Below are 56,620 nucleotides of genomic sequence, written 5' to 3' on the forward strand. Positions count from 1 at the left end.
CATGCCCCGTCTCCCGCTCCCGTCGTCAGGAGCAGGGAATCACGCCCTCGCCGCGCGTGCAATTTGCAAGGAAACCCACTGACCCACGCCAAGCCCTTGCACGCGCGAAGACGTGTGCATAACCAATCCGCGCGATCTTCCAACGATTTAGCCGTTCTTCACGGCCGACGCGTGAACCTGCGCGACGCCGTCAGTTGATGCTGTAGGCCCGCTCGATGACGACGCCGCAGCTCTCGGCCAGGCTGAAGGCCATCTCGCGGGTCAGGCCGAAGATCAGCGGGGTCTCGCCGCGATAGAGCGTGTAGCGGCCATCGGGCCGCACCGTGATGCGCACCGGATCGTGCATGGGTGCCTCCTCCGTGGCCGGCCCGTTCATTGCGGTCCGGCTCAAGGGCAGGAAGCTTAGGGTGATTCGGGGCGGCCGCGAAGGGGCAGAATGCGGGCCGCGTTGCGACGGCGCCTCGGGGTGCAGGGCGATCCGGAGGGAGAGGCGACTCGGAACGGAGAGGACCTCCGCTCGCGGGACCCGTGTGATCAGACCGCGCGCCGCTTCGTTCGTCCCCGGCGCTTCGTCTTCGTCTTCGGGTTCGCGGCCTTGCCGAGTTCGGTGAGCGCCGCCCGCTGCCGGCGTCGCACCGCGTTGGCGGCATGACCCATCCAGAAGCCGGCGGCCCGGTTGGCGGCGGAGAGCCACAGGCTGTACGGCGATCCCTTCATGGCGACACGCACCTCCGCCCGGTCAACGGCCGGATCCTCCGGGAGGTTGCGGGGACGCCTCAGGGCTCCTCCGCCCGGCGGCCGGTCCGCGGTGCATCGGCCCCCCGCTGCGCCTCCGGCCCGATCGACTGGCGCCACTCGGCGAGGAAGCGGGCGCGCTTGGCCCGGTCCTGCACCGCGAGCAGCACCGGCCCGACGGTGATCGGCCGGAAGATCCCGGCGGCCGAGAGGCTCGGCGGCCCGTCGACCCCGGGCGGCAGCGGCCCGGTTCGGTCGAAGAAGAAGGCCTGCTCGCGCGAGACCCGCTGCCCGCGGGCGGAGAGAAGGTAGTCGAGGAACGCGAAGGCGTCCCCGGTCGCCCGGGCGGTGACCGGGACCAGGGCGGCGCGGCTCAGGACCAGGGTGTAGTCCCGCGGCACCACCAGGCCGAGGCGGGCGCCGCGCCGCATCGCCCCGTAGACGTAGGAGCCGAGCAGGTTGTAGCCGATGGCGATCCGCCCGGCCTCGAGGTCGGCGATCAGGTCGCCGGTGCAGCAGCGCACCCGCAGGTTCGCCCGCCCGAACGCCTCGACGAGGCGCCCGTAGGTGGCGGCATTGCGGGCGTCGTAGGCGGCGAACAGGTAGCCGATGCCCGACATCGTGATGTCGTAGGAGCCGATCCGTCCGGCATAGGCCTCGGGCTTGCGCCGCAGGAGGTCGACGAGCTCGACCCGGCTGCGCGGCAGGTCCTCGCGGGGCACGAGGTCGGGCCGGTAGGCGATCACCGCCGGCTCGGTGGTGAAGCCGAACACCTCGTCGCGCCAGGTCGCCCAGTCGGGCTGGCGCCCGGTCTCGATCGAGCGGTGCGCCCGGGCGCAGCCGTCATTGGCGAGCTTGATCAGGTGGTCGACCGACGAGGAGATCACCAGGTCCGCCGCGTAGCCGCTGCGCTCCCGCCCGGCCGCGCAGGCCGCCGCCACCTCGCCGAACAGGTCGGCGGTGACGTATTCGTGGTAGACCACCGTCACGTCCGGATAGAGCTGCTGGTAGTCGCGGATCAGCGGCGCCATCGCGTCGAGGTCGGCGGCCGCCCGGATCGTCAGGGTCGTGCGCGCGGGCTCGCTCGCCGGGAAGCGGCGCGTCTCCGCGGCGGCGGCCGGGCCGGCGAGCGCGAGCAGGAGGGCGAGGAGCCGGATCACGGCCGCGCCTCCCCTTCGGCCGGCAGGGCCAGGATCACCGCGAAGCCCCGCTCCGAATGGGACGCGAAGCGCATCTCGCCGCCATGGGCCGCCGCCACCTCGGCCGCGATGGTGAGGCCGAGGCCGGACCCGGCCGCGCCGCCGGAGGCGGACTGGAACGGCTCGCGCACCCGCGCCCAGTCGCTCGCCGGGATGCCGGGCCCGTCATCCTCCACCGCCAGCAGCACCCGGTCGCGCTCCCGCTCGACCCGGACCGTGAGCCGGCCGGGGGCGCCGTGCTTGAAGGCATTGTGGATCAGGTTGGCCAGGGCCTCGCGCAGGGCGATCGCGTCGCCGGAGATGGTCAGGGGCTCGTCCGGCCCCTCGTAGCCGATATCGACCGCCCGGTCGCCGGCCTGCTGCACGGCGTCGATCAGGGTGCGGCGGGCGAGCCCCGCCACGTCGACGGGGCCGAACGCCACCGCGCGGGCGCGGTGGATCACCATGGCGTGGTTGAGGAGCTGGTTGGTGAGGCGCCCGAGCTCCGCCGTGCGCTCGCGGACGCGGGCGAGCTGGTCGTGCCGGCGCGCCTCGTCGGTCTCGCTCGACAGGAGGTCGAGCTGGGCGGCGAGCGCGGTCAGCGGCGTGCGGATCTGGTGCGCCGCGTCGGCGATGAAGCGCTTCATCACCGCGACGTGGCCGGCGAGCCGCCCCATGAAGTGGTCGATCGAGGCGACGAGGAGGTGGATCTCCCGCGGGGCGGCGAGGCCGAGCGGGTTGAGGTCGTTGGGGCCGCGGGCCGCCAGCACGCCCTCGATGGCGCGCAGGGGGCGCAACGCCGCGCGCACCGCCACCGCGACCGCCCCGAGGGCGAGCGCGCTCATCGCCAGGACCATCAGGCTCGCCTTGACGGTCAGCTCGCGGGCGAGCCGGGCCCGGGCCTCGCGGGTCTGGGCCACCACCACGGCGGCGAAGCCCGTCCGCGCCGCGTCCGGCACGTAGCGGCCGGCCACCACCGCCCGCACCGCCTGGCCGCGATGCTCCCAGTCGAGGAGGAGCGGCCCCCCGGCGAGGCGCGCCCGCTCGACCGGCACCGCGAGGTCGGCGTCCCCGGTGAGCAGACCGTCGGCGGGGTCGACCACCTTGTAGAAGATCCGGTCGCGGGGGCTGAGCGCCAGGGTCTCGAAGGCCGAGAAGGGCGGATCGACCGAGACCTCGCGCCCGTCGCTGGCGATGGTCTCGGCGATCTGCAGCGCCGCCCCGACGAGCAGCCGGTCATAGGCCTCGTCGGCCGCGAGCCGGGCCGAGGCCCAGGCGGCGACGAGGAGCAGGCCGGCGCCCGCGGCGAGGACGAGGGCCAGCACCGCGACGAGGCGGGCGAACAGCGAAGGCGTGCGGGGGATCATTCTCGGGGAAATCAGCTTCCTTCGGGGATCACGGCCGCAATCACGGCTCCCGGATCACGTGCATTGAATCACGTCTCTTGGCAGACGACCTGGTAGCCGAGGCCGCGCAGCGTCCGGATCTCGGCCCTCGCGCCGGCGGCGGCGAGCTTGCGGCGCAGGCGCGCCACGATCTGCTCGACGGCGTTCTCGCTCGATTCCTCCTCGAAGGCGAAGACCCGCTCGAGGAGCTCGCCCTTGGCGAAGATGCGGCCCGGCCGGGCGGCCAGGATCTCGATCAGGGTCCATTCCCGCCGCGTCAGGTCGAGGGGCTCGCCCGCCACGCTGGCGCTGCGGGCCTCCCGGTCGAGGCGCAGGTTGCCCAACGTGAGCGCGTTGTCGGCGTGGCCGGTGTTGCGGCGCAAGAGCGCCCGGACCCGCGCCTCCAGCTCGCGGAAGTCGAACGGCTTCACCAGGTAGTCGTCGGCGCCGAGATCCAGCGCCCCGACCCGGTCGTCGACCTCCGAGCGGGCGGTGAGCACCAGCACCGGCACCGGCCCTTTGCGGGCCCGCAGGCGCTTCAGGATCGCGAAGCCGTCGAGCCCCGGCAGGTTCACGTCGAGGATCACGAGGTCGTAGGCCTGGACCTCCAGCAGCGCGTCGCCCGCCGCGCCGTCGACCTCCCAGTCGACCGCGTGGCCGAGCGCCTTGAGGCGCGCCGCGATGGCCTCGCCGACGTCGCGCGTGTCCTCGACGAGCAGGATGCGCACGAAAATTCCTCTTCGGTCGCGGGGTGGAGATATCTGTCAGTTTGGCAACAGGGTCGGACGCTACCCCAACGTCCAACGCCCGGCCAAGAGGCCGTGAAGCGGGCATCGCGACGGATCCACGGGGAGGTCACCATCATGAATGCGCGTCCGGACATCATCCCCGAGCCCCTGCTCGCGGTCGAGGGCGTCACGCTCCAGTACAAGACCACCGATCACCTCGTCACCGCGACCTACCGGGTCGATTTCGAGGTGATGCCGGGCGACCGCTACATCCTGCTCGGGCCGTCGGGCTGCGGCAAGTCCACCCTGCTCAAGGCGATCGGCGGCTACATGAATCCGGTCGAGGGCGAGATCAGGCTCAAGGGCCGCAAGGTCACCGAGCCCGGCCCCGACCGGATGATGGTCTTCCAGGAATTCGACCAGCTCCTGCCCTGGAAGACCGTCAGGCAGAACGTCGCCTTCGCGCTCACGGCGTCCGGCCGCGCCACCGGCGCTGAAGCGGACGACCGGGCGATGGCCTATATCGAGAAGGTGGGTCTGGCGAAGTTCGCCGATTCCTTCCCGCACATGCTGTCGGGCGGCATGAAGCAGCGCGTGGCGATCGCCCGCGGCATGGCGATGGAGCCCGACATCCTGCTGATGGACGAGCCCTTCGCGGCCCTCGATGCGCTGACCCGCCGCAAGATGCAGGACGAGTTGCTGCGCCTGTGGGAGGACACCCGGTTCACGGTGCTGTTCGTCACCCACTCGATCGAGGAGGCGATCAAGGTCGGCACCCGCATCCTGCTGCTCTCGCCCCATCCGGGACAGGTCAAGGCGGAGCTCAACAGCCTGCCGGCCTCCGAACTCGGCACCGCCGCGCAGGGCGCCCTCGAGACCCGCATCAACGACATGCTGTTCGCCTGACCTAAGAACCCGGGAGACACGCCGTGACCGCAACCGCCGCCCCCCTCAGCACACCCCTCAGGCCGCGACCCGAGATCGTCCGCGAGACCGCCGCCCCCGGCGCGATCAGCGTCGAGCAGCGCCTGTCCTTCACCGAGCTGGCCTACCGCCAGAGCTGGCTGCGCAAGGCCCTGGTGCTCGCCGGTCTCGCGCTGCTCTGGGAGGTCTATGGCCGCTGGCTCGACAACCCGCTCCTGTTCCCGACCTTCAGCGCCACGGTCGAGGCCTTCGCCACGGCGGTCCTGAGCGGCGAGATCCCCGCGAAGGCGCTGGTCTCGCTCCAGACCCTCGCCATCGGCTACGGCATCGGCATCGGCTTAGCGGCGCTCCTGACCACGCTGGCGATCGGCTCGCGGCTGGGCACCGACCTGCTCGAGACCCTGACCGCGATGTTCAACCCCCTGCCGGCGATCGCGCTCCTGCCGCTGGCGCTGATCTGGTTCGGCCTCGGGCAGGGCAGCGTGGTCTTCGTCCTCGTCCACTCGGTGCTGTGGGCGATCGCGCTCAACACCCATGCGGGCTTCCGCTCGGTCTCGAACACGCTCCGGATGGTCGGGCTCAATTACGGCCTGCGCTCCTTAAGCCTGGTGAGGACGATCCTGATCCCGGCGGCCTTCCCGTCGATCCTCACCGGCCTCAAGGTCGGCTGGGCCTTCGCCTGGCGCACGCTGATCGCGGCGGAGCTGGTCTTCGGCGTGTCCTCGGGCTCGGGCGGGCTCGGCTGGTACATCTTCGAGAACCGCAACGCGCTCGAGACCACCAACGTCTTCGCCGGCCTGTTCACCGTCATCATGATCGGCCTGTTCGTCGAGAACGTGATCTTCGCCAACATCGAGAAGAAGACCATCCGGCGCTGGGGCATGCAGCACTGAGGACATGAAGCGCCACATCCCCCTGGACCGGCCGCGGCCCAGGGGGCAAGAACGACGAAATCCGACGGCGAAATCCGCAACGACACCGGGAGGCTCACCGCAATGTTCGCTCGCAAGATCCTCGGCCTGGCGGCCGGCGCCGCCCTGGCGCTCTCGATGGCCCTCGCCCCGGCCCGCGCCGAGGTGTCCGAGGTCCGCATCTCCAAGGGCTACGGCGTCCTCTACCTGCCGCTCTTCGTGATGCAGGAGAAGAAGTTCCTGGAATCCCAGGCCGCCAAGGCGGGCCTGGGCGACGTCAAGGTGACCTGGCTCACGCTGGATGGCGGCAACGTCATCAACGACGCGATGATCGCCGGCTCCCTCGACATCGCCGGCACCGGCGCCCCGGGCTTCCTCGCCCTGTGGGCGAAGGGGCGCGGCAGCGCCAAGACCGAGGTGATCGGCGTCTCCGGCATGTCGACCACGGCGCTCGACCTGAACGTCAACAAGCCGGAGATCAAGTCGCTCGCCGACTTCACCCCGAAGGACAAGATCGCGATCCCGGGCATCAAGACCTCGCTCGCCGCGGTGGTGCTGCAGATGGCGGTGGCCAAGCAGTTCGGGCCGGAGAACTACAGCAAGCTCGATTCGAGCACCGTCGGCCTGCCCCACCCGGAGGCGGTCGCCGCCCTCCTGTCGGGCAAGACCGAGATCGTCGCCCACTTCGCCTCGCCGCCCTTCACCCAGGTCGAGCGCGCCGACCCGAAGATCCGCACCATCCTCAAGGCCTCCCAGGTCTTCGGCGACATCACCCTCGACGTGGTGTTCGCGCTCAAGCGCTTCACCGAGGCGAACCCGAAGATCACCCAGGCCTTCCTGGCTGCCCTCGACGAGTCCTGCGACTTCATCGTCAAGAACAAGGCCGAGACCGCCGCGATCTTCGCCCGCGCCTCGAAGGTGAAGGTAGCGCCCGAGGAGGTCGCGCAGATCCTCGAGGACCCGGACAGCCGGTTCTCGGCGACGCCGCACGGGATCATGGAGTTCGTGACCTTCATGCACCGGGCCGGCATCATGAAGACCAAGCCGGCGACCTGGCAGGACCTGTTCATCCCGGCCCTGCGCGAGCGCGCCGGCAGCTGATCCCCTGGGTCGCCGTCGGCGGGCCCCCACGTCACCGGCCTCTTCACGCTGCGGCGCGGAGAGGCTTTTTTACCTCTGGTTAAGCATGCCCCGCCCTGATGGGGGCCATGCCGACTCACCCGACGCAGCTCCTCCCGCCCCTGGATCCGCTCGCGGATGCCCGGGCCCTCCAGGCCAGCATCGTGGCCCTGCGCCACCTGCTGGCGGCCCAGAGCCGCCAGCTCGACGCCATCGAGCGCCGCCTCTCCCCCGCCTGCAGCCCGGCGGAAGCCGGGGCACGGCGCCTGCGCGCCCTCAAGGCCGGCGGCGACTGAGCCCGGGGCGTCGCCCCGGCCGAACGCGCCGGGGCGCAACCCCACAGTGCAGAGTTTCGAGTCGTGCACGTGGGTGACCAGGCCGTAACCCTGATCGCGGCCCGGTGGGACCGGGCTTTGCCGCACCGCGTTATCCGGTCGACGAACAGTCGGACAGAGAGGAGCGCCGGAGCGTGGATACCTGCAGCGGTACACCCGTCAGCTTGACCTTGGGTCGACGCAGGATCGAGGGTGTCCTGCGTGCCGTGGGCGAGTTCGTCGACATGCCCGGAGAGCCCGGAAGCCCGGGGCGCCGGTTGCGCAACCTGATCCTCGATTTCGGCCCGGCCTGCGCCCCGGTCGAGGTGTGGCTGGCGGAGCCGGAGCCGGCCGGCCCGCCGGCGCCCTGCCTCACGCCTTCATCAAGGACCTGAGGACCTCCAGGATGTCGTCACCGCGGCAGGGCCGGGCGACGAAGCGGGCATGGGCCGGCATCCGGTCGGGATCGGGCTTGCTGCGGCCGGAGACGACGACGATCGGCAGGTCGGGCCGCATCTGGGCGGCTGCCCGGGCGAGGTCGAAGCCGTCGGTCTTGCCGGAGAGTTCCACGTCGGTGATCAGCGCGACGATGTCGTCGCGGCCGGTCAGGAGGCCGAGGGCGCGCTCGGCGGAGGCCGATTGCAGCGCCTCGTAGCCGGCCGCATCGAGCACGTCGCTGAGGTCCATGATGGTCAGCGCCTCGTCCTCCACCACCAGGATCACGGGCCGCTCGTCCTTTGCAGTCACGGTGTCGCTTCCCACGTCGCCTGTCCTTGCCGGTCGGACCCGCCCCGGCGGCGCCTGCCCGGGAGCGGCGCGGTCGGCGGGCGGTGTCTGTCTTCGGGCGGCCGATCCCGGCCGGCCGGCGCGGGCGCACCGGCCGTTGATCCAAACGACGGATCCCCTGCACCGGTTGCAGCGGTGCCGTGCCCGCACCGGCGCGGAATCGGCGGGCCGGGCGATCTCGCGCTTGCGCCAAGGCCCGCGCCCCGCTAGAGGACGGCACCTGACCCGAACGGGCGGCGCGCCGCCCCGCAGGTCTGGCCCGGAGAGGTGGCCGAGTGGTTGAAGGCGCACGCCTGGAACGCGTGTATACGGGCAACCGTATCGAGGGTTCGAATCCCTCTCTCTCCGCCAGAAATCCTTACAAATCACTGACTTCAAATAGGTTTTCGACGAGGTCAGGGTTCGTGCCCTGGGGCATCGGCCGTTCAGATGCCGAACCGCCCGGCCACCTGCGGGCAGGATAGGCCTTGCTGCAAGGCAGCAACGTCGCGACGACAACGATCGATGGACAGGGCGGCGGGCACGGCTCCTCCTGCCCGCGCCAAGACGTTGATCGCCGAAAGGCGACCTCCACATGGGAGCGTGACCGCGCTGAACCAAGCGGTGCGATGTCGGCCTGATCGGTAAATGCGCGAAGGGCGCGCCCAGATGCCTCCGCAACCGTTCGAAGGCACCTGCTCGGGTTGCGCGCGTCGGCAGCGCGCCCCTGATCGGAGCCGCTCGAACGGCTGCCCGTCACCCGGCAACGGACTTGGTGTCCCTCACGAAACTCCCGATCGCCGGTATTGCTCAGTATGGCGGCCTCGGCGCAGCGGGAGTTCCGTGAGGTGCACTTAACGGCTGCCGTCTTTTGCTGTCATGTGCCCGACGCTGAAACAGGGAACGCGAGGTCATCAAGCGGGCGAGTGCCGTGCGCCGTCTTCCCTTCGCCAGGAGGCAAAGCCAGTTGACCGCGTTCGCGGCGCGGCAGAGGACCGGCGGCTTGAGTGCCGGCCGGCTACGCGGCGGTCGCCGGCGTGGAGGCGATGCCCGCCGCTCGCTGTGCGAGGGCCGACGCGGTGATCCCGTCGAAGCGCGCGCGGAGTGTTGCCCCGCCTGTCGCATGGCTGCGACGTCGAGACAGGCGCTCTGACGAAATCCTCTCGGGTCCGGGCGATTTCCGTTCTACCCTGCGGCCGTCAGGGAAGCGCGCGAGACGGCGCTTCACGGTCGAGAGGGCGGCATGGCGGAAACCGGAACGGGCGCATCGCTGCGGACGCGCCTCGATGCCCGGAGAAGCCAGCTCGACAGCGCTTACCGGGCGTGCATGGAGACCGCGATCAGCGGTCTGCGCCGCAGCGGAGTCGCGGCCCGCGCGAAGCGGGCCGGTGACCGTGCGCCCGATTTCGCCCTGCGCGATCCGGACGGGGTGATGGTGTCATTGGCCGAGCGGCTGCGGGGGGGGCCCGTCGTCCTGAGCTTCTTGCGCGGTGAGTGGTGCTCCTTCTGCCGCATCGAGATCGAGGCGCTGCTCGAGGCGCTGCCGGATCTCGCCGCGGCCGGCGCGAGCCTCGTGATGGTCTCGCCGCAGGCCCCGTCCGAGACCCTGATCGAACGGAGCCGCGGCGTCGACGGCCTCACGGTTCTCAGGGACCCGATGAACGGGGTCGGGCTGCAATACGGGCTCGTCTTCCGCCTGCCGGACAGTCTGCGCCGAGCCCTGCTCGGGGCCGGCATCGACCTGTCGCGCGCCTACGGCACCGATGCGTGGCTGCTCCCGATCCCTGCCACTTACGTGATCCGCCCCGACGGCGCCATCGCGCTCGCCCACACGATCCGGACTTTACCCGGCGCCTCGACCCCGGCGCCATCGTCGTGTCGCTCCGCGCCGAGACCGGCACGGCCCGACGCGGTCAGGCCGCCCCCGCGGCCTCCGCGGCCTCCGCCTGCCGCGACGAACCCGCACCCTTCGCCTACCGCACCAGCGCGGCGAGCGCCGGCGAGTGACCGCGGCCCGCCATCGTCGTGAGAACCACCCTGTACCGGAGTGGCAGGTCGGCGAGCCGGCGGTACGGTAGTGCTCTGGCGCGGGCGGTGCTTTCCGGCCAGAGGATGCAACCGAGGCCCTCCCGAACGAAGCCGGCGAGCCAGCGCTCGTCCCCGCTCGCATGGCGGGCGACCCGGTCGGTTGATGCTCCTCGCCTTCATGGCGGCGGCGATCGCGTCCTCGTGGCGGCAGCCGAGGTGCACGATGAGCGGCTCGCCGTCGAGATCCTCGAGCACCACCTCGCGCGACGCCTCGAAGCGGTGTCCGGGCGCGAAGGCGACGCAGAACATGTCCTCGGCGACGGCGCGGAGGTCGAAACGCTCGTGACGGCTCTCGGCCGCTTCCTCGACATGGGCGAGCAGGGCCGCGTCGATGTCGCCGGCGATGAGCTTCTCCTCGACGAGGTCCGCCGGACCGATCTCGACCTGAAGGGCCAGCTCGCCGATCTCCGCCGAGACGCGGGCGAGAAGCGGAACTCCGGTCTCGGCCGCGATGGACGAGCAGGCCCCGACGGTGAGCTGTCCCGTCTCGCGCTTGCGGAAGCTCTGCGCCTGGCGCTTGGCGGCCTCGGCCGCCCCCAGGGTCATCTGCAGGTGCGGCCGCATGAGGCGCCCGAGTTCGGTCAGATGCGTGTTGGCGCGCTCGCGGCAAAAGAGCGGACCGCCGAGCTCGTCCTCAAGCTTCTGGATCGCGCGGGTCAGCGACGGCTGCGCGACGTGCAGCCGCTCGGCCGCGCGGGTGAAGTTCAGGTGCTCGGCCACCGCGAGGAAGTAGCGGACCTGATGCATCTCCATGGGCTCATCCAACCCCGTTCCGGGCTCGATCCACGCCAATCACGGCCGGGCTTCATCCGTACCGGGACCGGACGGATTCGCACTCTCCCGGGTGTCACAGCCTGGCGACCGCCCGGCCGGTCACCCGCCGCCGAAACGTCACCGCGCGCCCGCACGGCGATCCCGTCCTCCAAGGACCGAACGGACCGCCGCGGCCGAGGGACCGTCGCCGCCCTTTCCCAACAGGGGCCAGCCGGCAGCCGACCGGTATGCCGCACCGGTCCCTCCCGGAGAGGGCGAAGCCCGCCCTGATCGCGCTCGCCATCGGCCGCTGCGCGGCATGCATCGAAACCATAACCATTCGCGATTTCCCGTGGAGCGCCCTCGGTGCTCACATGAGATCGTCGCCGGGTGGCGGCATACCGGAGATCGCCATGAACCGCCTCTTCGTCGCCGGGCTCGCGCTCTGCCTCGCGGGTCCCGCCTTTGCCCAGAACAGCGGCAGCGGACAGCAGACGGGCGGGCCAGGCCGGGACCGACTCAGCACGACCGGAGGCACGCCGAAACCCGTCATCGCGCCCGATCCGAGGCGCCTCGGCTCCGGGAGCCATGCCGGGGGACCGCTGAACAACCGCCTCTCCTCGACGGGACCCGGCGGTGCCTCCCCGATCGCGAAGCGGGATCCGGCCCTGCGCCGGTACGGCTCCGGGTCGCGCGCGGGCGGCACGCTGAACCGCTGACCCGCGCAGGGCCGAGGGAGAGCGTCATGGACACGATGAACCCGAGGCTCGCACCGGCCGGCGAGCGACCGAACCTCCGGGCATTCGGTCAGGTGGTCCTCGTGCTCCAGGGCGGCGGCGCCCTCGGCGCCTACCAGGTCGGCGTGTACCGCGCCCTGCACGAGGCCGGGATCGAGCCCGACTGGGTGATCGGGACCTCGATCGGGGCGATCAACGGCAGCCTGATCGCCGGCAACCCACCCGAGCGCCGCCTGGAGCGCCTGTCCGCCTTCTGGCAGCGGATCGAGCATGCCGGGATCCGCGGCCGGCTCTCCGGCTGGCCCGGCCTCGGGGCGATCTCCGCCCATTGGAGGACGCTGATGCAGGGCGTCCCGGGCTTCTTCGCCCCCAATCCCCTCGCGCTCGCCAGTCCCCATTGGCCGCTCGGCCCGGAATCGGTCGGCTACTACTCCACGGCGCCTCTGCGCGAGACCCTGGGAGACCTGGTCGACCTCGCGGTGCTGCAAAGCGGCGCCTGCCGTCTGACCGTGGGGGCGGCCACCGTGCGCACGGGCCGGATGCGCTACTTCGACAGCCGCGAGGAGGCCCTCGACCTGCGCCACGTCATGGCGTCCGGGGCGCTGCCTCCCGCCTTCCCGCCGGTGCGCATCGGGGACGATCTGTACTGGGACGGCGGCATCCTGTCGAACACGCCCGTCGAGGCGGTGTTCGACGACAACCCGCGCCGCGACGGCATCGTGTTCGCGGTGCACATGTGGAACCCGTCCGGTCCCGAGCCGCAGACGCTCTGGGAGGTCGTCAACCGCCAGAAGGATCTGCAATATGCCAGCCGCGCCCACAGCCAGATCACGCGACAGAAGCAGATGCACCGGCTGCGCCACGTGATCGCCGAGCTCGCCGCGCGCCTGCCGGACGACGTCGCGGCCGATCCGGAGATCAAGGCGCTCGCCGCCTATGGCTGCCTGACCCGGATGCACGTCGTGCGCCTCCTCGCACCCCGGCTCGATGCGGAGGATCACCTGCGCGACATCGATTTCAGCCCGGCCGGGATCCGCGCGCGCGAGGAGGCGGGCTACCGGCACGCGCGCGGCGTCCTCACCCAGGCCCCGTGGACCCGTGCGGTCGACGACCTGGAAGGTTTCGTGCTGCACGAGGCCGATGCGGGCCACGCCGCGGTGACGTGGTGACACGCAGGCGGCGCCCGCTCCACCGCGTCCGTGCCATCGACGATCAGGGCTGTCCGTTCCCGCCGCAGCCCCGTGGACCCGCGCCGCGGCGTCGCCGGGCCGATCGGCGGCACCCGGCCGGCTGCCGGCGGTGCCGGCCGTCCAGCCGGAGCGTGCCGAGGATGGAAAGGCCGAGGGAGGCATGTCGTCGTCCCGCGCCGTCGTGACGGGCGCTCCCATCAGGCTGCTTGCCGTGAAGCGGCGGGATCCCACGCGAGGCGGATATCGACCTCCCGCTCCACGTAGCCCCATTCCGGCGTCGCCCTCAGGGCGGCGACCAGCGCGTCGAAGGCGGCGGCATGCTCCGGGGCGAACTCGAACCAGGTCAGGAAATCGAACGGCTCCCCGAGATCGCGGCAATGGTGCAGGCGGCGCGCCACCGCCGGAAGGTAGGCCGTGCCGATCGCGGTGTGGTGCGAGGTTTCCTCGAAGATGATCCGGCGCTCGTCCTGCGCGAGGGTCCACCACCCCTGCGACTTGCGGATCGGGATCAGGGCCGCGCAGGTCGCCTCGCCGCGGCCGAGGGGCGCCTGCGTCGCGCCGAGCATGTCGAGTTCCCGGCGCGTCGCGTAGCGCGCGTGGCCGGCGACGCCCTTCAGGGTCCAGGATGACGCCTCGACAGGGTGTGCCGGCTCCGCCACGGCGCAGGACACGATCTCGAGGCGCTCGGCGCAAGGGAGCGTCTCGCCCCGGACGGCCTCCACGCTGACGATCCGCCAGGGTCCGCTGCAGCCGCCGCGGAAATAGGCGAGATTTGTCATAGAGCAGCCCCCGATGTCAGCGCGTCTTGGAGATTTGCAACAATGAGTACCAACTTCGGTCGGTCTAGAGCCCGCTAAACCAGTTGAACCCCCTGTCCTCCCAGTACCCGCCCGGATAGGTGTTCGTCACCTCGATGGCGGTGATCCATTTCGGGTTCTTGAACCCGAGCTTCGTCGCCATGCGCAGCCGCAGCGGGTAGCCGAACGGGTCGGGCAGCGTCTCGCCCGCGTAGGTGGTGGCGAGCAGCGTCTGGGGATGCAGCGCCGTCGCCATGTCGATGCTGCTCGGGTAGTCGTCGGCCGTCTTGAAGGCGACGTATTGCGCCCGGAGATCCGCACCGACCCGCTCCAGGAAGGTCCGGAGCGGCACGCCGGACCACTGCCCGATATAGTCCCAGCCCTCGACGCAGATGTGCCGGATGATCGTCTCGCGCTGCGGCAGGGCGGCGATCATCTCCCGGGTCCATGGCCTCCTGTCCTGGATGAGGCCGGCGAGTTCCAGCCTCCAGGCGGCCCCGTCCACCGGCTTCACCTCCTCGATCGGGTAGTAGGCGTTGAAGCGCGGCGGCTTCAGGACCGCCGACGGCGGATATTCGGGCGCGAGCTTGTTCGGGTCGAACAAGGCCGCCTGGACGCCGTCGTTGAAGGCCGAGATGGCCCGCAGGGCCATCCCGACCGAGGTCGAGTCGCCGACGTCGCAGCCGGTGAGCATCGTCAGCGCGCCGAGCGACAGCCCGCCGCGCAGGAACCCCCGCCTTTCCAGCGATCGGATCAGCGGGCGGTGATCGTCGAGGATCCCCGGGTCGGGCAGCACGGAGGGACGAAAGAGGGACCGCATCGCTCAGGGCTCCTTGCGCCGCGCGGGGAGTTCGGGGCCGCCGGTCAGCATCGCCAGCAGCGTGCGCGGCACCAGCAGCGAGAGGGCGACATGGACGACGAGGAAGCCGACGATCACCGCCATGCCGAGGAAGTGGATCAGGCGGGCCGACTGGAAGCCTCCGAGGAGGTCGGTGAGTCCCGAGAACTGCACGGGCTTCCAGATCGCCAGGCCGGACACGACCTGCGCGATGCCCGCGAGGATCACCACGATGTAGAGGATCTTCTGCACCGCGTTGTACGTCGTCAGGTCCTCGTGCGCGAGCTTGAACCGCAGCGTCTCGCGCACCGTCTCGACGACGTCGCCGAGACGGATCGGGAGCAGGCGCTCGCGCAGCCGCCCGGTCGCGACGCCGTAGATCAGGTAGGCGGCGCCGTTGAGGGCCAGCACCCACATCGCCGCGAAGTGCCAGAGCAGGCTCTCGGCCGCCCAGGAGCCGATCTTCACCGGGAAGTCGAACCCGTGGAAGATCACAGAATCGTTGTAGATCCCCCAGCCCGATCCGATCAGCACGATCATTGCGGCGGCGTTGGTCCAGTGCATGACCCGGATTGCGAGCGGATGCAGCCGCCGCACTCGTGCAGCGGTCGAATTCAATACAATGGTATGCATTTCAAATCCTCTGTCTATACGATATTTTTGTTTACTGATTCCGTGTTTTGCTTTAGCTCTTCAGCAACGCACGAAGGAGGATCAGGTGCGACCCTACCCGTTGATGATTCTGCTCGCCCTCGCAGGGCCGACCGCGGCGGCGACGGCCCCGGTCGACCTGCCTGCCCTGGCCGCCAAGGCGGCGCGCCGCTTCCCGCAGCCGGTGCGGGTCGCAGACCTGGTCGGCCGACGCCTGCTCGAGCCGGCGGAGCGGCAGGCCGTGCTCGGGCGCGTGCGCGGTGCGGTGCGCCGGGCGGATGGCGGCGTCGATCTCAGCGTCGAGACCGGCTGGTTCTCCGGCCGCACCGTCGCGGTCCCGACCGAGGCGGTGGGGCTGCTCGGCGAGCACGTGGCGCTCCTCGACCTCACGCCCGAGCAATTGCAGGCCCTGCCGGCCGCGGGCTCCGCCCCGGCGGTCTCGCCGGAGGAAACGATCCGGATCGGGCTGGTCAAGCCGTTCCATTGAGCCCCCCCTCACGCAACCGGCGCCGCGGCGCGGCGCGACAGGTGGGCGGCGAGTGCGCCGAGCGCGCCCTCGCTCGCGTGCCGGCCGAGCCCGATCCGCAGGCCGTCCTCCGCCACCGGCGCCAGCGGCGAGCGCCAGAGCGAGCCCGGCAGCACGAGAATGCCGGCCGTCCCGGCCAGCTCGCGGGCGAAGGCCTCGCTCGACCCCGCGCCGCGGTAGCGCACGAAGGCGAAGGCGAGGTTCTGGGCCGGGCCCACCTCGAAGAGCCCGGGCCAGCGCGCGGCGACCTGCCGGAGGCGCGAGGCGTTCCGCGTGCCGATGGCGCGGTTGCGGCCGCGGATCGCCGCCTCGGATTTCAGCGCGACATGGGCGAGCACCTCGCTCGTCGCGGACAGGCAGCTCGACGAGCGGCTCTTGGCGACGACGATCCGGGCCAGCAGGTCCCGGTCCCGGGTCGCGGCCCAGCCGACCCGCAGGCCCGGCAGGCCGAAGCCCTTGGACAGGCCGTTGACGCTGACGCCCCGCTCGTAGAGGTCCGCCACCGCCGGCAGGGCGTCCGCCGTGGCGGTCAGGCCGTAGACCTCGTCGTTGACGAGCCAGATTCCCCGCGCGCGGCAGAGGCGCACCAGGGCGTCGAGCCCCTCAGGCTCGAGCTGCGCCCCGGTCGGCGAGTTCGGCAGGTTCATCAGCACCAGGCGCGTCTCGGGCCGGAGCGCCGCGGCGATCCGGTCCGTGTCGAGGCGCCAGGTCCCGGCCTCCTCCCGCAGCGGCACGCCCGTCGTCGCGCAGAGCGCGGTCACGGCCTGCTCGGCCGGCTGGTAGATCGGCAGGACGACGACCGCGTGGTCGCCGGGCCGCACGAGCGACGCCACCGTGCAGGACAGGGCCTCCTGCGCGCCGCTGCAGCACACGACGTCGTCCCCCGACAGGACCGCGTGGCGCGCCGCCACGGCCGCCCGCAGCCAGGGCGCCCCCCGCGGGTCCGGGTAGCCGAGGTTCAGGCGCTCCCAGCGGGCCCGGTCCTCGTCATCCGCACGTGCGAGCAGGTCGGCGAGGGCGAGGGGCTCGCTCTCGCTCGCCGCGAGGTCGTGGCGGATCCCCGGCGCCCAGCGGGCCAGGAAGGCGGCGAGGGCGAAGGTCGCGGTCACGGCCGCCGCGCCGCTCACGTCAGAGGCTCCAGCGCAGGCCGCAGCCGGCGCAGGCGCGGGGCGGGTCGTCGGAGAGCAGCGCCGCCCGGAAGTCCCGGTAGGCCGGCCCGTTCCAGATCTCGCGCAAGTCGTCCCGGGTCGCGTCGCCGAGCGTGTAGTTCTCGTAGCCGCGCTGCGAGAACGGGGCGATGCAGCAGGGCAGTGCCCGGCCGTTGGCGGTGACGTACATCACCGTCCAGGGCCGGCGGCAGAGCGACCAGGACGCCTTGTCGTCCGTCCGCCGCACGCTCAGGCCCGGCTCGGAGGCGGCGCCGGAGGCCGAGAAGGCGAGGCCGAGCGAGGCGGCGAGCGCCGCGGCCTCCTCCAGCATCGCCGCGTCCTCCCGGGTCATGCGCTCGTAGAGCGCCTGGTCGGGCCGGGCGAGGCCCGTCGCCGCGTCCTCGAAGAAGACGAGGCGCTGGAGATGGACCTCGCCGACGCCGATCTCCGCCGCGACCCGCACGAAGGCGGGCAGCTCGTGGAGCGTCTCCTTGAGACCCGTGAGCCAGGCCGAGACCCGTGGGCGCTCCCGCCCCTCGCGCACCTGCATCTCGCGGAAGGCGCGCACGTTGCGCAGGATGCGGCCGAAATAGTCCTTGCCCCGGATGGCCCGGTAGGAGGCCGCGGTGGCGGCGTCGAGGGAGACCCGCAGCTCGTCGAGGCCCGCCTCCATGACGGCCCGGCCCCTCTTCTCGGTGAGCACCGTGCCGTTGGTGTTGAACAGGACGTAGGCGCCGCGCTCCTTGAGGTAGCGGACCATGCGCGGCAGGTCCTTGACCAGCATCGGCTCGCCGACCCCGTGCAGGACCGCGCGCTGCAGGCCCGGCACCTGGTCGACGATGCGCCGGAACAGCTCCCAGCTCATGTCGGCCGGCGGCTCGAGCTCCTCGTAGGTGCGCGGGCAGGTGGTGCAGAGCAGGTTGCAGCGGTTCGTCACCTCCAGGTAGAGGCAGACCGGCGGCGCCTCGGCGCGGGATCCGACCCGGGCCGGGGCGGCGTCGTGGTAGCGGCGCGGATCGGTCGCGAGGGCGGCGTGGGTCATGGGGCTCGTCCGGCGAGGGTCGGGGGCGTGTCCGCGCGCGGCCTGCGCGGGGCGGGCTTCCTGCGGTCAAGCTGCCGCATCAGGCGACCTCCGATTCCCGCGGCCGGGCGAGGTCCAGGCGGTCCGCGAGGTCGGTGCGGGCGAAGGCGTCGCGCAGGAAGGCGGCGGTGGCCGGCGCCGGGTGCAGGGCGGGCATCCCCGGGCCCGGACGAACGCCTTGGAGAACCTCGGCGACGAGCCGGCGCAGGCTGGCGCGGTCGTCGACGTCGTACCACGTCGGCAGGATCTCGACCGGCAGCCCGATCTCGGCGGCGCGCGCGAGGGTCTGGGCCGCGACGCGCTCGGTCGACCAGTCGATCGCCTCGAACAGCCGGCGATGCGGCGCCTTGAGGCCGAGCACCCAGTACCCGCCATCTTCCGCCGGACCCAGCACCGCGCGGTCGCCGGGGCGCGCCAGCCGGTCCGCCAGCTCCACCAGCAGGCCGGTCGGCAGCGTCGGGCTGTCCGCGTTCAGCACGCAGGCAGCCTCGTGGCCCCGCGCGAACAAGGCGGTGACCGCGTGGAACAGGCACGCGCCGAAGGACGGGAGCCAGCTCTCGATGAGCCCGATCCCGGGCGGCAGCGCATCGCGAAAGAAGCTCTCGCTGCCGGGAGGGCCGTAGGCCATGTGGCTCGCCAGCGGCGCCCCCGCCGCGCGGGCGGCGTCGAGGTTGGCGGCAACGTCCCTCAGGAACGCCGTGTTGAGGCCGGCAGCCTCCTCGTAGGTGAGGGGCGGCACCAGACGGGTCTTGGTCCGTCCGGGAGCCGAGGCCTTCGCCATCACCGCCACGCCGCATGACGCCTGTCGCGCACCCATCGATCCCGCGTCTCCGTTGCGGGCCGCGCGGCCCGCTCGTCCCCGCCCTCGTTCGTGCCTGCGCAACGGTCGGGCCCGTGCCGCAAGCCCGCGCCGGCACTGGCCGCCAACCTACCGGTCACGGCCGCGCTTCGCTTTCGGGATCCTGCTGCACTTGCGAAAAGCTCGCGTCCGGCACGCCGTCCGGGCGTGGGCTCGCTACTTCGTGAACCGGGGAACCGGGGCCGGGAGCGGTTCTCTCCTTGGGGAATACGACCTACGGACGCTTGCATGCGGACGCAGGGGAATGCTTCCTGTATTGCGACGCACTCCCGACGAATGGTGAGGAAGCCGCGCATGTCCCGGGTGGGCCACGTTCCCTACCTGAACCCGGCCGTGGCGCAGAGGTGGCGTGCCTGGGAGCGGTTCGCCCTCGGGCGGTCGGGGGCGACCATCGTCGAAGCCGAGATGACGGCGTGGAGCGGGCACGTCCCGGGCTCGCTCGAGACGGTCATCCACGTGCTCGCGCCGGGCCACCCGCCGGTCGAGGCGTCGCGCGACATCGGCGACGGGCGCCGCACCACGTTGGCCCGGACGGGCGAGGTCTGCGTCACGCCGGCGCGCAGTCCGGGCGACTGGGCGTGGCGCGACCTGATCCGCGACCTCAACCTCGTGATCCCTCACCGGCTGCTCGCCCGCGCGGCGGACGATGCCGGCCTTCCCGATCTGCCCGACCTGGTACCGCTGGCGCGCGAGCCCCGGCACGAGCCCCTGGTCGAGGGCCTCGTCCTCCATCTCGCCGCCATCGGCCGCGGCACGGTCGCGGCCTCGGCGGCCGAGATCGACCACGCCGTCGGGCTCGTCGCCTGCTGGCTGCTGCGGCAGGCCGTCCCGCGGGAGACGGCGCCGCGGGGCGGATTGCGGGCGGCCGCGCTCGGACGCGTGCGCGCCCATGTCGAGGAGAATATCGACCGGGACCTGTCCGTCGGCGAACTCGCCGATCTCGTCGGCCTGTCGATCCCCTACTTCTCCCACGCTTTCCGGACCTCGACCGGGGAGGCGCCCTACCGGTACGTCCTGCGCCGCCGCTGCGCCCGCGCGCAGGAGCGCCTGCTCGGCCGCGAGACCCTCAGCGAGATCGCCCTGGCGCTCGGCTTCGCGAGCCAGTCGCACTTCACGACCGCCTTCCGGCAGGCGACCGGAATGACGCCCGCGGCGTGGCGCCGGGAGCGGAAGGGCTGAGCCCTGCGCGCGCCGGGAGCGTGGCTCACCGCCGCGGCGCCGGGCCCATCGCCACGCGCAGGAAGGTCGTCACGATCCGGCTTCCCGCCCGGACGGTGCCCCCGAGCGAGCCCGCAACCTTCGAAGCTCCGCCCGCCCGGCACCTGTAAGGCAGGGGAATCTCGGCGATGCGCAGGCCCGCGCGGGCGGCCTGCATCTGCATCTCGATGTTCCAGCCGTATGTCATCTCCCGCATCGCCAGCCGGGCGAGCGCCCCCCGGTCGATCGCCCGGAAGGCGCACATGTCCGAGTAGGACACGCCGGTGAGCGCGCCGATGCCGAGGCCCGCGAGGCGCCCGGCGAGCACCTGGTGCCACAGCATCGACCCGGGCTCGCGCTCACCCCGCGTCCGGGAGGCGAGGACGAGGTCCTTCTCTCCGGCGAGAACGGGGCCGGCCACCGCCGCGATGAGATCGGCGCGGTCGGCCCCGTCGCCGTCCAGGAAGACGATCACGCGGCTCTCCGGCCGCGCCGCCGCCGCACCGGCCGCGCAGGCCCGCCCGTAGCCGCGCCCCGCCTCGATCACGCGGGCACCCGCGGCGGCGGCGACCGCCTGGGTGCCGTCGCGGCTGCCGCCATCCGCCACGATGAGGTCCCCCGCGAAGGCGCCCGGGATCTCGGCGAGGACGGCGCCGATGGTCGCGGCCTCGTTCAGGGTCGGAATGACGACGCTCACAGGTTCGAAGGCGGCGGCATCGGAGGCGGTCACGAGGCTCTCTTCCATCGCACGAGGGCGCGCAGCGCCAGAACCAGGGCCGGCCCGAACACCAGGCCCGGCCAGACGAAGCGCTCGTTGAAGGGGTCGACGTAGAACAGGACCGGGGCGGCCGACAGCCAGATCACGGCCGGGCTCGGCGCGACGCAGGCGGGCAGCGCCAGCCACGCATAGTACCACGCGTAGTGCGGGTTGGCGGCCGCCGTGGCGAGCGCCGCCAGCAGCCCCGCGTCGCGGCACAGCACGACCGCCTCCGGCACGTCCTTCGGCGCCCGGCGCATCGCGACCCACAGCGACAGGGCGGCGAAACACGCGGCGACGGCCAGCGCGTAGATCCGGGCCGCCACCGAGGGGAGCGTCACGAGGTGCGAGAGGCCGGCGAGCAGCCAGAAGCCCTGGCCGGTGTCGAAGCCCTCCTCCGACCCGTAGGCCGGCAGGAAGCCGAGCACGCCAGCGCCGGCCGAGAGATAGGGGGCGTAGAGCGCGACGATGACCGCGAGGCCCGCCAGCGCCGGGCGCCACAGACGCCCGCCCCGCACGAAGGCCGGCGCCACGACGACCGGCAGGAACTTCACCAGCACCGCTCCGGCGAGGATCGCGCCGGCCAGCCCGTCGCGGTGGCGCGCACGGGCAAGGAGGGCCAGCGCGAGCAGCCCGACCGCCAGCGCGTCCACGTGCCCGTCGAGGGCGAAGGACCACAGCACCAGGGGGTTCCAGGCGTAGATCAGGATCCGCACCCGCGGCAGCCCGGCGCGCGCGAGGAGCGCGAGCAGGCACAGCAATGCCACGCCCTCGCACAGGAGCATCGCGGCCTTCATCCCGGTCACGCTCGCGCTGACGCGGCCGACGACGGCGAAGAAGGCCTGCGCCGCCGGCGGGTAGATCGTGCGGGCGTAGTCCGCCCGGTTGATGAGCGGAAAGACGGCGGGGTCGCGCAGGGCGGTCAGCGCCGGATCGGCCGGCACGTACAGGTAGGGGTTGATGCCCGCCCCCTGCACCTGCCCGTCCCAGACGTAGCGGTAGATGTCGCTCGACAGGAACGGCGGCTGGAGCAGCAGCGCGAGGCGCAGGAGCACCGCCAGTGCCAGGACGAGCCCCGTCGCCGAGGCAGGCAGGTCGTGCCGCAGCACGACACGGACGGCGAGCAGGTAGACCCCTGCCGAGACCGCCAGCACGCCGACGAAGAGGTTGGCGCGCAGCGGCGATCCCACCGTGTCGGCGCCCGGCACGTGCAGCGTGAGGGCGCCGAGTGTCAACGCCGTGAGGACGGCACCGAGGAGGGTTAGGGCGATCCGCGGAGATGCCACGGCGCCGATCATGGGTGCGACGCCCCGGCGGCCGCGCTGGTCCACCGTCCAACCATGCTCCCACCCCCGAGGCGACCCCGCCCGGGGGATCTGCCCCACGCAGGCCCGCCTGTCCATCATCCGGAATGACCCAACGATGGCCTCCGGGATGCAGGTCAGGCGGCGGGCCTCAGCCGCCAACGGTGCCGCCGCCATCGACGAACGGCGTCTGCCCTAAGCATCATTCCGCCGGTCGCGAACGACCGGTGCCGAAGTGGTCACGGGTTCGGCCGTGACAATGATGCAAGAACAAAAATCTAATCAGAGTTGCGCCATGCAACTCTGCCTAGGCGGCGAGATACAATCGAATGTTTGGGGAAAAACCTCGCAACCGGACATCATCGACACGCCACGCCAAGGTATGGAAGGGCTCGCGAGTTCGCACGCCGCTGTTTCGGCTTCCAGCCGGGAGGTGGAGACGACCTCCATCCTGCCCCACAAACTCAGGCACAGCACAAGGAGGGCTGATCCATCGCGCATACCTGGACTCTCGTGCCGCGATCGGATCATGAGCTTCCGCCAGGCCGCCGTTTGTTGAGGCTGCCACCCTCATACAGAATGCGCGGATGAGGCTCGGCGAAACTGACGCCAAGGTCGAACTTAGCCGATCCTGTCCTGCGAGTCCCGCGGCTTGGATTACTGATCTCGAAATCGATCGTGGAGCGAGCTGCACACTTGCGTGCCGGTGCATTGCAGACCACCCGCATCGTCCCGGGACGATGGACGTACCGCCGAACCGGCCATTGCTGGATCGCGCGCCTTTTTTCTGCCATGAGCTGAGACTGCGAGTATCGCTGCCCGTAGAACATGACGGACGGACCGTACATGTACGGCACCCCTGCGACGGGACCGGCTTCGTTCGACGACCAGATTTGAAGGTACCGCTCAGCGATGGTGGCAGTGCGGCTGCTCATCTCAGAGGCGCTCAATGCATGCGCCGCGACGGGGAGCATGCCGATGACGGCCGCGACTGGCCATACGTGCCTGATCCGGTTCCGCATAAAGGTCCTCTGGCAGGAAGCTTCGAGACTTGATCGAGTTCGTTCTGGGGCACCTCATCGATCGTAGAAATCGCCGCCGGTGCATCCTTGGGCGGGGGATTGGCTTGCGCGCTGCGCTCACCGGCTAGAAGCGCTCGGCCGACCCCATGAGCCAGCCCATCACCCCACCGGTTTCCGCCGCCGGGGAGTGACGATGCGGTCCGGGTGCTTCGTTCTGCGGTCGTTGCCGCATTCGCCGCAACTGCGATGCAGGTCCATCAAGTTGCACATCGGCATGCTTGGTGACGCGAACAGGGATGATGCGGCGCACCTCTCTGACTGCAGCAAGGCTGCGCCTATCCCCCGTCGTGTTCGGAAGAAGCTTGGCCTCCTTCTGGCGTGTCACTCGATCCGTCGCAATGAACCGCCGCGTCCCGGTCTCCGCTGGCTCAGCAGTCATCCGCGATTTCGGATTGGGAGACGCAGCTCCGCTCACTGACGCGGCCTGTTCCCTGGAGGCATTGGGTACGACGACAGGGGTGCCTCGGGACTTTTCCGAATGGGCGTCTTGAGCCAATGGCTCGTCGCGACTTGCAATCGTGGAGCGCCGTTCAGGCGCTCTCTGGCGCGGGTTATCGGTCCGAGTGGTGTCTCGATCTTCCGACCCGATCGCTCGCGCAACAGACGGTACTGCTTCTTCCTGCTCGCCGGCACTGGCTGCCTGCGACTGCCCAGGTCTGCCGTGATGCCCGGAATCATCAAGCGTGAAATTCAGGGGCGGACGCGTTTCGCGAGGTGCTGCGACAGCGGGGCTATGGGACCGGACGGGGTTCGACCAGACGTGCCCGTCTACGCTCCGCGGGCCGGGCTGTGCTGCGGGCTCCACACCTCGCGAGACGCTTGGTTGCTCGCCGCCTGAGAGGTTGACCACAGCGAGGGTTGCAATCACTCCGGCAGCAAATGCAGCCCCGGTCCCATAAAGCGCTTTTGCAGAGGTGGCCATCTGCACTCGACCGGACGCGTGAGGGTGGTCGGTTCAAACGGCCTCTCCTGGGACTCAGTTCCATCAAGGCTCCGCAAGGGGCCTACAGGCGCTCGAAACGGCATGGCCCTCAGGCGACCGCACGGTCGCGCTTCGGCATGGTCTGGGGCACGCCGGCACCGGGGCGGCCGAGGCAGGATTGCTCGTTGCGTGCCTGTTCCAGGAGGAGCGGCCTGGCGAAATAGTAGCCCTGCGCGTACCGGATCTGCGTCGCCGCCTGCAGGTACGCGACCTCCTCGTAGGTCTCCACGCCTTCCGCGATGATCCGCATGCCCAGCGCCGCGCCGAGCGACTCGATCGCCTTCAGCACGATCTGGCTGCGCGGCCGCTCGTGGATGTCGGTGATGAACGAGCGATCGATCTTCAGCTCGTCGGCCGTGATCTCCGCGAGCGCGGCGAGTGACGAGTAGCCGACACCGAAGTCGTCGATCGACACCGCCGCTCCCACCGCCCGGATGCGCGGCAGCACCTCGCGCTGGAAGCAGCCCTTGGTGAAGAAAGCCTCCTCGGTCAGTTCCAGAATGAACCGTTCCGCGCAGCCCGTCGCCGCCAGCGCGTCACAGAACGCGCTCATGAACGGCACGTCGCAGGTTTGCTTGGCGGCGATGTTCAGGCTGATCGACGCGCCGGGGCCGAACGCCTCGTCGATCTCCGGCAGGCTGCGCAGAACCTCGGCCAGAACCTGCAGGGTGATCTCGTTGATGAGCCCGAGCTCGATGGCCAGTCCGATGAAGGCGCCCGGAGCCTGGATCACGCCCTCCTCGTCCCGCCAGCGCAGCAGGACCTCGACCCCGTGGATGGCCCCCGTCCGCAGGTCCACCTTGGGCTGGAACGCGCAGCAGAAGCACCGGTCGCGGATGGCCAGGCGCAGGCGCTGCTCGATCGCCATCCGCTCGGTGGCGGCGCGGGCCATGCTCTCCTCGAACAGGCTGACGCCCCCCTTCACCCCTCCCTTGACCCGGTACATCGCGCTGTCGGCCCGGCGGCGCAGCACCTCGTAGGTCCGGCCGTGATCCGGGTAGAGGCTCAGGCCGATCGACGCGGAGGCGAACACCTCGTGCCCGTCGATGAAGAAAGGCTGCTTGAGCCGCTCGGCCACATCCTCCGCCAGGGCGCGGGCGACCTCGATGCTCTCGACCGGGTTGAGCAGCAGCACGAATTCGTCGCCGCCGACGCGAGCCAGCAGATCGGTCGACCCGATCAGGCCGCGGATGCGGTCGGCAACCTTGGCGAGCAGGGCGTCGCCCGCCGCGTGGCTGTAATAATCGTTGATGTGCTTGAAGTTGTCGAGGTCGAGAAAGGCCAGCGCGAAACGCTGGCTCGCGGGCATGCCGGCGATCAGCTCGGCGATGCTCTGTTCGAAGAGCACCCGGTTCGGCAGGCCGGTGAGCGCGTCGAGGTAGGCGCGCTCGATCAGCTCGCGCTGGATCGCGTGATGGTGCGTCGCGTCGACGGCCGTCGTGAGATGGAAGGTTTCGGTCTCCGTCCCGAGGCCCTCGACCTCGAGGGTGCGCACGTTCAGCTCGAACTCGCGGCCGTCGAGGCGCAGGGCCGCGGACCCGGGCGCCGCCGCGCGACCGTCGGCCGGGCGGTCCTGCGCGAGCTCGGATGCCAGGGCGTGCGCGGCCGCGTTCGCGAGGATGCAGCGGCCATGCGCGTCGTGCAGGACGACGCTCACCGGCAGCGCCTGGATCGCCGCCTCGAGCAGGCTGCGCCTCTGGCTCGCCATCGGCGGGCTCATCGGGACTGCCAGAGGCCGCTGCCGGCGGAGCGCGACTCCTGGGCGGGCGCCGAATCCGCCGCATCGAGGGGCCGACGCAGCAGGCGGCGATGCGCCTGGTCGAGCGCCGCACCGGCCCCGCCTTCGGGGACCGGCTCCCGGGCTCCGAGGGCCGCGACGGGGTCGGGCTCCGTGCGTCCCTTGTTCATGGTCGCGACGCGCCAGCGCTCGACGACCGTCCCCACGAAGGCGGCCGAGGGCTCGGCGCCGGTGGTGTCGAGGCCGGAGCCGGACGTGTCGCTGCGGGGCAGCGCCTCCGCGGCGAGGCGGCTGAACCGCACCCGCGCCGGGATCGGCACGCCCTCACCGAACGCGATGCACTCGCCGGTGCCGAGATGGGGCACGAAGCTGAGCAGGTTGGCGGTGTCCGAGACCGCGGCGGCGAGGTAGGCCTGGTCGCGGTCGTTCGTCATCCGCATCGCGAACACGGTGCTGCATTGGGAGATGATGGTCGGGTCGAGCTCCGCCGGCCGCTGGGTCACGAGGCCGAGATGGACGCCGTGCTTGCGCCCCTCGCGCGCGATGCGCGACAGGGCGCGCCGGGTCGGCGAGAACCCGACGGAGCGGTCCGCCGAGGCGTAGCGATGCGCCTCCTCGCAGACGAAGAGCAGCGGCACGGCCCCGTCGCTCCAGATGCCGAACTCGAAGGCCAGCCGGCAGAGCACGCAGACCACCGCGTCGAGCACCTCCGCGGGCAGGCCGGCGAGCTGCATGATCGTGATCGGCCGGCCGTCGGGCTGGAGGCGAAACAGGTGGGCGAGGAGGTCGCCCATCACGTCGCCGCCGACATTGGCGTTGTCGAACATGAAGGCGTAGCGCGGGTCGCTCCGGATCGTCTCGATGCGGGTGATGAGGCGGTGGTGATGCAGGCGCGAGTTGCGGTTCTCGAGGCGCCCCATCCGCTCGTCGATCAGCGCGACGAGGTCCTGGAGCAGGTAGGGCACCGGGGTGTCGGCGGTGAAGCCGGAGGTCCTGGCGGCACTGCGCTTGATGAGCTGCCGCTCCCCGGCCTCCTTGTACTGGGCGTACTTCGCCTTGGCGGCGGGCACGAGCTCGGCGAGGATCTCGATCTCCTCGTCGACCGGCGGGCGGCCGCCGTAGATGACGTCGGTGACCTCCTCGATGTTGAACAGCCAGAACGGCAGCTTGAGGGTGCGGGGACTGACGACGTTGGCGCGCGGGCCGAAGCAGGCGGCGTATTCGTTGTGGACGTCGAGCAGGAAGGCGCGCACGTCGGGCCTGGCGCCGAGCACCGCGTCGAGGATGACGGCGACGGCGCTCGACTTGCCGACGCCGGTGGCGCCGAGAACGGCGAAGTGCTTGGCGAGAAGGTCGTCGGCCTTGATGCAGGCGGGCAGGGACGGATCCTGCGCGTGGGAGCCGACGGCGGCCGTGCGGGCGGCCGAGACCCTGTAGATGAGCTGCAGGTCGCAAGCCGGCAGAAGGAGCGCGGCGTCGCCGATCACCGGATAGATCGTGACGCCGCGCGCGAAGGAGCGGCCCTCCTCCTCCACGATCTCCCCGAGCAGGTCGAGGTCGGCCAGGACGGTGCGCGCGCCGAGCGTCCCTCCCAGGGTGAGCGCCGTGACCACGGCCACCAGGACGCGGGTGCCGGCATGGATGGCGAGATAGCTGCCGTAGGTCACGCGCGGCCGCGGGTCGGCCGGGGCGAGTTCGAGGGTGACCTTCGAATCGCGGATGGCGATCACGTGCCCGACCGCCACGACTCCGTTCCGGATGTTCATTCCACGCGACTCCAGCCCTGCGCCGAATCGAGCATGCCTCACAAGGTTGGCCGTCCGCTTAAGATTTCTGGTTAACAATGAGAAAAGGCAAAACAATACTTTACGCGGGCGCGGTAACAGCCCTTAAGATCATGTCGACGCAAGTCTTTCATGGATCAAACCCTAACGGGGCGTCGGCACAAGCGGGAGACACCGATGTCAAGACATCGAGGAGAGTGCCCGCTCGGGTTCAATTCAGGATCCAGGCGGACTGCAAACCCATCCGCCTCGCTTTCGGTCAGGCGATCCGGGCGGCGGCCCATCGGGAGATCGGGCCGGCGAGACCTTCGGCGTGACGGGCCTGACGGCTCGCGGAGCTCCTCCTCATCCTCGGGAACCGCGCGGTCGCCGCGATGGAGCCCGCCAGCCGGTTGTTCGCGTCGACGGTCCGGCGGCGGAGATCGGGACGACGGATGTCGGCCGGCCCGTCCGCGTGCCGTCGTGCGCGTCGAGGCCCGGGGAGGCACGGCCGAGCCGGCCCTCGTCCATGGCTCCGCCGTGCCTTCCCGCCATCGATCGTGGCCATGCGGCACCTGAGCGAAGCCGAAATCCGCATCGCGAAGCGATCGATCGGATGTCATATGACTCGCCCGGTCCGCGATCGTGCACCGGGTTGCGGCCTAACCGCTCAGCGGCACCATGTGCCGCGGGTCGAGCGTGAGCCAGAGCCGGTCGCCGACCTCGAAGATCTCGGACGGGGCGGCGCTGATCGAGAGGCGCGCGCCGCGCGGCAGGGAGACGACGTAGGTCCAGGTCTCCCCCAGGAAGGCCCGCTCGGCGAGGGAGACCTCGATCCCGGTCGGCGCCGCCGCATCCGGTGCGGCCCGGGACAGGGTGAGGGATTGCGGGCGCACCGCGTAGGTGACCGGCGCGGAGGCCCCGCCCGCACCGGGTTCGAGGAGGTCCGCCGGCAGGTCGAACCCCTCGAAGGCGATCCGGTCGCCGGTCCGCCGGCCCTCCAGGAGGTTGGTGCGGCCGATGAAGCCGGCCACGAAGCGGCTGCGCGGGCGCGTGTAGAGGGTGTAGGGCGCGTCGATCTGCTCGATGCGTCCCTGGTTCATCACCGCGATGCGGTCGGACGTGACCATCGCCTCGCCCTGGTCGTGGGTGACGTAGACGGTGGTGAATCCGAAGGCGTCGTGGAGGCGGCGGATCTCGTGGCGCATCTCCTCGCGCAGGTTGGCGTCGAGATTCGAGAGCGGCTCGTCGAGGAGCAGCACCCGCGGCTCGATCACGATCGCGCGGGCGAGCGCCACGCGCTGCTGCTGCCCGCCGGAGAGCTCGGCCGGATAGCGGTCCGCGAGCGCCCCGAGGCGCACCGTGTCGAGGATCGCCGCCACCTTCCTGGCGACCTCCTCGCGGTTGAGGCGCCGGAGCTTCAGCCCGAAGGCGACGTTCTCGGCCACCGTCATGTTGGGCCAGATCGCGTAGCTCTGGAAGATCATCGACATGCCGCGCCGCTCGGGCGGCAGCACCGCCTCGGACGAGGAGATCACGCGCCCGTCGAGGCGGATCGTGCCGCTCGTCGGGCGCACGAAGCCGGCGATCATGCGAAGCGTCGTCGTCTTGCCGCAGCCCGAGGGGCCGAGCAGCGAGATGAACTCGCCCCCCTTGACGTCGAGGTCGAGGGCATCGACGGCCGTGAAGGCGCCGTAGCGGCAGCTCAAGGCCGAGAGGGAGAGGTGGGACGGCACGGCCGCAACCGTCATGAGCGCCTCAGCATGAAGTCGCGGCCCACGAGCCGGTAGCCCAGGAGCACGATGGCGATGGTGGCGGCGAGCAGCACGAAGCCGAGCGCCGCGAGGGTCTCGAAGCTGCCGTTCTCCGACAGGTCGAGCATCATCACGGAGATCACCCGGGTGTTCGGCCCGACCAGGAACAGGGCGGTCGAGAGTTCGCGCACGGCCGGGATGAACACCAGGAGCCAGGAGCCGATCAGGCTCTTCTTGAGGAGCGGCACCACCACCCGGGTCACCGCCCGGGTCCGGGTGCCGCCGAGGATGCGCACCGCCTCCTCCATCTCGGGATTGAGGGCGCGCAGGCCCGCGAGCGCGTTCACGTAGGCGATCGGCAGGAAGCGGGTCGTGAAGGCGAGGACCAGGATGGCCGCCGTTCCGTAGAGGGCGATCGGCGGCGTCGAGTAGGTGGCGTAGAAGCCGATCGCCAGCACGATGCCGGGGATCACGAGGGGTGTCATGCAGATGAGGCTGAGCAGGAAGCCGCCCGGCACCAGCCGGCGGGTCACCACGTAGGCGGCGGCGAGCGCCAGCAGGACCGCGAGGCAGCCCGTGGCCGCCGCATAGCCGAAGCTGTGCCCGATCGTGTCGCGGGCGTTCGGGTCGGCGGCGAGCCGCACGAAATTCTGCAGCGTCAGGTTGTCGAGGGAGAAGCCCCTGCCCCAGGCGGTCGAGAACGCCGCCTGGCCGAGCGCCGCGAAGGGCAGCAGCACCGCGAGCCCGATCACCAGCACGGCGTAGCCGAGGGCGACCCAGCGCCAGGGGCCGAGCGGCGTGAGCGCCCGGCTGCCGCCCTTGCCGGTCAGCGCCACGTAGCCCTTGCGGCCGAGGATCAGCCGCTGGGCGAGGAACAAGGCCACCGTGATCCCGACGAGGGGCAGGCTGTAGGCCGCCGCCACCTCGGCGCGCACCGGGTACTCGAAATACTGCCAGAGCTGCAGGGTCATGACCCGGATGCGGGCCGGCAGCGCGATGATGGCGGGCGTGCCGAACAAAGCCACCGTGTCGAGGAAGACCACGATGGCGCCGGCCAGGATCGCGGGCGTGACCAGCGGCAGGGTGATCCGCAGCGTCGTGCGCAGTTGCGAGGCGCCGAGGATGCTCGCCGCCTCCTCCATCTCGGTCGAGACCCGATCGAGGGCGTCGGTCGTGAACACGAACACGTACGGAAAGGCGTAGAGCGCGGTGACGAAGACGAGGCCCGCGAAGCTGTAGACGTTGAACAGGCCGGAGGAGGCGCCGGTCAGCGACATCCAGACCCGGTTGAGCCAGCCGGCATTGGGCCCGGCGAGCAGGATCCAGCCGATCGCCCCGAGATAGGACGGGGTGATGAAGGCGCCGAGGATCAGGGCCCGCACGAGCCCTTTGGCCGGCATGTCGGTGCGGGCGACCGCCCAGGCGATCGGCACCGCCATGACGACCGAAGCGGCGGTGACCCCGCCCGCGTAGAGGAGCGAGGTGCCGAGCACCTCCCAGTTGCGCAGGTGGCCGAAGGCCGTGGCGTAGTTGGCGAGCGTCCAGTCCCCGGTCTCGGGCGACTGGACGCTGGCGAGGAGGAGCCGCGCGATCGGCGCGACCACCAGGAAGACCAGGACGCCGATGAGGCCGATCCAGGCGAGGGCCGCGAGGTCGATCCGCAGGATCGGGAGCGGGACGCGGCGAGCCCCGGTCCAGGACCGCAGGGAGGCGAGAACGGACATCCGACCCTAAGGCTCAGCCGAAGGTCTCCCGCCATTTTTCCTTGTTCGGAGGCAGCTTCTTCTCGATCTCGTCGACCGGCTTCGTGATCAGGTTGATGTCCGACAGCGCCTTGGCGCCGGCCGGGGGAGCTACGTCGGGGCGCAGGGGCTGCTCGGACTGCTCGGCGAGGATGCGCGAGTATTCGGGACCGGTGAGGAACTCCATGAACAGCTTGGCGGCGTTCTGGTTCTTGGCCCGCTTGAGGATCCCGGAGGGCGACAGCACGCCGAGCGTCCCGGAGGTCGGATAGGCGACGGCGATCGGGTTGCCCTTGGCGGCGTTGCGCAAGGCGGTGGCCGGGTTGCCGGCCCCGACGATGCGCTCGCCCGAATTGAGCGTCGTCACGGCGTCGTCGATCGAGCGGCCGATCAGCGGGTTCAGCTTGTTCAGCTTCTCGAAGTAGCCCCAGCCGTACTTGTCCTCCATGGCCACCGTCCAGACCCCGACCATGCCGCTGAAGTTGGGGCTGCCGAAGGTGAGGCGGTCCTTCCAGCGCGGATCGGCCAGGTCCGGCCAGTCCTTGGGGGCGTTCTCGGGCGTGACCTTGGCGGAGTTGTAGACCAGGGCGACGAGCCCGACCCAGCTCACCTGATAGTAGCCGCTGGCGCCGAAGTCGCGCAGGGCCGGCACCAGCCCCTTGGCGTTCTCCGGCACGTATTGCGTCAGCTCGCCCTTGCGCTCCAGGAAGGTCATGTGGCTGGCGTCGGTGGTCGTCAGCACGTCGGACTGGACCGCGCCCGCCTTCATGTCCTGCATCAGGCGCTGGAACGCCACCTGCGAGGTGGTCTTGATCGCGTTCACCCGCACGCCCGGGTACTTCGCCGTGAAGGCCTGGCCGATCTTGTCGCAGATCGGCTGGTCGAGGATGCCGGAATACCAGGTGAGCTGGCCCTCGGCCTTGGCCGCGTCGTAGAGCGCCTTCTCGGCCGCGCTCTCAGCGAGGGCGGGCTGGCCGGCCGGCACGGCCGCCCCGACGAGGACGGTCCAGACGAACGCGCGACGCGTCCACGTCATGTTTCACTCCCGAAGCCTTATCGTTCTGCTGGTGGCGCGAGGGCCCCGCTTTGTGCCTGTAGCTTGAGATTTCAGCTTTCATCGTGTCAAGTCCCTGAAGAACGATGCGTGTCGGGGAGGAGCACGTGGACCTGAAGGCACGCATCGGGGTCGACCTCGGCCGGGCCACGCCGCTTGAGGAGGCGCTGCCCTGGGCGGCCGCGCGGGGCGTCCGCTTCCTCGACGTCGAGCTCGATACCGGGCCGAACGCCCTGCCGCGCCTCGACGACGCCCGGGTCGCGGCGATCCGGGCCATGATCGAGGCGCACGACCTGCGGCTCGGGCTGCACACGCTCTCGGCCGTGAACGTGGCGGAGCGCTCGCCCTACCTGTCGGAGGCCGCCGACGCGTATCTCGCCGCCTATATCGACCTGGCGCCGCGCCTCGGCGCGGACTGGATCGTGGTCCATGCCGGGTATCACTTCACGAGCGATCGCGAGGCGCGGATGCGGGCGGGGCTGGAGCGGCTGAAGCGCGCCACCGAGCGGGCCGAGCGGGCGGGCGTGACGCTGCTCCTCGAGAACCTCAACAAGGAGCCCCCGGCGGCCGAGGTCCGCTACCTCGCCCACACGGTGGAGGAATGGCGCTTCTACTACGAGGCGATCCCCTCGCCGGCCTTCGGCCTCGCCTTCACGGCGAACCACGCCCACCTCATGCCCGAGGGCGTCGCCGGGTTCCTCGACGCGATCCCGCTCTCGCGCGTCCGGGAGGTGCGCCTCGCCGATTGCTGGCGTCACGGGGACGAGGTGCACCTGCGGCCGGGCGAGGGCGACTTCGACTTCGGCGACCTGTTTCGGCGCCTCGAGGGCGCGGGCTTTGCCGGCCACTACATGAACGCCTTCGGGTCGCTCGACGACATGGAGCGGGCGCGCGGCCACCTCGTGCGGTGCGCGCAGGAGGCGGGCGGGCCGGCCGGGTGACGGCGCGACGACGGCATGGCCACGCGCGGCACGACCCGGACGGCGGCAGCCGGTCCCCGGTCAGGGCACCGTCGACGTCGGCGCGACGGCAGGCGACGCCCTTGCGGCGCACGAGATGCGCCTTCGCCATCGTCACGGCCGTCGGAAGAGCGACGGCCGTGACGATCCGCAACCCGCTCAGCCCCCGTTCGCCACGATGCACTCCTTGAGGCGGATGAAGGCCTTTGCTGCCTGGCCGCCGAGTGGTGCGCTGTCCCTGTCCTCGCTGCCGCCGAGATACATCTCGTATCCGCCGCGCTTCATCAGGGTCTCGATGAAGTTGCGATCGACGGGCATCCACATGCGCTGCCCGTTGGCCTCGATGGTGCCGGGCATTTGCTGGCCGTTCTTCGGTTCGCGGAACGGGACGATGAAGGAATCCCGCCACTTGCCGGTGCGTCCTTCGGCGCGGACGCTCACGTAGTCGGTCCGGTCCGTCTTGAGCGCGATGATGTCGTCGCGTCCGCCGACCTTGCGGGTCGCGCGGCAGTTGGTGACGCCATTGCGCTCCTTCGTTGCCGTGAAATTCCAGTTATCGAAGCCCGGTCCGAAGCCACTCGTCTGCGCGGCCGCCGGATCGATCCAGGCAAGGATGATCGAGACGCCCAAGACTTTAGCTTTCATGTTCATCAATAACATCCTTTCAGCAGAATTTCGCCGGATGATGATTATGGTTTCGGGGATTTCGCGCGGCACTCGTCGATCGCGCCGATCGCGGCACCCGTGTTCTACAATTTCCAGCTATAAGTCTTGTCGTTGGCGCGGACGCACAGCGGTCCGAGAGTCTTGAACGCCTCGACACGGTTGAGAGTCAGGGCGAACGAAGCGCGGTTCGCCATATCGGCAACGATTATCCATTCAGGTATGCCGGCGCATGCGGGCGCGATGGCACAGGGAGACTTCATGAGCCCTGCTCCCGGCGTGATGAATGCTGCATCCGGTCAGGACACGTTACGGCAACGCTTGTAACCGCCGTAGTTTGGGCAGGTGTTCCTGTCAACGCACAAGATATGTGATTATGTCTTTTGGCATATGCCCTTCGGGAATTGGGCTGGCACAACAGTCTTTTTTTATCAGCTACGCAATCGAGACGGGCCTTCGTGGATCGCACCGCAACTAAAAGTCTTCATCCCTCCGCTGCCGAGCGAAACCGGCGCGCGAGCGAGATCCGGACCCGCGAAGGTCGGGCCCCTGGTGAGAGCGGGATGGGCCGCCCGCGTGTCGAGGATTCCCGATGTCATACGCTGCCGACGGGAATCAGCGTGGGTCCCAGGTGGACCAGCGCTGGCGCGGGACGGCCGTCTTCGGATGTCGAGCGGCCCTCTCGACACGGGCGAGCGGATTGCGTTCAGATTCCGGAGCCGGCGTCACGTGTCACCCGAGCAGAGTCGCATGGCGCAACGCTGCTCGGATGCTCGGTCTTGCATCGTTTTCGCCGCCGAACCGGTCACCGCTTCGGCACCGGTCGGTCGCGACCGGCGGAATGATGCTGAGGGGCGGGTCGGCTCGCGCCCCGTCACCGCCCCGTGAAGCGCGGCGCCCGCTTCTCCATGAAGGCGCGGCGGCCCTCGCGGTAATCCTCGCTCGAGAAGCAGGCCTCGACCCGCCGCTTCGCCTCGTCGAGGTCGCGGGCGGCCTCGTCCTTGGCGACCTCGCCCAGGATGTACTTCGCGGCGCCCACCGTCAGGGGGGCGTTGGCGCCGATCTGCGCGACGTACTCCTCGACGAGCCCGTCGAGATCCTCGTCCGGCACGGCGCGATGGGCGAGGCCCATGGCGCGCGCCTCCTCGGCCGAGAATTGCCGGCCGGTGAAGACGATCTCCTTGGCGGAGGGCAGGCCGACCACGTCGGCGAGGCGGCGCAGGGGCGCGAATCCGTAGCCGAGGCCGAGCCGGGCCGCCGGCAGCGCGAACCGCGAGGCGGTGGTGCAGAGCCGGATGTCGCACGCGACGGCGAGCCCGAGCCCGCCCCCGATGCAGAAGCCGCGGATCGCCGCGATGGTGGGCTTGGGAAAAGCGTGCAGGCCGGCATAGACCTGCTCCGTCATGGTGCCGTAGCGGCGGACCTCCTCCATCTCGGCGCGCTCGTTCTCGAATTTCGAGATGTCGGCGCCCGACACGAAGGCCTTGCCGCCGGCCCCCGTCACCACGACCACCCGCACGGCCGGATCCGCCGCAAAGTCCTGCAGGACCGCCGCCGCGGCCTCCCACATCTCGTAGCTGACGGCGTTCCGCTTCTCCGGGTTGTTGAAGATCAGGCGCCCGACCGGGCCGGCCTTCTCGGCGAGGATCTTGCCGTCCGCGTGCCGCGTGTGCGTGGTCATGATGGTCGTCCTTCCGTCACCGGGCCGGGTTCGCGTCATACAACGCCGTCGCGCCGCAGCGCGGCGACCTCGTCCGGCAGGAAGCCGAACGCCGCCAGGATCTCGTCGCTGTGCTCGCCCGCTTCCGGCGGGTGACGCGTCACCGCCGACGGCGTGCGCGACAGCCGCACCGGCTGGGCCAGCATCGTCAGGAGGCCGAGACGCGGCGACGCGATCTGCGCCGTCACGCCGAGATGCTCCACCTGCGGGTCGGCGAAGACCGCATCGATCGTGTTGATCGCCCCGCAGGGCACCCCCGCGGCGTTCAGGCGGTCGATCCAGGCGGCGGAATCCGCGCCCGCGAGGGCGGCATCGATGTCCCGGCCGAGGGCGTCGCGGTTGTCCGAGCGCGCCGCACCGGTGACGTAGCGCGGATCGTCCAGGAGGTGCCCGGCCCCGATCGCCCGCGCCATGCGCTGCCAGATCCGCTCGCCCGTCGTCGCGATGTTGATGTAGCCGTCCCGGGTCCGGAAGACGCCGGTCGGGATCGAGGTCGGGTGGTTGTTCCCCGCCTGGCCGGCGACCTCGCCCTTCATGAGCCAGCGCGCGGCCTGGAAGTCGAGCATGAAGATCTGGGCCTGGAGCAGCGAGGTCTCGACCGCCTGCCCCTCGCCGGATCGCTCGCGCTCCAGGAGCGCGAGAAGGATCCCCTGCGCTGCGAAGAGGCCGGCGCAGAGGTCGGCGATCGGGATCCCGACCCGCACCGGGCCCTGGCCCGGGAGGCCGGTGATGGACATCAGCCCGCCCATCCCCTGGGCGATCTGGTCGAAGCCCGGCCGGTCGCGGTAGGGGCCGTCCTGCCCGAAGCCGGAGATCGACGCGTAGACGATCCGCGGATTGACGGCCTTCAGGGCGGGATAGTCGATGCCGAGCCGCGTCTTCACGTCGGGGCGGTAATTCTCCACCACCACGTCCGCCTTGGCCACCAGGCGCCGGAAGGCGGCGAGGCCCGCCGGCTGCTTGAGGTCGAGCGTCAGCGAGCGCTTGTTGCGGTGGAGATTCTGGAAGTCCGGCCCGTCGCGGGGGCCGCCGAGCGCCTCGGCGTCCGGCATCTCGATCTTGACGACGTCCGCGCCCCAGTCGGCGAGCTGGCGCACGGCCGTCGGCCCTGCCCGCACGCGGGTCAGGTCGAGGACCGTCAGTCCTGAGAGGGGAAGGCGGTGAGAGGTGGCATCGGTCTGAGGGAGCGTTTCCTGCATCGCGGTCTTCTGCCGTGTCTGGCCGGCATCATCGGCGACGAAGCGCCGCGAACGCAAGGGTGGTGCCCGGGCGCCTCCCGGAGCGATCCGGCTCCCGGACCGTCCCTCCTCACCGACGCCCCCGCGCGATCCCGCATCGCTGCAGCGAACCTGGACCATCAGGCGTCTCGCGCGAGACGCCCGCACCCTCAAACCCGGGGATCAGACATCGGACATTGCCGGCATGCTCCGCCACCGCCGACCGAAGCGCCATCAATCGAATCTTACGCCGACCTTGCCCGTCATTCTCCAAACAATATTGCAATGCTTGATTTGGCGGAAAATCTCCATTGTGAACTTATCCGGTATATCGTACGGCGATTCTGTCAAGATGATCGCACCCGATGCCGTGATCGTCTCGAAGGAAACTTGTATATTTTGCCCGTTTTCAAGTATGATGATGGACTTTTTGCTGACCAGACTGGGGCGTCTGCTTAACATCGAATGCTCCCGAAGCGTGCACTGCGCGTCGTTTGACCTAACGTAAAGCTGTAAAGCATTCGTGAACGATGGTGTGCCGGTCCGCCTCGCCTCGCGCCATACCCGTCGCGCGACGGCGATTGGCGCTCTGGCGCCAGGCCACCGGGTTCTGCTGCCGGCCCCGCCGCCGGCCGGTCGGCACCGGCGCGTAGCCGGTCCGGATGCCGGGATCGCGGTCGTGTCCGTGCGGGGTCCTGCGCGTGTCGGCCGAATGCGAATCGAAATGAAACTCTGGTTTCCTTCCTTGATCATGTCCGTCGTGCATCCCGTCCTCGTTCGTCGCGATCGCGATTTCGGACCACGATCCACCGCTCTCTCGTGACAGAGCGATGCAGACGATGCGATCGTCCCATGACATGTCCTTTGAATCAGCACTCATCGCGCATTTTGGAAATATTATTTTCATATATAAAACTTATTGTCAGAGTCATATAATGGACATATATTTTATTTGACGTGTCGTTTTGTTGGCAACATAGAGGAGATCCTGCAAGCGCCGTATTTCATATGGCGCCGTCGATGCGCGGAGGGGGCATGTCATCTTTCCTGCGAGGCCTGCTGGGGGCGGCCAGCGCGTTCACCCTCTCTCTCGGGGTTGCGCCCGGCTCGGCGCAGGTACCGCCACCGCCGGTCTCCCGCCCGCCTGCCGATCCATCCCAGGCCGTCCAGGCCCCGGCTGCCCAGCCGCCGGACGCCCGCCAGCTCGCCGCCGACCTGCGGCGACGCTACGCCGAGCTGAACCGCATCCCCACCCGGCTGACCCAGAATTTCCAGGCCAGGACCCGTGCCGTGGGCCAGGAGGACGTCGCGACCACCGGCACCCTGGTGACCTACCAGCTCGGGCCATACGCGAAGACGGTCATGACGAATTCGGCGATGGCGCGGTCGAGCGAGGCGGGGGCCACCGATCGGCTCGTCGGCGCCGTCGCCAGCTCGTTCGAATGGCTGCGCACGCCGGAGGGGATCCAGTTCCGGTTCCTGCCCGAGGCGACCGGCACGGCCCCGCCCTTCACCATGAACCTGACGGCCGCCCAGCTCGACCAGGACCCGCAGCTCAAGGCGTTGCTCCTCGATCCCCTGGCGACCCTGCGCACCTTCGAGCGGTTGGCGGAGGCCGGAGCCAGGGTGCGCATCGAGGCTCTGGCCGGGGTTCCGGTCTTCGTGCTCGCGACGCGGGACCCGATCGAGCTGGCGCCGGGAATGAGCGCGCAGCTGACGTTCTGGATCAGCCCCACATCGATGCTCGTCATCCGCATGGATGCCGCCTTCGCCGTCACGGGAGCGGATACGGGCGGATCCAAGACGCCGGCCTTCGTCGATTTCATGTCGGACTTCTCCTATGCGTTCGACGTCCTGATCCCGCCGGGCTTCTTCGTCCTCGCGCCGGTGCCGCCGAATGCGGCCCGACCCGCGACCGTGGCCCCACGGGCGGCGGCTCCGATGGCGGCCGCGCCGGGCGCCCAGCCACCGCCGGACGCCGCCGGGGCGCAGACGACCGCACCGACGACCCGGGTGATCGACCCGATGTCGACGATCAAGAGCAACCGGGACTTCCTCCTGCGCTAGCGGAGGATTCGAACGCCGAACCGCGATGACGCCGCGTCCGTGCGGCGTAAGCCTGCTCGAAGTGGGAGGATCAGTCTTGCATTACCTTACGAGATCTCTCGCAGTGTCCGCGATCGTCGTTGCGGCGATCTGGTCGTTCATCGCGATGAGCCAGGCCGGCGTCGGCGGTGACAGAGCATCGGACGAGGCCATCTCTCCGCTGTTCAACCAGCGCCTGGTGGAGATGCAGGCGCAGTTCGACGGCGCCACGGTCGCCCCGGCCCAGCCCGACCTCCAGCGCGTCGGGGATCGGCAGGCCTTCCTGTTTCCCAGCGGCCTGATCAGCGCCTGCGCCGCCAGCGGCTGCGCCGCCAGCGCCTGCGCCGCGAGCGGCTGCGCCGGGAGCGGCTGCGCCGCCAGTGCCTGCGGCGGCAGCGGTTGCGGCGGCAGCGTCTGCGGCGGCAGCGCCTGCGGGGGCAGCGCCTGCGTCGGCAGTGCCTGTGCGGGCAGCGGCTGCGCCGGCAGCGCCTGCGGCGGCAGCGGCTGCGTCGGCAGTTCCTGCGGCGGCAGCGGCTGCGTCGGCAGCGTCTGCGGCGGGTCCGCCTGCGGCGGCTCGGCCTGCGGCCTGAGCGGCTGCATCGGCTCGGCCTGCGCCCAGAGCGGCTGCGTCGGCTCGGCCTGCTCGCAGAGCGGCTGCGTCGGCTCGGCCTGCGGCCGCTGCAACGGCAGCCTCGACGGCAACGGCTTCGCGGCGAACGGCGTCTACGGCAGCGCGCCGGTGGCCAGCGCCTCCTGCCCGTTCGGCGGCGCGGCGGCCGGCCCGGCGGCGGCGCAGAACGCCGGGCTCGCCGTGGAGCCGGGCAAGGGCGGAACCCGGGTGTCCTGGATCAGCACCGGCGCCGAGGTCGACCGCTTCCGGCTCCTGTGGCGGGCCGATGCGGAATCCGGCGAGCGGCTGGTCGCCGAGGGCCGCGCCGCCTCCGGTCACGTCAACGCCGTCGAGATCGCCGGGCAGGGCGCGACCGGCACCTACGTCCTGGAGCTGACCGACCGCACCGGGTGGGTCACCCGGGCCGGCACCGACGGCACCACCGCGCGCAGCCCCGGCAAGGCCGTCCCCGCCGGGCCGCAGCCGGTCGGCCGGCAGGCCGCGCTTCCGCTCCCGGGGCTCTGAGATGCGCCGGACCGGCATGGCCGTGGCGGCGGCCCTGGGGATCGGCACCGCCGCGGCACAGGAGGCCGATCCCTCCGCGGCTGCCCACGACCTGATGCGGCAGGTGAACCGGAAGTACGAGGCCCTGCGCCCGATCCCCCGGCAGGCGATCCTGCGGATCAGCGCGACGGTCTCCGCCTACGACAGGCCGGACCGCACGGTGCGCGGCACGGCGATCGCGCTCCAGCGCGACCGCGCCGCGCGCTTCGACATGGACAGCACCCTCGTGGAGCGGGCCGAGGCGCCGTTTTCGCCCGACACGTCGTCGCCCGCCGGCCATCTCGTCTGGGTGACCGACGGGGACGTCCTGCGGGCCCGCTACGCCCAGCCGCCCGGGAGCGGCATCGCCGACCGCGAGTTCCGGGTCGACCTGTCCCGCCTGCCGGAGGGGCTGTCGGCGCAGTTCCGCGACCCGATGTCCGAGCCGGAGCTCGCCGCGCAGTATCTCCAGACCCCGTTCAGCGTCGAGGAGCGCGTGCACGAGGGCCGGATCGTCCGGGTGCTCCGCTCCCAGGCGGCGGTGGCCTTCACCGGGCGCAGCCGCGCCTTCGTCACGCTCACCGTCGATCCGGCCTCGATGCTGATCGTCCGCGCCGCCTACGAGGGCAGCTACCGGGGGGGCCGCGAGGGGGAGCACTACTACTACGCGACGGTGATCGACGTCGCCTACCGGCTCTACGTGCCGATCGCCGACGACGCCTTCGCGCTGACCCTCGCGCCGGACGCCGAGGACGCCACGCCCCTCGTCGCCGAGGAGGGCCGCGCCGCCCTCGGGATGGCGCCATGAACGTCGCCGTCAGGCCGGACGAGCGCGGGGTCGAGGCTCTGCCCGCGGGACCCGGGGCCGCGGTCCGGGACCGGATCGCCCGGATGCGAGCCGCGCTCGCGGGCGCGGCCCTGCTGTTCGGCGCCGGGACCGCCTTCCTGGTCTCGGCCGATCTCCTGGGGCCGGTCAACCCGGCCCTCGCCCTGTGCGCGACGGTCCTCGTCCTGGCCGCCCTCGTCGCCCCGGCCTGGCGCCTGCCGGGATCCGGCGTCGTCTGGGGCGCGCGCCTCGCGCCGGTCCTGCCCCTCGTCCTGACGCCGCTCGCGGGCGATGCCGGGCAGGCCGCCCGTCTGTTCGGGACCGTCGCGGCCCTGGCCGTGCTGGCGCATCTGCCCGACGCCGCGCGGCGGCCCCGGTTCGCCGCCGCCGCCGGCATGGTCGCCTTCGGCAGCCTGATCTATCTGGCCGGCAAGGTCTCGGTCCCGGCCTGGCACGCCCTCGACGCCGCCGCGGGGTGGATCTCGGCCGGCGCCGGATGGCTCGCCGACAGGCCGGTGCATCTCGGGCCCGTGGCCGCGGGGCTCTGGCCGCTGCTCCTCGGCCTCTGGCTCGGCCTGCGGGCCGTCCGGGCGCGGCCGCGGGCGGCGCTGCTGCACGTCGCGGCGATCGCCGCCGCCACGCTTCTCTGCGCCGCCTGCCAGATGCCCCTGGAGCGCGGGCTCGCCTGGCTGGCGCAGGCGGCGCTCAACCCGCCGCCCCAGCACCTCGGCGACACCGACCAGCCCGAGCGGCTGGCGCCCGGGGCCCTCATCGGGCTCGTGAACCTCGCCCTCCTGGCAGTCGTCGCAGTGTCGGCGGCCGTGACCGGGCTGTCGGCACCGTCGCGGAGCCCGCCGGCCCGCGCGGCGCGGATCGGCCGCGCCGCGGCGGGCGCCGGGCTGCTCGCGGCGGGCGTGGCGCTCCTCTTGGTCACGCCGGCTCCCGACTTCCGCCCCGGCCGGACGGTGGCGTTCTACGATGCGGACCTCGATCTGAGCCGGCCGGTGCCGGGGCGCTACGGCCTGATCCAGGCCGGGATGTACGGCGGCCTCTGGGACCTGCTGGGCCTCGCCGGCTATCGCCGCGAGAGGGTCACCGAGGCGCAGATCCGGTCGGGGGAGGTCCTCGAGGGGATCGACGCGCTGGTGGTGATCATGCCGCGCACCGCCTTCGCCCCGGCCGCCCACGAGGCGGTGTGGCGGTTCGTCGAGCGCGGCGGGGGCCTGCTCGTCCTCGGCGACCACACCGACATCTGGGGCGTGATGCAGCCGATCAACCGGCTGCTGGCACCGGTCGGCGTGCGGATCGCCTACGATTCCGCCTACCCGCTGCGCCGGCACTGGCAGTACGCCCTCGACATCCGTCCGCACGCCGTCACCCGCGGCGTCGGCGACCAGGTCGAGATCCAGATCGGCACCGGCGCGTCCCTGGACCTCTCCGGCGGCGGCGCCGTCCCGTTCCTCGTCGGGCGCTACGCGTTCGGCGACCAGGGCAACCTGACCAACACCGGCTACGGCGCGGGCCTCGGCGACTACCACTATCAGGTCGGCGAGCGGCTCGGCGACGTGCCCGTCGCGGCGGCGGCGCGCCACGGCCTCGGACGGGTGGTGGTGTTCGGCGACACGTCGAGCTTCCAGGTGCTCGGCGTGCCGATGGCGGCCGACTTCGTCGAGCGGGTCCTGCGCTGGCTCGCGCAGCCCTCCGGCGGCGGGGAGGAGGCCGCCTGGCGGCCGATCCTCGGGCTCGGGCTCGCCCTGGCGGGTCTCGCGGCCCTGTGGGCGGCAGGTCCGGCGATGCCGCTGCCGGTCGCCGCCGGCGCGGCACTGGCGGGCTGGCTCGGGGCCCTGCTGTGGCCGGTGCCGGCGAGCGCCCCGCTCGGTCCGGCCTCGGGCCTCGCGGTGGTCGACCTGACGGCCTCCCCGCGCTTTCCCGCGCAGCTGTTCGAGGCCGGATCGTATGGCGGCCTCTACACGGCGGTCTTCCGCGCCGGCTACCTGCCGGTCGCCTCGCGGCGCAACCAGGACCGGTTGGTGCCGCAGGCGGGGCTGATCGCCTTCGTCGCCCCGACCGCGATCCTGGACGACGCAAGGCTGGGGGCCGTCGAGGCGCTGCTCAAGCGCGGCGGCACGGTGCTGGTCGCCGACGGGCGCTCCGACCCGCAGGCGGCCAACCGCGTGCTGTCGCTGTGCGGGCTGGCCCTGCGCGGTCCCGCCCTCGGCCCGGCGCGGGGGGCCTGGGGCGACAGATCGGTCGAGATGGTCGATGCCTGGCCGGTGGTCGCCCTGCCCGGCCGCACGATGCGGACCGACCTGAGCTGGAACGGCCATGCGCTGGTGGCCGAGACCCGGGTCGGCGAGGGCCGCTGCATCGCGCTGGGCGATGCGCGCTTCCTGGCCGACGACAAGTTCGAGGGCGAATCGCAGTTCAACGCGACGAACGTCGCCTTCGTGGACGCCCTCCTGCGGGACGAGCTCAGATGATCCGGTCGCGCCGCTTCGCCCTCGGACTGGTGGTGCTCGCCTGCGGCTGGCAGATGGCGCTCGGCGAGGTGACGCCCGCGGCGGCGCCGGCCGGCGGCGCCCTCGTTCTCGCCGGGGCGGCAGCGGCCGGGACGGCGGTGCCGGGCTGGCCGGCGCGCGCCGGGCTGATGCTCGGGCTGCTCGCGGTCTCGGCACTGGGCGCGGAGACCGCGGCGTGGCTGATGGCCGTCGTGAAGGCGGTGCCCGGCGCCGCGCCCGCCCTGGCGGCCGCCCTCGGGGCGCTCGGCGTGCCGGCGAGCGCGGTCGATGGCCGCGTCGTGATCCACGCGAGCAACCAGGTGCTGGAATGGTTCCCGGGCACCGCCCGGCTCTCCGGCTTCGTGGTCCTGACGCTCGGGGCCTCGATGCTCGGCGCGGCCCTGCTGCTGCCCCTGCGCCGGCGCGGCCGCACGCTCGCGCTCTGGCTGGCGAGCCTCCTGGCCTACGCCGCGGTCCGGGCGGTGGTCGTCGGCGCGGCCCGTCCGGAGCTGCCGCTCCACGGCCTCGAGACCAGCCCGGCCTGGACGCTGCTGACGTGGCTGCCCTTCGCCCTCGCGGCGCCGCGCCTGGCCTTGTCCGAGCCCGGCCCGCCGCCCGCCCGCCCGTCGCTCCTGCGGCCGGTCGCGGCCTGCGCGCTCGGCGCCTTCTGGGTCGTCGGCCTGGGCTGGGAGGATCCCGGGACCGCCAAGGCCGGCCGCGTCCTGATCGACGACAGCCACGGCATCTGGGAGCCGACGACGCTGCCCTTCGACACGCGCGACTTCTCGCGGCGCACCGCCTACTCGTACAGCGACCTGTTCGGGCTGATCGGCCGCCACTTCCGGGTCGAGCGCTGGTCGCGGGGTCCGCTGACCGCGAAGGCGCTGGCGGGCGCCGACGTGCTGATCGTCAAGACGCCGACCGCGCGGTTCGAGCCGGACGAGGTGGCGGCGATCGAGGCGTGGGTGGCCGGCGGCGGCGGCCTGTTCCTGATCGGCGACCACACCGACCTGTTCGGCATGTCCACCTACATGAACGAGCTGTCGCGCCGCTTCGGCATCGGGTTCCGCAACGACGACACCTACGATCTCGCCACGGAGGGCACCTCCGGCTGGCGCGCGCCGCGCTGGCTCCCCCACCCGGTCGCCGCCCGGACCGGCGCGTTCCAGTTCGAGACCTCCTGCACCCTCGCGGTGCCCCTGTCCGCCCGGATCCCCGTGCGGGGCTACGCGCTGGGCACCGACCGGGCGGATTTCAGCAATCCGGGCTTCTTCGGAAATATCCAGCTCGACGCCTCCGACGATTACGGCTTCTTCCCGCAACTGGCGACGCTCGGCCACGGCCGCGGGCGGGTGGCTGCGGTGGCCGACAGCACGCCGTTCTCCAACTTCTCCGTCTACTTCCCGGGTCGGCCGGACATGGTGCTGGCGACCCTGGCCTTCCTGAACCGCACCGCCACCGGGTGGCGCTCCCTGCCCCTGCTGGCCGGGACCGGCCTCGTGTTCTGCGTCGTGCTGCTCCTGAACGCCCCGGCCCCGCCGTCGCGGTGGGTGTCCGTCGAGGCGGCGGCCCTCGGCCTCGGCGTGCTGGGCGCGTCTCTCGCCGTGTCCGCGGTCAATGGCGGGCTGGCGATCCCCCCGCCCCACGGTGCCGTGCGGACGGTGGCGATCGACCGGGCCGTCTCGGGCGGCCAGTATCCCGAAGGCCTCTACACCGATCCGCGCTACGACCTGACCGGGTTCGACTCCTTCGTCGTGGCGATCCAGCGCCTCGCCTACGTCCCGGTCCTCGGCACCGACCTGCGCGAGGCGATGCGCGGCAGCGCCGCCCTGGTGCTGCTGCATCCGCGGCGCGCCCTGACGGTCCCGGAGCGCGATCAGCTGCTCCGCTTCGTCTCGGCCGGCGGCGGATTGCTGGTGGTGGACGGGCTGATCGAGCCGGGCCAGGCGACGAACGAGATCCTGCAGCCCTTCGGCCTCTCCGTCGGGACCGAGACGATCCCGCTCGACGTCGAGGAGGTCGTCCCCGTGGCCGGCGCGCCCAAGCGCCGGACCCTGCGGCCGGTCCTCGCCGCCAGCGGCGGGTTCCCGGTGCTGCTCGATCCGGACGGCCGCACGATCTACGCCGAGCAGGAGGTCGGCGCCGGCCGCGTCGGCGTGCTGGTCGATTCCGCCGGACTCGCGCGCGCGGCCCTGGGCAACCGGTTCTACGCGACCATCGGCGAGGAGCAGAAGCAGTCCTACGAGACCCTGTTCTTCATCCTGCGCCGGATCGTCGAGGAGCGCCCCAAGACATGACCTCCGTCTCGATCGCAGCGCGGCCGGGGCGCCTGAGCGAAGCCGAAATTCGCATCGCGAAGCGACCGATCGGATTTCGTACGGCACGGGCTGCGCCGCGGCGCGACGCCGCCCTGCGGCGGAGAATGTGGCCGGCGATGGCCCTCGCCCTCGCCTGGCTGGTCCCTTCCGGCGCGGTGCGGGCGCAGGAGGCGGCCGCGCCGGTGCCGGCGCCGGCCCTGCCGGTCGCCGTCGTCGATCCGCCCAGGCGCCTGCCGGAGGTCGCGTTCCAGGATGCCGGCGGGGCCCGGCTCGATCTCGGCGGCTTTCGCGGGCGGGTGGTGCTGCTCAATCTCTGGGCCACGTGGTGTGGACCCTGCGTGCTCGAGATGCCGTCCCTCGACCGGCTCCAGGGCGCCCTGGCCGACCAGCCGTTCCGCGTCGTCGCCGTCTCGCTGGATCGCGACGGCAAGCGGCCGGTGGACGCGTTCTATCGCAGGGCCAACCTGACGGCGCTGGCGAAGTATTTCGACCCGCGCGCCCGCATCCCGTCGGACCTGAGCACGACCGGCCTTCCGCTGACGCTGGTGATCGACCACCAAGGACGGCAGGTCGGCGCATTCCAGGGGTCGGTCGACTGGGACCGCGGGGAGGTGAAGGAGTATCTCCGGCCGTTCCTCGACCGCGCGCGGGACTGCGACTGCGCGGCGCCCCTGCCGTGAGGCCGAGAGGCGGCGAGCGGGCCGCGGACGTGGTCCGGGGTCGTCGGCCGGCGCGGACCCGGTCGCTGCGTCGAGGCCGTCACCCCGGAGGGCACCGACCGGGCGCGGGAGCGCGGCTCACCCCTCGATGATCGACCGGATCTTGGTCGCCAGGCCCTCGACCGGGAACGGCTTGGTGATCATCTGCATGCCCGGGCCGAGATGGCCGTTGCCGAAGGTCGCGTTCTCGGCGTAGCCGGTCATGAACAGCACCTTCAGGCTCGGGCGCACCAGCCGGGCCTGGTCGGCGAGCTGGCGGCCGTTGAGGCCCGGCAGCCCGACATCGGTGATGAGCAGGTCGATGTGGGAGGCCGATTGCAGGAGGCGCAGGCCCGCGGGGCCGTCGGGCGCCTCGAGCGTGCGGTAACCCAGCTCGTGCAGCACCTCGATCACGAGGGCCCGCACGGTCGGGTCGTCCTCCACCACCAGCACGGTCTCGCCCCGCTCGGCCCGCGGCGCCTCGCCCCGCACCTCGGTCGCGGTCTCGATCTCGCCGTGATAGCGCGGCAGGTAGAGCTTGACCGTGGTGCCCTGGCCGGCCTCCGAGTAGATCTTGACGTTGCCCTCGGACTGCTTGGCGAAGCCGTAGATCATCGAGAGCCCGAGGCCCGTGCCCTGGCCCAGCGGCTTCGTGGTGAAGAACGGGTCGAAGGCCCGGGCGATCACGTCCGGCGGCATACCGCTGCCCGTATCGGTCACGCTCACGCAGACGTACTGGCCGGCCCGCACCCCGATCTCGCGCGACGCATAGGCGTCGTCGAGATGGGCGTTGGCGGTCTCGATGGTCAGCCGCCCGCCCTCCGGCATCGCGTCGCGGGCGTTGATCGCGAGGTTGAGGATCGCGTTCTCGAGCTGGTTGGGGTCGCAGAGCGTCAGCCACAGGCCCCCCGCCACCACCACTTCGAGCTGCACCCGCTCGCCCAAGCTGCGGCGCAGGAGCTCGTCCATGGCGCTCATCAGCCGGTTTGCGTCGACCGCCCGGGCCTCGAGGGGCTGGCGGCGCGAGAAGGCGAGCAGCCGGTGGGTGAGCGCGGCGGCGCGCTGGGCCGAGGCCATGGCGAGGCCGGCATAGCGGGTCAGGTTCTCGGTGCGGCCCTCGTTGATGCGGGTCTGCATCAGGTCGAGCGAGCCGACGATGCCGGTGAGCAGGTTGTTGAAGTCGTGCGCGATGCCGCCGGTGAGCTGGCCCACCGCCTCCATCTTCTGCGACTGGCGCAGCTGCTCCTCGGCCCGCTCGCGCTCGGCCACCGCCTCGCGCACCCGCGCCTCCAGGGTGTCGTTGAGCTCGCGCAGGGCCACCTCGGCCCGCTTCGACTCGGTGACGTCGTAGATCACCCCGACATGGCGCAGGCCCGAGGTCTCGGTGTCGCGGATCGCCTCGCCGCGGCGCACGAGCCAGCGCACCTCGCCGGTATCGGCCAGCCGCACCCGCGTCTCGATCGGCGGCAATTCGCCCTCCTGGCGCTGATCGGGCGCCATCAGCGGCGGATCGCCCTCGATCACGAGGGCGTTGACGGCGCTCGCCGCCACGGTGCGCGCCGGCACCAGGCCGAGCAGGCTGCAGAATTGCGGCGAGGCCGCCACCGTGGCGAAGCCCGGCACATGCTCGAAGGCGCCGACCCGGCCGGCGCTCTGGGCGATGCGCAGGCGCTCCTCGACCCGCTTCTGCTCGGTGACCTCGACCAGCACCCCGGTGAAGCGGGCCGGCCGCTCGTCCGGGTCGAAATGGCAGCGGCCGCGGGCATGGACCCAGCGCACCGCGCCGTCCGGGGCGAGCAGCCGGTACTCCTTGTCGAACACCTCGGCGCCGCCGAGGATGCCGCTCACCGCGAGGCGCACCCGCAGGCGGTCGAGGGGGTGGATGCCGGTGAAGAAGGCCGAGACCGGCAGCGGCCCGGGGGCGAGCGGCACCGTGCCGGGTCGCGGCGCGGGGCTGAGCCCGGTCAGCGCCGCGAAGCGCCCATCGACGTAGAGCCGGCCGGCGACGATGTCCCAGTCCCAGGTGCCGGCGATGCCGGCGGAGGATTGCGTCAGGCTGAGCTGGCGCTGGGCCTCGACCAGCCGCCGCTCGATGTCGGCGAGCCGCGCCCGGCCGGCCTCCGCCTCGTGGACGTGGGACATGTCGCCCTGCGAGGCAAAGTAGTTGACGAGCCGCCCGGCCTCGTCGCGGATCGGGGAGATCAGCAGCTGGTTCCAGAACCGGCTGCCGTCCTGGCGGTAGTTCAGGATCGTGACCCGGACCTCGCGCTCCTCGCGCAGGCCCTCGCGGATCGCCGCCACCGCGCCCGGATCGGTCTCCGGCCCCTGGAGGAAGCGGCAGTTGCGCCCGATCACCGCCTCGGCCGCGTAGCCGGTGAGCGTCAGGAAGGCCTGGTTGACGAAGACGACGGGGTTGTCGGGCAGGGCCGGGTCGGTGACCAGCATCGGCTGGCGCGAGCGCTCGAGGGCGGGAAGGAACGGCCCGGCGCGCCCTCGCGCCGCCGCCACGGCGGCCGCCAGCGCTTCGGCCTCGTCGGGAGGCGCGCCGCCGCGATCGCGCGTGCTCATGCGGGCCCGCCCATGCGCGGCGCCGGATGGTCGCGGCCGGCCATCACCCGTCCAGGTCGCCGAGGGCGCGGGCGATGAACTCGTCCACCAGGACCCGCAGGGTCTCCAGGGCCGGGAGATCCATCAGCATCGCCAGGTAGCCGCGGATGTCGCGCTCGCTCACCGAGAAGTCGATGTAGAGAAAGAGCACCAGGGCGTCGGCGCCGGCCCCCTCCCCGGTTCGCATCCCGAAGATCTGCGGGCCGTCGCCCCGCTCGATGCCGGGCAGCGACATGGTCAGGGTGCGCCGGAGCATGTTCGCCATCGTGGCGAGGCAGCCGTTGAGGATGATGTTGCCGGTCTCGGCGAGGGCCTCGTCCTCGAGGGCGGCGACCTCCTCGGGCGACAATTCCTCCCCGGCGACGGCCCGGACCAGCTCGCGGCCGTTCTCCTGGGGGAAGATCAGCAGGGCGCGACCCGCGAAGGCGCCCCCGAAATCCTGGTGCACGACCACGAGCGGCGCGGCCTCGCGCTCGCCGATCAGCCGCGCGGCGGCCTCGCGGGAGACGATCTCCACCGAGGGCACCGAGAGCAGCACCTGGGTGCCGATCATCTTGCGCAGGCTCGCGGCGGCGCGGCTGACGCCGATATTGACGAGCTCGGTGAAGGCGTCCTGCTGCAGCTCGGTCAGGCCGACGGCCGCCTCGGGGCCCGGGGCGCTCACGGGGCGCTCCGCCGCAGGCGCAGGGCGGCGCCCGAGAGGAAGCCCGCCAGGGCCTCGCCGGTCAGCGGCTTGGGCAGGAACGCCGCCTCGACGCTGCGGGCCCGGGCGATCACCTCGTCCTGGATGTTGGCCGAGACCACCGCGATCGGCATGCCCGGCCTGGCCGCGCGCAGCTCGGCCGCGAGCGCCAGCCCGTCCTTGCCCGGCATGTTGAAATCGAGGAGCGCGACGTCCACCCGCTCGCCGGCCATCGCCGCCAGGGCCTCCTCGGCATTAGCCGCCTCGCGCGACGCCCAGTCCGGCCTGAGCTGCCGCAGGAGGCGCGCCGCCACCGTGCGGGCGAGCTTGCTGTCGTCCACGATGAGGACGGTGATGGCGGCGGGCGGCGCGGATAGGGGCTGCGACATGGACGGCATCTAGGCTGTTTTCGCCGAAAGGGAAATGGATGCCGCGCGGGCTCTCGGCGTCGCAGCATAGCCGAAATCCCGCACTGTCGCGCAGGGTTTTCTCGGATCGCGGCGGGCGCGGCTCAGGACGGGTCGGATGGGGCGAGCAGCGGCGCGAGCCAGCGGGCCGCGAACGGATCGCCGCAGGTGCCGTGGAGCGGCGGACGCAGCCGCAGCAGCACCTGGACGACCGCCGTGTGCAGGCCGGTGCAGCGGCTCCACTCGACCCCCGCCCCCGGACGGGCGAGGAGCAGGGCGGCCAGGGCCTCGGCCTCTTCCACCGGGCAGGCTCCTTCGAGCCGGATCAGGCCGTTCCCGTCGTCGCGCAGGCTCACGTCGTCCCCTCCCCCGCGCGCCCGTCGATCAGGGTGTCGGGATCGAGCACCAGGATCACCCGGCCGTCGCCGGTCAGCGTCGTGCCGGCGAGCCCCGGCAAGGCTGCGAGCCCCGGCAGCGGCCGCACCAGCGCGTCGAGGCGGCCGGCGAAGCGGTCGACCTCGACGGCGACGGGGTCGCCGCCGCTGCGCAGGACCGCGAGCCGGGCCTCGGCGGCAGACGGGTCGGAAGAGGGCGCGTCGGACCTGGGCCCGTCGGCAGCGGGCGCATCGTCGGCCGGTACCGCCAGGAGATCGGCGAGGCGGAAGACCGGCACCGTGCAGTCGCGCAGGACCGTGGCGGCGCCCGGGCCGACGTCACGGATGCGCTCGCGCGGGACCCGGGCGACCTCGGCCACCGCCTCCATCGGCAGACCGTAGAGCTCCGGCCCGACCTCGACGAGGAGCAGCCGCGCGAGGGACTGGGCCCGCGGCAGGACGAGATGCACCGTCGTGCCGTGGCCGGCCCGGCTCTCGACGGTGCAGCCGCCGCCGAGGTGGCGCAGGGCGGCCCGCACCGCGTCCATGCCGACGCCGCGGCCGGAGACCGCCCCGACCTCGGCCGCCGTCGAGAAGCCGGGGGCGAAGATCAGGTCGATGAGTCCCGCCTCGTCGAGGGCGGCGAGGGCGGCGGGCGGCATCAGCCCGCGCTCGGCGGCGCGGCGGCGGATGAAGGCCGGGTCGAGGCCGCGCCCGTCATCCGAGACCGAGACGACGACCCGCTCCCCGCGTCCCTCGGCCCGCAGCACGATCCGGCCCGCCGCCGGCTTGCCGGCGCGGGCCCGCGCCGCGGGCTCCTCGATGCCGTGGTCGACGGCGTTGCGCAGGAGGTGCAGCAGCGGCTCGAACAGCCCGTCCGCCCCGTCCCGGTCGACCTCGATTTCCTCGCCCTCGAGCGTCAGCGTGACCTCCTTGCCGAGCTGGCGGGCGATGTCGCGCAGGGCGCGGGGGAAGCGGCGGAAGATCCGCGCCAGGGGCTGGAGCCTCAAGCCCACCGCCTCGCGGTGCAGCTCGGCGGCGAGCCGCCCGATCCGCTCGTCGCTCGCCCGCAGGGCCGGAACGAGACCGGTCAGGTCGGTCCCGGACGCGGCCCGGGCGACGACGTCGCCGAGGAGGCTGCGGGCGGCAGCCAGGTCCTCGGCCAGGGCCACCAGGGCGTCGATCCGGCCCGCCTCGACCCGCACGGCCCTGGGTGCCGCCTCGGCACCGGTCCTGGGTGCGGCCTCGGCACTGGGTGCCGTCTCCTTCGGCGCCGCCAGCGTCGCGATCGTCACCTGGTCGCGCACCAGGCGGAAGACCGCCTCGACCTCCGCCCGCGGGTCGGCGGTCAGCAGCGTCACCGCGAGGTTGCAGGCGAAGACGTCGAGCTCCTCCACCGGGGGCCAGGGAGCTGCGGGGGCGAGCCGCAGGGCCAGGAGCCCGGGCAGCCGCCGCACCAGGCCGAGGGGGTCGTCGCCGGCGAAGAAGCAGTCGGGCCGCGGCCGGTAATGCACGGCGGTGAGTTCGCCGGAAGCCCGATCCCCCACCTCCGTCAGGAGGTCGGCGGCCCAGTCGGGGGCCGGACCGGCCTCGCCGCCGGGGGCGATCCGCGGCTCGGAGGCCAGGAGAGCGCGGAACCGCTCCACGAGCCGCGCCGATTCCGCCTCGGCCCCCGCCGGGATCGCGCCGGCCGCGGCGATCGCCTCGGTCCAGCGCGCGGTGGCGTCCAGGGCGGCGAGCGCCAGGTCGACGAGGCCGGAGCCGGTCGCGAGGGTGCCGGCCCGGGCGGCCGAGAGCCCGTCCTCGGCCGCGTGCAGCACGGCCAGCATCGCCGGCCAGCCGAACAGGGCGGCGGCGCCCTTCAGGGTGTGGAAGGCGCGAAACACCCGGTTCACCGCCTCGGCCTCGCCCGGGGCGCCGTCGAGGGCGAGCAGGTCCTCGGCGGCGGCCTCGATCAGCTCCCGCGCCTCGGTCACGAACTCCGCCACGAGGTCGTCCGCCGGCAGGGCGGGGGCCGCGTCACTCATGCGCGTCCTCCGGCGGGCGCTGGTAGACGATCGCCTCCGGGAAGCGGCGGGTGCGGAACCGCGACGGGATCCGGGCCATCGATTCGGTATGCCCGAGGCAGAGGAAGCCGCCCGGCCTCAGGGCGGCATAGAGGTTGGCGGCGGCGCGCTTGCGGGAGGCATCGTCGAAGTAGATCAGGACGTTGCGGCAGAAGACGACGTCGAAGCGCCCCTCCTGCGCCATCCCGGCCCCGTCCACGAGGTTGCGGCGGCTGAGGCGCACCGAGTCCCGCAGCTCCGGCAGGATGCGCCAGCGCGGTCCCCAGTTCGGTCCCGCTGGGGCGGCTGCGCCGTCCGGGCCGTCCTCCGGCGTGAAGTAGCGCGCCACGAGGGCGGGCGGCAGCCGACCGAGGGCGCGCGCGCCGTAGCGCCCGGCCTGCGCCGCCGCGAGCGCCCGCGTGTCGATGTCCGAGCCGACGATCTCGATCTCCCAGGCATCGACCTCGGGCCAGTGCTCGAGGAGCCAGATCGCCAGCGAGTACGGCTCCTCCCCGGTCGCGCAGGGCATCGACCAGATCCGGATCGTCTCGCCCGGCCTCCGCCCGGCGGTGACCTCGCGCAGCAGCGACGCGGTGAGGCAGCTCAGCTGGTGCTCCTCGCGGAAGAAGTAGGTCTCGTTGACCGTGAAGGCGTTGACGAAGAGCTGGACCTCGCCGTCGCCGTCGGCCCGAAGGCGCGCGAGGTAGTCCGCGAAGGTCCGCGCCCCCGTCGCCCGCATCCGCTCGAGCACCCGGCGCTCGATGAACGGGCGCCGCGCCCCCGGCACCTGGATGCCGGTCTGGCGGTAGAGCAGGTCGCAGACCTGCGCCAGGTCGGGCTCGGTGAGCAATGCCGTCACGGGACCAGAGCCGCCAGCTCGGCCGCGATGGCCTCGACCGGGGCCACCACGCTGGCGCCGCCGGCCCGCACCAGCTCGCCCGGCATGCCCCAGACCACCGCGCTCTCCTCGGCCTCCGCGATGGTGCGCCCGCCCCGCCGCCGCAGCTCCGCCATGGTGCGGGCGCCGTCGCGGCCCATCCCGGTCATCAGCACGCCGACGAGGCGCTCGGGCGGGATCAGGTCGAGCGCGCTGTTCACCAGCCGGTCGACGCTCGGATGCCAGGGATAGTCGGGATGCGCCGGGGCCGGGGCCGCCATCAGCCCGCCGGGCCGGCGCACCACGATCACGTCGGCGTCGCCGCGCCCGACATAGACCCGGCCCGGGACCAGGGCGGCCGGGCGGGTGACCTCCTGCACCGCGAGCGCACTGAGCCCGTCGAGGCGCCGCGCGAGCGGCCCGGTGAAGGTCGCCGGCATGTGCTGGGCGACGACGATCGGCCACGGGAAGCCGGCGGGCAGCTCGGCCAGCAGGGCGGTGAGTGCCGGCGGGCCGCCGGTCGAGGCGCCGACGAGGACGAGGCCCTCCCCCGCTTCGGGCGGCGGCGGCGAGTCGGGGCGCCTGGCCGGACGGACCTTGGCCGTGGGGCGCGGCGGCGGGGGCTGGAGGCCGGCATGGCGGGCGCGCAGGCGCGCCGCGAGTCCCAACGCCGGGCGCGGCCGGGCGCGGGAGGCCGCCCGCACCTTCTGGACGAGGACCGGCCCGAACCGGTCGACCGCCAGGGACACCGCGCCCGCGGGCTTCGGCAGGACGTCGACCGCGCCGCGCGCCAGGGCGTCGAGGCTCACCTCCGCACCCTCGGCGGTGAGCCCGGACAGCATCACCACCGGGCAGGGCCGCTTCAGCATGATCCGGTCGAGGCAGGCGAGCCCGTCGAGGCCCGGCATGGTCACGTCGAGCGTCACGACGTCGGGGGCGAAGCTCACGAGGAGGTCGAGGGCCTCCAGCCCGTCGCGGGCGAAGGCGAGCGCGAAATCGCCCTCGGCGGCGAAGATGCTGCCCAAGACCTTCCGCATCAGGGCGGAATCGTCGACGACGAGGAGGCGGATCATGCCGGCCTCTCCCTGGGGGGCCCTGCCCGGCGCCCGCTTCGTGCCAGGGCCGCGACCACCGCGCCCTCGGCCCGGCCGACGAGCGCGGCGGGGTCGATCAGCGGCAGGAGCCCGCCCCCTGCCAGGCCGGCGATCCGGGTGATCGCCACGTCCTGCCCGTCGAGGAGGCCCGGCGCCGGCCGGATCGCCCCGGCCTCCAGCCGCAGGAGCCGCGCCGCCCCGTCGACGAGGAGACCCGCCCGGGTGCCCTCGACCTCGACCACGACCAGGCGCCGGCGCCCGTCCGCCTCGCCGGGCGGCAGGCCGAGGCGCCGGCGCAGGTCGAGGACCGGCAGGGCACCGCCGCGGCCGGTCAGCATCCCGGCCACGAAATCCGGGGCACGCGGCACCCGGGCCAGGGCGTCGGGCGCCCGCCGCACGCTCACCACCGCGCCGGCGGGCAGGCCGTAAGCGTCGCCGGCCAGCTCGATCACGACCACCGGCTCGGTCGCTGCGGGCGCGGCGGGCCCGAGCCCCGCGTGGGCCCGCTCCGCGTCGCCGGCCAGGGCCTGCGCCGAGAGGATGCAGGCAAGGGTCCGGCCGCCGTCGAGGCGGGCGAAGCCCGCGACCGGCCCCGCCCCGCCGCCGCGCAGGGCCCGCGGCACCGGGTCGATCGCCTCGGGGCCGAGGCGCAGGACCGGCCCGACGCGCTCAGGCACCAGGCCGACGCCGCGGACCACCGCGACCCGGCTCCCCGGGGTGCCGCCGAGCCCGAGGAGGGCAGAGAGCGAGAGGAGCGGCAGGACGCGCCCGCGCCAGGGCATCGCGCCGAGGGAGGCCGGACCGCTCCCCGGGACCGGGGTCACCGTCCCGGGGAAACCTGCCACTTCCTCGACATCCTCGAGCGGGAGGGCGTAGGGCCTGCCCGCGACCGTGAGCGCCAGAAGGGCGACCGTCGGCTGGGCGACCGGCGGTTCCGGCGGCTGCGGGGTCGCGCGCCCGGCCGGTCCGCCCGAATCCCGCCGGGGCAGGGCCGCCGCGACGAGGCCCGGCAGGTCGAGGATCTCGGCCCCGCCCGGATCCGCCGCGAGGTCGGCGACGCGGCCGACCAAGAGCCCCACCAACGGCCCGACCGGCTCGTCGGCCTCGGCGATCACCATCCGGCCGGGGGGCGCCGGGCGCGCGTCGGGCGCGAGCAGCCGGGCGAGGTCGAGGACCGGGAGCGCGACGCCGCGGGCGGTGGCGAGCCCGGCCAGCGCCGCCGGCGCCCCCGGCACCCGGGTCAGCGCCGGGACTGGCGCAAGGGCACGCACCCGCCCGGCCGGGAGGGCGAGGCGGGGTCCGGACGGGTCGGCCCCGGGCGAGACGATGAGGAAGCGCCCGGATGCCGGTCCCGGCCCTGTCGGTCCCGGCGCCGGCCCGGCGCCCGCCTCAGGCATCCGCGCCCTGCAATTCGTCGGCGAGGAGCGCGATCTCCTCGACCGCCGCCGCCAGGTCCTCGGCCCCGCGGGCCTGCTGGCGGGCGGCGATGGCGGCCTCGCTCGAGGCTCGGTCGGCCTCCTCGGCGGCCGCGGCGATCTGGCGGGCACCGGCCGCGATGTCGGCGGCGGCCGTGAGGATCGCCTCGGCGCCCTCGGCGATCTCGCGGTTGGCCCGTTCCAGGTCGGTCACGTCGGCCGCGACCGCGGCGAGGCCCGCGGTCAGGGCCCGGTTCTTCGCCACCTCGGCCTCGGCCGCCGCGACGGAGCGCTCGAGGGCGCGGCGCAGGGCGGCGGCGCCATCCTGGATCATGCGCAGCGTGAGGCGGATCCGCCCGGCGCCGGCGGCGGCGTCGCGCGCCAGCGCCCGGATATCGCCGGAGACCACCGCGAAGCCCTGGCCCGCCTCGCCGGCGCGGGCGGCCTCGATCGCGCCGCTCACCGCCAGCATGCCGATCTGCACCGCCACCAGGGCGACGTCCTCCGTGATCGTCTCGATGCGGCGGGTGCCGTCCTCGATCCCGCCGAGGCGGTCGAGCGAGCCGCGCATCCCGTCGAGGGCCTGCCCGACCCCGTCGGCGAGTGCGTCGACGGTGCCGCGGGCCTGCCGCAGCGCGTCGGCGATCGCCGCGACCTGCGCCAGGGCCCGGTCGGCGCCGGTGCGGGCGAGGCCGGCGACGCGCTCGATCTCCGCCATCGCGGCGGCGGATTGCCGGGCGGCGGCGCTCTGCAGGGTCAGGCCGCGGCTGATCTGGTCCACCGCCGCCAGGATCTCGGCGGCGGCGCCCGACAATTCCTGGATCGAGGCCGAGAGCGCGTCGGCCGACTTCCCGATCGCCTCGGACTCGGCGGACCCGCCGG

48 protein-coding genes, 1 tRNA gene and 1 pseudogene (1 of these 50 cut by a window edge) are annotated in these 56,620 nt (G+C 72.2%); 17 read left to right on the forward strand and 33 right to left on the reverse strand.

The annotated features are described in order from the left end of the window. Nucleotides 1-190 precede the first annotated feature (190 nt). The 5 genes from EU555_RS36415 to EU555_RS29390 all read right to left on the reverse strand — a co-directional run bounded on the left by EU555_RS36415 (nt 191) and on the right by EU555_RS29390 (nt 4,026). On the reverse strand, nt 191-346 hold the full coding sequence (locus EU555_RS36415) for a hypothetical protein (RefSeq protein WP_167858700.1): 156 nt from the start codon (nt 344-346) through the stop codon (nt 191-193). 188 nt (nt 347-534) lie between these two features. Continuing rightward, nucleotides 535-717, reverse strand: a complete 183-nt coding sequence (locus EU555_RS29375; protein WP_135418889.1) for a hypothetical protein — start codon at nt 715-717, stop codon at nt 535-537. A 59-nt stretch (nt 718-776) separates the two neighbouring features. Next, the gene (locus tag EU555_RS29380; RefSeq protein ID WP_135418890.1) at nt 777-1,895 is read right to left on the reverse strand and encodes an ABC transporter substrate-binding protein; all 1,119 of its coding nucleotides are present in this window, start codon (nt 1,893-1,895) and stop codon (nt 777-779) included. Beyond that, nucleotides 1,892-3,280, reverse strand: a complete 1,389-nt coding sequence (locus EU555_RS29385; protein WP_135418891.1) for a sensor histidine kinase — start codon at nt 3,278-3,280, stop codon at nt 1,892-1,894. The genes EU555_RS29380 and EU555_RS29385 overlap by 4 nt, the downstream gene beginning before the upstream one ends. Before the next feature lie 68 nt (nt 3,281-3,348). Next, nucleotides 3,349-4,026 carry a response regulator transcription factor gene (locus tag EU555_RS29390; RefSeq protein WP_135418892.1) on the reverse strand — a complete coding sequence of 226 codons (678 nt, stop codon included), beginning with the start codon at nt 4,024-4,026 and terminating at the stop codon, nt 3,349-3,351. 135 nt (nt 4,027-4,161) lie between these two features. On the opposite strand from EU555_RS29390, the gene EU555_RS29395 reads away from it, so the two are divergent. From EU555_RS29395 to EU555_RS29410, 4 genes are all read left to right on the forward strand, one after another. Beyond that, nucleotides 4,162-4,932, forward strand: coding sequence for an ABC transporter ATP-binding protein (locus EU555_RS29395; RefSeq protein WP_135418893.1), 771 nt, complete (start codon nt 4,162-4,164; stop codon nt 4,930-4,932). A gap of 23 nt (nt 4,933-4,955) precedes the next feature. Continuing rightward, nucleotides 4,956-5,843 (forward strand): ABC transporter permease, encoded by an 888-nt coding sequence (locus tag EU555_RS29400; protein WP_425375166.1) that lies wholly within the window; start codon nt 4,956-4,958, stop codon nt 5,841-5,843. A gap of 102 nt (nt 5,844-5,945) precedes the next feature. Next, nucleotides 5,946-6,962 carry an ABC transporter substrate-binding protein gene (locus EU555_RS29405; RefSeq protein WP_135418894.1) on the forward strand — a complete coding sequence of 339 codons (1,017 nt, stop codon included), beginning with the start codon at nt 5,946-5,948 and terminating at the stop codon, nt 6,960-6,962. A 107-nt stretch (nt 6,963-7,069) separates the two neighbouring features. Continuing rightward, entirely contained in the window at nt 7,070-7,276 is a 207-nt protein-coding gene (locus tag EU555_RS29410; protein ID WP_135418895.1) for a hypothetical protein, read from the forward strand. Nucleotides 7,277-7,666: 390 nt separating this feature from the next. Here EU555_RS29410 and EU555_RS29420 read toward each other — a convergent pair whose 3' ends face one another. Then, the gene (locus EU555_RS29420) at nt 7,667-8,056 is read right to left on the reverse strand and encodes a response regulator (protein WP_135418897.1); all 390 of its coding nucleotides are present in this window, start codon (nt 8,054-8,056) and stop codon (nt 7,667-7,669) included. A 285-nt stretch (nt 8,057-8,341) separates the two neighbouring features. On the opposite strand from EU555_RS29420, the gene EU555_RS29425 reads away from it, so the two are divergent. Further along, nucleotides 8,342-8,431: transfer RNA gene (locus tag EU555_RS29425), tRNA-Ser, on the forward strand. Nucleotides 8,432-9,491: 1,060 nt separating this feature from the next. Next, nucleotides 9,492-9,821, forward strand: a pseudogene (locus EU555_RS37305) (redoxin domain-containing protein); the annotation flags it as partial. Between the two features lie 29 nt (nt 9,822-9,850). Here the strand turns inward: EU555_RS37305 and EU555_RS29435 are convergent. Beyond that, nucleotides 9,851-10,939 carry a LysR family transcriptional regulator gene (locus EU555_RS29435; RefSeq protein WP_281041323.1) on the reverse strand — a complete coding sequence of 363 codons (1,089 nt, stop codon included), beginning with the start codon at nt 10,937-10,939 and terminating at the stop codon, nt 9,851-9,853. A 374-nt stretch (nt 10,940-11,313) separates the two neighbouring features. Between EU555_RS29435 and EU555_RS29440 the strand changes: the two genes are divergently transcribed. Both EU555_RS29440 and EU555_RS29445 read left to right on the forward strand, forming a co-directional pair. Beyond that, nucleotides 11,314-11,619 carry a hypothetical protein gene (locus tag EU555_RS29440; RefSeq protein WP_135418898.1) on the forward strand — a complete coding sequence of 102 codons (306 nt, stop codon included), beginning with the start codon at nt 11,314-11,316 and terminating at the stop codon, nt 11,617-11,619. A gap of 26 nt (nt 11,620-11,645) precedes the next feature. Then, nucleotides 11,646-12,806, forward strand: coding sequence for a patatin-like phospholipase family protein (locus EU555_RS29445; RefSeq protein ID WP_135418899.1), 1,161 nt, complete (start codon nt 11,646-11,648; stop codon nt 12,804-12,806). Between the two features lie 218 nt (nt 12,807-13,024). Here the strand turns inward: EU555_RS29445 and EU555_RS29450 are convergent, their stop codons facing one another. The 3 genes from EU555_RS29450 to EU555_RS29460 form a co-directional block, all read right to left on the reverse strand. After that, entirely contained in the window at nt 13,025-13,606 is a 582-nt protein-coding gene (locus tag EU555_RS29450) for a chlorite dismutase family protein (protein ID WP_135418900.1), read from the reverse strand. 64 nt (nt 13,607-13,670) lie between these two features. Next, complete coding sequence (locus tag EU555_RS29455; protein ID WP_135418901.1) at nt 13,671-14,444, reverse strand: molybdopterin-dependent oxidoreductase; 774 nt, start codon at nt 14,442-14,444, stop codon at nt 13,671-13,673. Between the two features lie 3 nt (nt 14,445-14,447). After that, nucleotides 14,448-15,095, reverse strand: a complete 648-nt coding sequence (locus EU555_RS29460; RefSeq protein ID WP_135418902.1) for a cytochrome b/b6 domain-containing protein — start codon at nt 15,093-15,095, stop codon at nt 14,448-14,450. 85 nt (nt 15,096-15,180) lie between these two features. Here EU555_RS29460 and EU555_RS29465 point away from each other — a divergent pair, with 85 nt between their 5' ends. Continuing rightward, nucleotides 15,181-15,600, forward strand: coding sequence for a hypothetical protein (locus EU555_RS29465; RefSeq protein WP_245524557.1), 420 nt, complete (start codon nt 15,181-15,183; stop codon nt 15,598-15,600). An 8-nt stretch (nt 15,601-15,608) separates the two neighbouring features. Here EU555_RS29465 and EU555_RS29470 read toward each other — a convergent pair whose 3' ends face one another. The 3 genes from EU555_RS29470 to EU555_RS29480 all read right to left on the reverse strand — a co-directional run bounded on the left by EU555_RS29470 (nt 15,609) and on the right by EU555_RS29480 (nt 18,685). Continuing rightward, nucleotides 15,609-16,766, reverse strand: coding sequence for a pyridoxal phosphate-dependent aminotransferase (locus EU555_RS29470; RefSeq protein ID WP_245524558.1), 1,158 nt, complete (start codon nt 16,764-16,766; stop codon nt 15,609-15,611). A gap of 1 nt (nt 16,767) precedes the next feature. Further along, a complete protein-coding gene (locus EU555_RS29475) occupies nt 16,768-17,829 on the reverse strand; it encodes a radical SAM protein (RefSeq protein WP_135418903.1) in 1,062 nt (353 codons plus the stop codon). A 79-nt stretch (nt 17,830-17,908) separates the two neighbouring features. Further along, nucleotides 17,909-18,685 (reverse strand): TIGR04282 family arsenosugar biosynthesis glycosyltransferase, encoded by a 777-nt coding sequence (locus tag EU555_RS29480; RefSeq protein WP_135418904.1) that lies wholly within the window; start codon nt 18,683-18,685, stop codon nt 17,909-17,911. Nucleotides 18,686-19,021: 336 nt separating this feature from the next. Between EU555_RS29480 and EU555_RS29485 the strand changes: the two genes are divergently transcribed. Beyond that, the gene (locus EU555_RS29485; protein ID WP_135418905.1) at nt 19,022-19,906 is read left to right on the forward strand and encodes a helix-turn-helix domain-containing protein; all 885 of its coding nucleotides are present in this window, start codon (nt 19,022-19,024) and stop codon (nt 19,904-19,906) included. A gap of 25 nt (nt 19,907-19,931) precedes the next feature. Here EU555_RS29485 and EU555_RS29490 read toward each other — a convergent pair whose 3' ends face one another. The 7 genes from EU555_RS29490 to EU555_RS29525 form a co-directional block, all read right to left on the reverse strand. Next, a complete protein-coding gene (locus EU555_RS29490) occupies nt 19,932-20,621 on the reverse strand; it encodes a glycosyltransferase family 2 protein (RefSeq protein WP_135418944.1) in 690 nt (229 codons plus the stop codon). A gap of 29 nt (nt 20,622-20,650) precedes the next feature. Continuing rightward, complete coding sequence (locus EU555_RS29495) at nt 20,651-21,967, reverse strand: MptA/MptB family glycosyltransferase (RefSeq protein ID WP_245524559.1); 1,317 nt, start codon at nt 21,965-21,967, stop codon at nt 20,651-20,653. A 2,131-nt stretch (nt 21,968-24,098) separates the two neighbouring features. After that, on the reverse strand, nt 24,099-25,757 hold the full coding sequence (locus tag EU555_RS29505) for a putative bifunctional diguanylate cyclase/phosphodiesterase (protein WP_245524560.1): 1,659 nt from the start codon (nt 25,755-25,757) through the stop codon (nt 24,099-24,101). Nucleotides 25,758-25,765: 8 nt separating this feature from the next. Next, nucleotides 25,766-27,553: an ATP-binding protein gene (locus EU555_RS29510; RefSeq protein WP_135418908.1), complete on the reverse strand. Its 1,788-nt coding sequence runs from the start codon at nt 27,551-27,553 to the stop codon at nt 25,766-25,768. Between the two features lie 659 nt (nt 27,554-28,212). Beyond that, nucleotides 28,213-29,301 (reverse strand): ABC transporter ATP-binding protein, encoded by a 1,089-nt coding sequence (locus EU555_RS29515; protein ID WP_135418909.1) that lies wholly within the window; start codon nt 29,299-29,301, stop codon nt 28,213-28,215. Next, on the reverse strand, nt 29,298-31,028 hold the full coding sequence (locus EU555_RS29520) for an ABC transporter permease (RefSeq protein WP_135418910.1): 1,731 nt from the start codon (nt 31,026-31,028) through the stop codon (nt 29,298-29,300). Before EU555_RS29520 ends, EU555_RS29515 begins: the two co-directional genes overlap by 4 nt. 13 nt (nt 31,029-31,041) lie before the next feature. Next, nucleotides 31,042-32,082: an ABC transporter substrate-binding protein gene (locus EU555_RS29525; RefSeq protein WP_135418911.1), complete on the reverse strand. Its 1,041-nt coding sequence runs from the start codon at nt 32,080-32,082 to the stop codon at nt 31,042-31,044. 125 nt (nt 32,083-32,207) lie between these two features. On the opposite strand from EU555_RS29525, the gene EU555_RS29530 reads away from it, so the two are divergent. Then, nucleotides 32,208-33,041 (forward strand): sugar phosphate isomerase/epimerase family protein, encoded by an 834-nt coding sequence (locus tag EU555_RS29530; protein WP_245524561.1) that lies wholly within the window; start codon nt 32,208-32,210, stop codon nt 33,039-33,041. 177 nt (nt 33,042-33,218) lie between these two features. On the opposite strand, the gene EU555_RS29535 is transcribed toward EU555_RS29530, so the two are convergent. From EU555_RS29535 to EU555_RS29550, 4 genes are all read right to left on the reverse strand, one after another. Beyond that, complete coding sequence (locus tag EU555_RS29535; RefSeq protein WP_135418913.1) at nt 33,219-33,710, reverse strand: hypothetical protein; 492 nt, start codon at nt 33,708-33,710, stop codon at nt 33,219-33,221. Between the two features lie 886 nt (nt 33,711-34,596). Further along, entirely contained in the window at nt 34,597-35,403 is an 807-nt protein-coding gene (locus EU555_RS29540; RefSeq protein WP_135418914.1) for an enoyl-CoA hydratase, read from the reverse strand. Nucleotides 35,404-35,438: 35 nt separating this feature from the next. Beyond that, on the reverse strand, nt 35,439-36,641 hold the full coding sequence (locus tag EU555_RS29545) for a CaiB/BaiF CoA transferase family protein (protein WP_135418915.1): 1,203 nt from the start codon (nt 36,639-36,641) through the stop codon (nt 35,439-35,441). 517 nt (nt 36,642-37,158) lie between these two features. Beyond that, nucleotides 37,159-37,518 carry a hypothetical protein gene (locus tag EU555_RS29550; protein WP_135418916.1) on the reverse strand — a complete coding sequence of 120 codons (360 nt, stop codon included), beginning with the start codon at nt 37,516-37,518 and terminating at the stop codon, nt 37,159-37,161. A 176-nt stretch (nt 37,519-37,694) separates the two neighbouring features. Between EU555_RS29550 and EU555_RS29555 the strand changes: the two genes are divergently transcribed. The 6 genes from EU555_RS29555 to EU555_RS29580 all read left to right on the forward strand — a co-directional run bounded on the left by EU555_RS29555 (nt 37,695) and on the right by EU555_RS29580 (nt 46,219). Next, nucleotides 37,695-38,726 (forward strand): hypothetical protein, encoded by a 1,032-nt coding sequence (locus tag EU555_RS29555; protein WP_135418917.1) that lies wholly within the window; start codon nt 37,695-37,697, stop codon nt 38,724-38,726. Nucleotides 38,727-38,829: 103 nt separating this feature from the next. After that, nucleotides 38,830-39,879 carry a hypothetical protein gene (locus tag EU555_RS36700; protein WP_205821020.1) on the forward strand — a complete coding sequence of 350 codons (1,050 nt, stop codon included), beginning with the start codon at nt 38,830-38,832 and terminating at the stop codon, nt 39,877-39,879. A 1-nt stretch (nt 39,880) separates the two neighbouring features. Beyond that, the gene (locus tag EU555_RS29565; protein WP_135418918.1) at nt 39,881-40,705 is read left to right on the forward strand and encodes a hypothetical protein; all 825 of its coding nucleotides are present in this window, start codon (nt 39,881-39,883) and stop codon (nt 40,703-40,705) included. Continuing rightward, the gene (locus tag EU555_RS29570; RefSeq protein ID WP_135418919.1) at nt 40,702-43,203 is read left to right on the forward strand and encodes a motility-associated ABC transporter substrate-binding family protein; all 2,502 of its coding nucleotides are present in this window, start codon (nt 40,702-40,704) and stop codon (nt 43,201-43,203) included. The genes EU555_RS29565 and EU555_RS29570 overlap by 4 nt, the downstream gene beginning before the upstream one ends. Further along, nucleotides 43,200-45,518 carry a DUF4350 domain-containing protein gene (locus EU555_RS29575; RefSeq protein ID WP_135418920.1) on the forward strand — a complete coding sequence of 773 codons (2,319 nt, stop codon included), beginning with the start codon at nt 43,200-43,202 and terminating at the stop codon, nt 45,516-45,518. The genes EU555_RS29570 and EU555_RS29575 overlap by 4 nt, the downstream gene beginning before the upstream one ends. Nucleotides 45,519-45,655: 137 nt before the next feature. Beyond that, nucleotides 45,656-46,219, forward strand: a complete 564-nt coding sequence (locus EU555_RS29580; RefSeq protein ID WP_167858701.1) for a TlpA family protein disulfide reductase — start codon at nt 45,656-45,658, stop codon at nt 46,217-46,219. A gap of 117 nt (nt 46,220-46,336) precedes the next feature. Here EU555_RS29580 and EU555_RS29585 read toward each other — a convergent pair whose 3' ends face one another. The 9 genes from EU555_RS29585 to EU555_RS29625 all read right to left on the reverse strand — a co-directional run. After that, nucleotides 46,337-48,805 (reverse strand): PAS domain S-box protein, encoded by a 2,469-nt coding sequence (locus tag EU555_RS29585; RefSeq protein WP_135418922.1) that lies wholly within the window; start codon nt 48,803-48,805, stop codon nt 46,337-46,339. Nucleotides 48,806-48,848: 43 nt separating this feature from the next. Continuing rightward, nucleotides 48,849-49,508, reverse strand: coding sequence for a chemotaxis protein CheX (locus tag EU555_RS29590; protein ID WP_205821021.1), 660 nt, complete (start codon nt 49,506-49,508; stop codon nt 48,849-48,851). After that, entirely contained in the window at nt 49,505-49,915 is a 411-nt protein-coding gene (locus EU555_RS29595; protein WP_135418923.1) for a response regulator, read from the reverse strand. Before EU555_RS29595 ends, EU555_RS29590 begins: the two co-directional genes overlap by 4 nt. A 122-nt stretch (nt 49,916-50,037) precedes the next feature. Then, nucleotides 50,038-50,289, reverse strand: a complete 252-nt coding sequence (locus tag EU555_RS29600; protein ID WP_135418924.1) for a hypothetical protein — start codon at nt 50,287-50,289, stop codon at nt 50,038-50,040. Next, nucleotides 50,286-52,334, reverse strand: a complete 2,049-nt coding sequence (locus tag EU555_RS29605) for a chemotaxis protein CheA (protein WP_135418925.1) — start codon at nt 52,332-52,334, stop codon at nt 50,286-50,288. Before EU555_RS29605 ends, EU555_RS29600 begins: the two co-directional genes overlap by 4 nt. Then, nucleotides 52,327-53,211, reverse strand: coding sequence for a CheR family methyltransferase (locus EU555_RS29610; protein ID WP_135418926.1), 885 nt, complete (start codon nt 53,209-53,211; stop codon nt 52,327-52,329). Before EU555_RS29610 ends, EU555_RS29605 begins: the two co-directional genes overlap by 8 nt. Continuing rightward, entirely contained in the window at nt 53,208-54,302 is a 1,095-nt protein-coding gene (gene cheB, locus EU555_RS29615; protein WP_135418927.1) for a chemotaxis-specific protein-glutamate methyltransferase CheB, read from the reverse strand. Before cheB ends, EU555_RS29610 begins: the two co-directional genes overlap by 4 nt. Further along, complete coding sequence (locus EU555_RS29620; protein ID WP_135418928.1) at nt 54,299-55,720, reverse strand: chemotaxis protein CheW; 1,422 nt, start codon at nt 55,718-55,720, stop codon at nt 54,299-54,301. Before EU555_RS29620 ends, cheB begins: the two co-directional genes overlap by 4 nt. After that, nucleotides 55,713-56,620, reverse strand: the 3' end of a protein-coding gene (locus tag EU555_RS29625; RefSeq protein ID WP_135418929.1) for a methyl-accepting chemotaxis protein. 1,021 nt of this gene lie beyond the right edge of the window; 908 of the gene's 1,929 nt are visible here — the last part of the coding sequence; its start codon lies beyond the right edge, outside the window; its stop codon occupies nt 55,713-55,715. Before EU555_RS29625 ends, EU555_RS29620 begins: the two co-directional genes overlap by 8 nt.

This window comes from Methylobacterium nonmethylotrophicum (genome assembly GCF_004745635.1).
GTDB lineage: Bacteria > Pseudomonadota > Alphaproteobacteria > Rhizobiales > Beijerinckiaceae > Methylobacterium > Methylobacterium nonmethylotrophicum.

What these genes read in the sequence shown, in the direction of transcription:
- EU555_RS36415 (WP_167858700.1), bottom strand. Translation starts at nt 346, where the DNA reads ATGCACGATCCGGTGCGCATCACGGTGCGGCCCGATGGCCGCTACACG.
- EU555_RS29375 (WP_135418889.1), bottom strand. Translation starts at nt 717, where the DNA reads ATGAAGGGATCGCCGTACAGCCTGTGGCTCTCCGCCGCCAACCGGGCC.
- EU555_RS29385 (WP_135418891.1), bottom strand. Translation starts at nt 3,280, where the DNA reads ATGATCCCCCGCACGCCTTCGCTGTTCGCCCGCCTCGTCGCGGTGCTG.
- EU555_RS29395 (WP_135418893.1), top strand. Translation starts at nt 4,162, where the DNA reads ATGAATGCGCGTCCGGACATCATCCCCGAGCCCCTGCTCGCGGTCGAG.
- EU555_RS29405 (WP_135418894.1), top strand. Translation starts at nt 5,946, where the DNA reads ATGTTCGCTCGCAAGATCCTCGGCCTGGCGGCCGGCGCCGCCCTGGCG.
- EU555_RS29410 (WP_135418895.1), top strand. Translation starts at nt 7,070, where the DNA reads ATGCCGACTCACCCGACGCAGCTCCTCCCGCCCCTGGATCCGCTCGCG.
- EU555_RS29440 (WP_135418898.1), top strand. Translation starts at nt 11,314, where the DNA reads ATGAACCGCCTCTTCGTCGCCGGGCTCGCGCTCTGCCTCGCGGGTCCC.
- EU555_RS29445 (WP_135418899.1), top strand. Translation starts at nt 11,646, where the DNA reads ATGGACACGATGAACCCGAGGCTCGCACCGGCCGGCGAGCGACCGAAC.
- EU555_RS29450 (WP_135418900.1), bottom strand. Translation starts at nt 13,606, where the DNA reads ATGACAAATCTCGCCTATTTCCGCGGCGGCTGCAGCGGACCCTGGCGG.
- EU555_RS29455 (WP_135418901.1), bottom strand. Translation starts at nt 14,444, where the DNA reads ATGCGGTCCCTCTTTCGTCCCTCCGTGCTGCCCGACCCGGGGATCCTC.
- EU555_RS29460 (WP_135418902.1), bottom strand. Translation starts at nt 15,095, where the DNA reads ATGCATACCATTGTATTGAATTCGACCGCTGCACGAGTGCGGCGGCTG.
- EU555_RS29475 (WP_135418903.1), bottom strand. Translation starts at nt 17,829, where the DNA reads ATGACCCACGCCGCCCTCGCGACCGATCCGCGCCGCTACCACGACGCC.
- EU555_RS29480 (WP_135418904.1), bottom strand. Translation starts at nt 18,685, where the DNA reads ATGGGTGCGCGACAGGCGTCATGCGGCGTGGCGGTGATGGCGAAGGCC.
- EU555_RS29485 (WP_135418905.1), top strand. Translation starts at nt 19,022, where the DNA reads ATGTCCCGGGTGGGCCACGTTCCCTACCTGAACCCGGCCGTGGCGCAG.
- EU555_RS29505 (WP_245524560.1), bottom strand. Translation starts at nt 25,757, where the DNA reads ATGGCGAGCCAGAGGCGCAGCCTGCTCGAGGCGGCGATCCAGGCGCTG.
- EU555_RS29510 (WP_135418908.1), bottom strand. Translation starts at nt 27,553, where the DNA reads ATGAACATCCGGAACGGAGTCGTGGCGGTCGGGCACGTGATCGCCATC.
- EU555_RS29515 (WP_135418909.1), bottom strand. Translation starts at nt 29,301, where the DNA reads ATGACGGTTGCGGCCGTGCCGTCCCACCTCTCCCTCTCGGCCTTGAGC.
- EU555_RS29520 (WP_135418910.1), bottom strand. Translation starts at nt 31,028, where the DNA reads ATGTCCGTTCTCGCCTCCCTGCGGTCCTGGACCGGGGCTCGCCGCGTC.
- EU555_RS29525 (WP_135418911.1), bottom strand. Translation starts at nt 32,082, where the DNA reads ATGACGTGGACGCGTCGCGCGTTCGTCTGGACCGTCCTCGTCGGGGCG.
- EU555_RS29535 (WP_135418913.1), bottom strand. Translation starts at nt 33,710, where the DNA reads ATGAACATGAAAGCTAAAGTCTTGGGCGTCTCGATCATCCTTGCCTGG.
- EU555_RS29540 (WP_135418914.1), bottom strand. Translation starts at nt 35,403, where the DNA reads ATGACCACGCACACGCGGCACGCGGACGGCAAGATCCTCGCCGAGAAG.
- EU555_RS29545 (WP_135418915.1), bottom strand. Translation starts at nt 36,641, where the DNA reads ATGCAGGAAACGCTCCCTCAGACCGATGCCACCTCTCACCGCCTTCCC.
- EU555_RS29550 (WP_135418916.1), bottom strand. Translation starts at nt 37,518, where the DNA reads ATGTCATGGGACGATCGCATCGTCTGCATCGCTCTGTCACGAGAGAGC.
- EU555_RS29555 (WP_135418917.1), top strand. Translation starts at nt 37,695, where the DNA reads ATGTCATCTTTCCTGCGAGGCCTGCTGGGGGCGGCCAGCGCGTTCACC.
- EU555_RS29565 (WP_135418918.1), top strand. Translation starts at nt 39,881, where the DNA reads ATGCGCCGGACCGGCATGGCCGTGGCGGCGGCCCTGGGGATCGGCACC.
- EU555_RS29570 (WP_135418919.1), top strand. Translation starts at nt 40,702, where the DNA reads ATGAACGTCGCCGTCAGGCCGGACGAGCGCGGGGTCGAGGCTCTGCCC.
- EU555_RS29575 (WP_135418920.1), top strand. Translation starts at nt 43,200, where the DNA reads ATGATCCGGTCGCGCCGCTTCGCCCTCGGACTGGTGGTGCTCGCCTGC.
- EU555_RS29580 (WP_167858701.1), top strand. Translation starts at nt 45,656, where the DNA reads ATGGCCCTCGCCCTCGCCTGGCTGGTCCCTTCCGGCGCGGTGCGGGCG.
- EU555_RS29585 (WP_135418922.1), bottom strand. Translation starts at nt 48,805, where the DNA reads ATGAGCACGCGCGATCGCGGCGGCGCGCCTCCCGACGAGGCCGAAGCG.
- EU555_RS29595 (WP_135418923.1), bottom strand. Translation starts at nt 49,915, where the DNA reads ATGTCGCAGCCCCTATCCGCGCCGCCCGCCGCCATCACCGTCCTCATC.
- EU555_RS29605 (WP_135418925.1), bottom strand. Translation starts at nt 52,334, where the DNA reads ATGAGTGACGCGGCCCCCGCCCTGCCGGCGGACGACCTCGTGGCGGAG.
- cheB (WP_135418927.1), bottom strand. Translation starts at nt 54,302, where the DNA reads ATGATCCGCCTCCTCGTCGTCGACGATTCCGCCCTGATGCGGAAGGTC.
- EU555_RS29620 (WP_135418928.1), bottom strand. Translation starts at nt 55,720, where the DNA reads ATGCCTGAGGCGGGCGCCGGGCCGGCGCCGGGACCGACAGGGCCGGGA.